Here is a 56117-nt window from a genome sequence, read left to right on the forward strand (position 1 = left end):
CTTCGCCGAAATCACGTCCCAGCGATTTTCCTGCCTTGAGGGCAGCCTGAACCATGACATTGAGAAGAGCTGAACGGGCCATCGGCGCATTTTCCTTGGGACTGATACGAGGTGCGCGCTGCCAGGGGCGGGAAGTGTCCCTGAACATGCATGACAGACAGCGCTGCAAAGATTGGCGGCCTCAAGACCACAAAATCGGGGAAATTTCAAGGGGAGGCATGCATGGCTGCCCTGCGGCGCCGGAAACCGCCGATTATGCTGAATGGATCAAATCCGGCGCAATCGCCCGAGACCACCCGCCCGGCTTGGATTCCCTCGACATCGATCTCAGAACTTCTGCTGCGTCATCAGCACTTCGCGGGCGATCTGATCGAGCGGCAGGATACGGTCGACGCCGCCCTTGGCGATCGCCTCCTTCGGCATGCCGAACACGATCGAGCTCGCCTCGTCCTGCGCCACCGTATAGGCGCCGGCCTGATGCATTTCCAGCATGCCCAGCGCACCGTCGTCGCCCATGCCGGTCATGATGATTCCCATGGCATTCGAGCCGGCCGAGCGCGCTGCCGAGCGGAACAGCACGTCGACCGAAGGCCGATGGCGGGACACCAGCGGTCCGGTCTTCACGCTCACATGGTAGCGCGCCCCCTGGCGCTCGAGCAGCATGTGCTTGTCGCCTGGCGCGATCAGCACATGGCCGCGCAGCACCGGATCGCCATCGACGGCTTCCTTGACCTCGACCTCGCAGAGACCGTTCAGCCGCTTGGCGAAGGCGGCGGTGAATTTCTCCGGCATATGCTGGACGATCACCATACCAGGCGCATTGGCCGGCAATGCCTCCAGGAATTCGCGCAACGCTTCGGTGCCGCCAGTGGAGGCGCCGACGCAGACGACCATCTCCGTCGTCTTCGCCATGGCCCGCCCCGTCGGCGGCGGCAGCATGACATCCGCCGACAGCTTCTTGGCCGGCCCTTCCGGCGAAGCCGTGCGGATGGTTCCGGCAGCGCGGCGCACAGTGGAAAGCCGCGCATGCGAGGCACTCTTGACGACTTCGCGAATACGCATGGCATCATCGGCGAGGCTGTCGGCGGCGCCGATCTTCGATTTCAGGATGACGTCCACGGCACCGGCCTCCAGCGCCTGGAGCAGCGTCTCGGAACCCGCTTCCGTCAGCGACGAACACATCACGACGGGGATCGGCCGCTGCGACATCAGCTTGCGAAGAAAGGTGATGCCGTCCATGCGCGGCATTTCCACATCGAGCGTAATGACGTCGGGGGTCTCCTCCAGCAGCTTCCGCGCCGCCACGAAGGGGTCGGATGCGACCGCCATGATCTCGATATCGGGATCCTGCTCCAGCACATGGGTCAGCGTCTGGCGGACACTGGCGGAATCGTCGATGATGAGAACACGGATTTTCTTACGCATGAATGCTCCTGGAGCATGGTGCCGAAAGATAGAGCATGCCGGCAATTCGAAGAAAAGCGGACATGCTCTAGCTAGAGCAATTCCAGCAAAAGTGTGCAGCGGTTTTGCGTCCGGAATTGCGTTAAAACAAAGAGATAGAGCATTTTCGTGATTCGAAGAAAAACGAAAATGCTCTAGATACGCTGAAACACCGTGTTCGAGACCTGCTTCAAAGGCAGATCGAAGCCGGTGATGGATTCGGAATGGCCGATGAATATGTACCCCCCCTTCGCCAGGCAATCGCAGAGGCGGTTGAGCACACCGGCCTGGGTCTGCTTGTCGAAGTAGATGAGCACGTTGCGGCAGAAGATGACGTGCATCGGCTCGCCGATCGGATATTTCTCATCCATCAGGTTCATGCGGGCAAAACCCACCTTGCTGCGCAGTTTCGGCGTGATGCGCACCTCCCGCCGCTCCGGCTGCTTGGCCGTCAGCACATATTTGCGCTGCAGGTCGCGCGGCACCGGCGCAATGAGATCTTCCGGATAGATGCCCCGGCGCGCCGTCTGCAGCACGTCGGTGGAAAGATCGGTCGCCAGCACGCTGTAGGAGACGTCCTTGCGGCCCTCGGCGAATTCTGCCAGCACCATCGCCATCGTGTAGGGTTCCGCCCCCGTCGAACAGGCCGAACTCCAGGTGCGGATGGTCCGCGCGCCGCTGCTGACGATCACAGGCAACGCCACGGTCTGCAAGTAGTCGAAATGCTTGGCTTCCCGGAAGAAGTCGGTCTTGTTCGTCGTCACCACGTCGATCAGGTAGACGGTTTCCTGGGCGAGGCCATCGTGGTTGAACAGGAAGTCGCAGTAATCGTCGAAGGTCGAATGGCTGGTTGCGCGCAGGCGCCGCCTCAGCCGCCCTTCGAGCATCGTCAGCTTGGTTGGCGGCATCTTGATGCCGCTGTAGTCGTAGATGAACCGGGCAAGCTTTTCAAAATTGCGCTTGCTGATCCGGTCGCCCGGCGATTGGCTTTCCACCGCTGCTGCCATACTCATAGAACGCAGTACTCCAAATTGACGCGCGGTCAGGCCGCCGATTGCAGTGCCGAGGCGTCCTCGCGCGACAAGAGTCGCGCGAGATCGATGATGACGACGAAACCATTTTCACGGCGAACGACCCCGGCAATATAGTCCGAGCGCCAGCGCACGCCGATATCGGGCGCCGTCTCGATCTGGTCACGCCGGAACGGCGTGACCTCGAAGACGCGATCGGCGACGAGACCGAGGGTGAGCAGCCGGCTTTCCAGCGGCACGTCGAGGACGAGCACCCGCGTATGCGGCGTCGGCAAGGTCTTCGTCATGCCGAGCTTCAATCGAAGGTCGATCGTCGGCACGCCCTGCCCGCGCACGTCGCGCAGGCCGAGCAGATAGTCGGGACCGTTCGGAATCTTGAAAGCTTCCGCATAGTCGAGAATTTCCCGGACGACCTCAACCGGGACGGCGAAGATTTCCTCGCCGAGGCTGAAGGTCACGAATTGCGCTTCCAGAGATGTCGGAGCCATGATCAGGCGCTTTCCTTGAATTCGGCGTCCCCATCATCGGGACCGCCCATGGAGAGATCGAGAGCAAAACCCTTTGCCCGTGCCTGCTGGCCGGCGACGCTGTTGGCCGCCGGTTTCCGGACACCGAGCTTGCGGCCGGCGATGGGAGCCGAGCTGCGGACAGTCACTCTTGCAGCCGGCGTGCGGGATTGGCGGTCGCCTGTCGTATCGACCTTGAAGAAGGCGATCGAAGCCTGCAGTTCTTCGGCCTGGGAGGCAAGCTCCTCGGAGGTCGCCGACATCTCTTCGGAAGCGCCGGCATTCTGCTGCGTCACCCGGTCGAGCTGCTGGATCGCTTCATTGATCTGTGAAGCGCCGATATCCTGTTCGCGGCAGGCCGCGCTGATTTCGGAGACCAGCTCGGCGGTCTTGCGGATGTCGGGCACCAGACGGCCGAGCATGTCGCCGGCGTCCTGAGCGGCCTTGACCGTATCGCTCGACATCGAGCTGATCTCGGAGGCGGCCGACTGGCTGCGCTCGGCAAGCTTGCGGACCTCAGAGGCGACGACCGCAAAACCCTTACCATGTTCGCCGGCACGCGCCGCTTCGACAGCGGCGTTGAGCGCCAGGAGATCGGTCTGGCGGGCGATTTCCTGGACGACGCTGATTTTCTCGGCAATGGTCCGCATCGCCTGTACGGCACGCGACACCGCTTCACCGCTCATCTCCGCATCCTTGGCCGACTGGCGGGCGATCTTTTCGGTCTGTGCCGCATTGTCGGCATTCTGCTTGATGTTGGCGGCCATCTCCTCCATCGAAGCGGAAGCCTCCTCGGCGGAAGCCGCCTGTTCGCTGGCGCCCTGCGACACTTGTTCGGAACTCGAGGACAGTTCCTGGCTGCCGGCCGAAACATTTTCCGCAGCCGCGACCGCATCGGCGACCACACCGCGCAGGCGCTCGACCATTTGCTCGAGCGCGATGCCGAGCGTGTCCTTCTGCGAAAGCGGCTTCGGGGACACCGTCAGGTCGCCGTCGGCAATCTGCGTGGCGATCTCCGCGGTAGTGCGAAGGTTGCCCGTCATGGTGTTGATCATGTTGACCAGATCCTTGATCTCGTCATTGCTCCTGATCTCGACCTTCTGGTTCAAGTCACCGATGGCGACCGCGCTGGCAACGTTCATGATCTTGCGCAGGCCGCTATTGACGCCGAGCGCGATCCACAGCGCAGCGGCGAAAGCGATGAGGGAAGCCCCGATTGCGAGACCGACCAGCATGTTCCTGGTTGAGCTATAAAGAGCATCGGTATCGCTATCGGCTTGCGCCATCGACTTCTGCTGAAGAGCAACGAGTCTTCCGAAAACCTCTTCCATTTCCGTGACGAGGGCGCGAACCTCCCCTGAGGAAAGCGCCACGGCCCCTGCTCTGTCGCCGCTTTGCTGAATGGAAGCTACTTTGTTAGAGCCTTCATCAAAACGCTTGGCCAAATCGATCAGCCTGTCCCAGAGGGGCTTGCCTTCTGCCGTTGCGAGCTGCAGGCCGCTTGTCGCGAAGCCGAGCATTTCATCCACGCTTTTCGCCGAATTCTGATAGTCCTTTTTGACGATTTCGGAATCCGCTTCCAGAAGCGCGTTCTTCTGCCAGCGGACCGCATCAAGCTCGGCAGTTTGCGCCTCCAGAGCCATTTCCAGCCTTTTTGCAGGCCCGGAAACAAGGTCGCCGACAGCGTCGTTCAGTGAACTGAGGCTGATGATTCCATAGACCGCGCTGCCCACCAGTAACAGGATAACAAAGCCGAAAGCGGCTGCGAGTTTAAGTTTGATCGTAATACGCATCTCAATATTCCTCTCTGAGAGCGAGGCGATAAATATGGTCCAGGCGGCGCGGCATCATGCAGCAAAGAAATTCCGGTGGGCGAAAACATGCCACGGAAGGAAGTAAATATACTTTCAGCGCCGGCTCCCCGGGCCGGAACTATGTGTCGCGAGCCAGGCTGGCCGGCCCGCGACGGTTGCAAACGGGGATAGCGCTCATGAGCTTCCCCAGGGGAGCGCTATGCACTCTCCCGAAAATCGTCGTCGCCGGCATCAGGACCGCCCATCGACATGTCGAGAGCAAAGCCCTTGAGACGCTGCTGCTGCGCCGAAACCGTCTGGCCGCGGCCCTGCGGCGCCGGTTTACGGGCTGCGGCCGGGGTTTTGAGCACCTTGGCCGCAGTTTTCGGCTGCGCCTTGTGGGCGCCGGGCCGCGTGCTGCCGGCTGCATCGACCTTGAAGAAGGCGATCGACGTCTGCAGTTCTTCGGCCTGGGAAGCGAGCTCCTCGGAAGTCGCCGACATCTGTTCGGAGGCGCCGGCATTCTGCTGCGTCACCTTGTCGAGCTGCTGGATCGCCTCGTTGATCTGCGAAGCGCCGATATCCTGTTCGCGGCAGGCCGCGCTGATCTCGGAGACCAGCTCGGCGGTCTTGCGAATGTCGGGCACCAGGCGGCCGAGCATGTCGCCGGCATCGGCGGCAGCCTTGACCGTATCGCTCGACATCGAGCTGATTTCGGCAGCGGCCGACTGGCTGCGCTCGGCAAGCTTGCGGACCTCCGAGGCGACCACCGCAAACCCCTTGCCGTGCTCGCCGGCACGCGCCGCTTCGACCGCGGCGTTGAGCGCCAAGAGATCGGTCTGACGGGCGATTTCCTGGACGATGCCGATCTTCTGGGCGATCGTGCGCATGGCGTCGACGGCACGCGTCACCGCTTCACCGCTCATCTCCGCGTCCTTGGCCGACTGACGGGCGATCTTTTCGGTCTGTGCCGCATTGTCGGCGTTCTGCTTGATATTGGCGGCCATCTCCTCCATCGAAGCGGAAGCCTCTTCAGCCGAAGCTGCCTGCTCCGTGGCGCCCTGCGACACCTGCTCGGAGCTTGCCGAAAGCTGCTGGCTGCCCGACGAAACGTTTTCGGCAGCCGACAGTGCGTCGGCGACGACGCCGCGCAGACGCTCGATCATGATGTTGACGTTGCCCAGAAGCTCGCCGATTTCGTCGTGGCCGGTGATCTCGGCCATCTTCGTCAGATCGCCTTCCGACACTTCGCGAACCACGGTGTTGGCGCGGCCAAGGCCCTTGCTGATCGTGTTGGCGATCCATAAAGCGGTGAGGGCAGCGATCAGCAGAGCGACGGCGGCGACCACAACCATCGTCATGCGCGTCGTCTCATACTGGTTCTGGGCGCCATCGTCGGCAGCCTTCATGCGCTGCTTTTCAAGCGTCAGGATTTCGCTGAGCGTCGAGTCGATACCGTTGGCAGCCGCCCGCGCCGTCGTGACGGAGATGGTGTTTGCACCTTCCGCATTACCGGCCTTCACCAGATCACGGATCTGATCATCGGCCGCATCGAAGGTCTTGGAAAGTTCGGCAATGCGCGCCCAGCGCGCCTTGCCTTCTTCCGTTGCCAACGCCAGAACCTGGCTGAACGCACTGGCGAAGTCCTTGCGAGCCTGATCGCCCTTCGCGATTGCACCGGTCGTCTCGTCAGCGCTGCGCGCCGTGAGCAGGTTCTTCTGTTGGCGGATCGCCTCGAGCTGGGCAATATTGATCTGCTGTGCGAGATCGAGGCGGGCTGCCGGGCCGGCGAGAAGCCTGTCGATCGTGTCGTTTAGCGATCCAAGGCTGAAGACACCGTAAGCGGCGGTGCCCATGAGCATCAGAATGATGAAGGTGAACGCAGTCACCAGTTTGGTCTTGATTGTCAGTCGCATCGTCAAACCCCCATGTTGAATTCATCCAGCGTCAAGTGACGGCGCGCGCCGTATTGTGCCTCGATGAAAAAATCGCCTGCAGGTTGGGGAGAATGATGAACTCTCCGCCCCTCTTCACCAGGCAGTTGATGTAGTCGGCGCGCCAGCGCATGCCGACGCTCGGCGGCGCCTCGCTCGCGGATTTTGCAAGCGTCGTCACCTCGTTCACCTTGTCGGTTCTGAGGCCGACCAGGGTCTGCTCGCCCTGCAGATCGATCTCGATGACGATGAAGCGGCTGTCGATCGTCGCCTCTGCCGCCTCCATGCCGAAGGCCAGACGCAGGTCTGCGAGCGGAATGACCTTGCCGCGGAAATTGATGACGCTGGCAACGAAGGGCTGGCTACCCGGCACCGCGGTTTCCGGAAGCAGGTCCAGGATTTCCTGGACGATGACCGCTTCCAGCGCGAAGGTCTCGCCGTTGAGATCGAAGGTCAGGACCTCGACTTCCTCGGCATAGCTCCAATGATTGTCGAAGCGTTCGACTGCTGCTGTTGCACTCATCCTGCTACCCGCAATTGCGCCTCCTGTTGCTGACCCGCGGCAACCAGATGCCCGACGTCGAGAATGAGGGCGACGCTGCCGTCGCCGAGAATGGTGGCGCCCGAAAAGGTCGCCACGTCGTTGTGCAATTTCGACATCGACTTGATGACCGTCTGGTGGTCGCCGATGATCTGGTCGACGACGAGGCCGACGCGCTCCGTCCCTGTGGAGATGACGACGACCTTCTGGTGCACATCCGGCTTGGTGCCGGTGCGGAAGAGGTCGCGCAGGCGCAGAAACGGCACCAGGCTGTCGCGCAGCGAGATGAAGCTGCGGCCGCGCGAGCGGAGATCTTCCTCAAGCGACAATTCGAGACATTCTTCGACCGCCGAGAGCGGGATGACGTAGCGGCCGGAGCCGACGCGCACCAGCAGGCCGTCGATAATCGCAAGCGTCAGCGGGATGCGCAGCGACACTTCCGAACCCTGTCCCGGTACGCTGACGATGTCGATCGCGCCGCGAAGCGCTTCGACCGTCTTCTTGACCACGTCCATACCGACGCCGCGGCCGGAAAGATTGGTGATCGCTGCTGCCGTCGAAAAGCCGGGAGCGAAGATCAGCTGCAGCAGCTCGGAGTCGGAAAGCGCCTGGCCGGGATGGATGAGGCCGGAGGATTCCGCCTTGGCACGGACCCTTTCACGATTGATGCCGCGGCCGTCGTCCTTGATCGAGATGATCACTTCGCCGCCGGCCTGGCGGGCCGAAAGCGTCACCGTGCCGGCTTCGGTCTTGCCGGCGGCAAGGCGGTCGGCGGGCGTCTCGAGGCCGTGGTCGATCGAGTTGCGCACCAGATGCACCAGCGGATCGGCTAGGCGCTCGATGACTGTTTTGTCGACTTCGGTCGTCTCGCCCTCCGTTACCAGCTCGATCACCTTGCCGGTCTCGCGGGCGAGATCGTGGACGAGGCGGCGGAAGCGGGAGAAGAGAGTGGCGACCGGTACCATGCGCAGCACCATCATCGTGTCGCGCAACTCGCCGGAGAGGCGTTCGATTTCTTCCGAGACGGAGCGCAGCGCGATATCGGCGCTGGCGCTGGCGAGCTGGCTGAGGCGCGACTGCGCGATGACGAGCTCGCCGACGCGGTCCATCAGCTCGTCGAGACGTTCGGCCGGAACGCGGACATTCTCGGCTGCCTTCGCCTGGCTGACGGCGACGGGCGCCTCGCGCCTGGCCGGAACCGCCTCGACGGGACGGAATTCCGGGACGGCAGCCGGCGGAACCGGCGCCGCCGATACCGCGGCAATAGGGGCAGGTGTCGGCTTTGCTTCGATCGGAGCGGCGGTTGCGGCTGCCGCGCCGTCCATCTCCTCGACGCTGAGTTCCATATCATCGAGCACGAAGATGAAGACGTCGTCGATCGCCGAGCGATCCTGCTCACTGGTCAGCGTCACGTCCCAAGAAATATGGAGTTCGGTCGGAGTGAGTTCGTCGAGAGGCGGAATGGCCGATCTGTTGGCGCGCACGGTGCATTCGCCGAGATCGCGCAGCTCGTCCAGCAGGCCGAGCGGATTGGTGCCGTTGGCCATCGAATTGGCCGGCAGGCTGAAACGGATGCGCCAGCTGTTCCTCTTCTTTGCCGGCGCTTCGCGCACGGCCGCGGGTGCGGAAACAGCGGCCGCCGCTTGAGCCGGCGCCTTGCCGCCGACGGCAGCCTGCAGCTGCGCCAGAAGTTTCTGGCCGGTATCGCCATGATCGGCGTCCGGCTGGTCGACGAGGGCGCGCATATGGTCCTGGGCGGCAAGAACGGCGGCGACCAGTTCGCTGGTCGCCGCAACCTCGCCCTTGCGAACCCGGTCGAAGGCCGTTTCGCAATGATGGGTGAAGGCAGCGAGCGCCTCGAAACCGAACATCGCGCCGGAGCCCTTGAGCGTGTGCAGCCCGCGGAACACGGCGTCGACGAGATCCTTATTGTCGAGCTCGTGGGTCAGATCGAGAAGGCCGGCCTCGATCGCTTCGAGGCATTCGGCGGCTTCCATACGGAATACGGCGACCGGATCGAGCGTACTCATCTTCCGAGGACCTTTTTGACGATCTTCACGAGATTTTCCGGGTCGAACGGCTTAGTCAGCCAGCCGGTTGCGCCCGCCGCCTTGGCGCGAGCCTTGAGATCGGCGTCCGATTCCGTCGTCAGAAAGATAATCGGAACGCCGGCCTGGGCCGGCAGCTTGCGCAACTCCTCGATCATCGTCAGCCCGTCCATGACGGGCATGTTGAGATCGGTCACGATCAGATCGAAGCTGCTGCTCTTGGCCTTCGCAAGGCCTTCTGCCCCGTCGGCGGCCTCGGTGACGGTGTAACCGGCATTGGTCAGCGTGACATTGGTGGTCAGGCGAATGCTGGCGGAATCGTCAACGGTCAGGATATTTGCAGTCATAATGTCACCTTTTTATGCAACCAGAAATTTTCGTCTTCTTTGTCGAAGGATTCGATGAAACCTGCGCGCTCAAGTACCTTCAGAACCGCGCCGCTGGCCGGCGAAGAAAGTTTGAACGTCTTTCCCTTGGCTTTTGCTTGGCGACGAGCGGATTCGATGAGCTGAATGAAACTCAGATCCGCTTCGGAACTTTCGGGAATCTCGATGATGATTACATCACGGCCGTGAAATTCATCTGTAATCTTTGAATATAATTCGGACACGCAGCGGATACTCAGCAAATCCGATAACTTTATAGATTCGTAATATTGTTTTGGAGTATCCAACGCAGCCCCCTCGGCCAGAGAAATACTTGATGCCCTTAAGAGGACTCTCACGACAGCGTTAATGCGGGGTAAACAGCGGTTGTATGAAACTACCGTATAACGAGTCCTGAGACTCCCCAATTCTCATCCGGAATAAGTTGTATTTTCCTCTCAAAATTTAGAAACAAATAAAATAAAAGCAGCAGGTTAAGCAACATTAACCAACCATGCGATTCGAGCAGCGCCTCCATCCATCTTTCGTTAATCACAACGCAGACGAGTCTGGCGCGTTTACCGGACGTTTCCATCCTGCCCGTAGAAATAGAGTCAGATTAGCCTGTGTTTTAAGAAAAGGTATAAATGTTGGCACACGCTCTGGTATCGCCGACCGCTGCAGCCTACATATCCGGGCGGGACATCGGCCGGACCCTGGAATCCGCCCGCAGCCGGGTCGAAGAACGTTTCCTCGAAGGCGGTACCGTGCTGCTCTCGGTGATGGATGTTCTCAACCGCCTGTTGAATTCTCTTGAGAGCGTCACCGCGGCGCTCGACAATGGCGAGTCGAGCGATACCGGCGCCGATCTCCGTGCCACGGTGGAGAGCCTGACGGCGCTGCCGGTCACCGAAGAAAATCGTCAACAGGCACTCGTCTCGCTGGCGCAGACCGGCAGGGAGCTGCGCAAATACGTCTCCGACATGCAGGAGACGATGCGCTATCTCAGAACTTTCGCCGTGACCGTGAAGATCACCGGCGCCGGCCTTGCCGAATTCGCCGGCTTCGCACAGGAGATCCTGGAGCGAATCTATTCCGGCACCGATGAGGTCAACCGTTTCGCCACGCATCTCGACAGCCTCGACAAGGAGGTCAAACTCGCCGCCTCCTTTGGCGCCAGTGTCTCCAAGGGTTACGCCGATACCGTTCCGGCCGTCGCGGCAGCCCTGCGCGACGACGCCGCCAAGATCGCCCAACACCGCAAGCATCTCGGCGTCGTCGCCCGTGAGGTCGGCGCGATTGCCCGCGGCGTCCAGAGCAAGGTCGCGTCGACGCTCTCTGCCCTGCAGATCGGCGACATCACCCGTCAGCGCATCGAGCATGTGCAGGCCACCCTTTCACTGCTTGAGGAATTCTTTGCCGGCGTGGAGGGCGCAAAGCTCGACGCCGACGCGCGCAAGCGCTTGCAGAACGTCATCCACCATTTGACCGCAGCGCAGATGAGCGACATGTGCGCCAATTTCCAGCGGGATTCGGAGTACGTCGTCACGACGATCGCCAGTTTCGACCACGACATGCGGGAAATCCTAAAGCTGCGCGACCAGATGAGCGGTGAGAGCGGCGAGGACGGCGGCAATTTCATGCGCGCGCTGGAATCCAGTGTTTCGGCGGCCCACGAGATTGTCCGGCAGGTCGACACGGCAAGCCGGCAGGCCGACCAGGTGAGCCAGTCGACGATCGGCACAGCCGCCAAGCTGTCTGAATCGATCGCCAACATCCGCGCCGTCAAGACCGACATCCATTACATGGCTTTGAACACCAACCTGCGCTGCAGCCGCCTGGGCGAGGAAGGCAGGTCGATCAACGTCGTCACCGCCGAGCTGCGCATCTTCGCCGGCAAGCTCGACGAATCCGCCGATGCCATCGTCACCGGCCTGCCGGCGCTCGAAGCCGCGGCTGGGCGTGTTGCCCCCGCCACCGATGTCGGGGCCGGCGGTCTGGGAGAAAGCCTGACGTCGGCAGTCGGCAACATCCGCTCCGCAGCCAATGTGATGGAAAGCGAGCTGAAGGTGCTCGCCGAGGCCGGCCGCGAGGTGGCCACCAAGATCAGCCTGCTGATCGGCAAGCTCGATTTCCAGCGGGATCTCGGCGAAGTCTTTGCCCGCTGCGCCGATCTGCTCGAAAGCGCCGCCGGCACTGAGGTCGCCGATATCTCCGATCTCGCCGAGGCGATCGCCCCGCTCGACCACAAGATCTTCAAGGCCTACACGATGGTCCAGGAGCGCAACATCCATCGCGACATCTTCCCGACCTGCGAAGACAGCGCCCCCGCTCCCGCCGAGACCCCCAAAGCCGAAACCGACGAGGATCTTTTCGCCGACGCGCTTTTTTAAAGCCTCTCCCGGTCGGGAGGCCCGGCAGCCAATTATCGCCGCCGGAACTTGTTGGCGGCCTCGATCGCCGCCTTCTGCTGATCGTCCTCGATGCCGAGATAGAAATCCTCGAGTGACGGATCGGCAAGCCCGGCCCGGCGCGACAGCACATACCATTTCGCCGCCTCGACCGGGTCGGGCGGCGTGCCGATGGCGTTGATGTAGAGATGGGCGAGCTTGTTCTGGGCCGCGACGTTGCCGCCATTGGCGGCAAGTTTCAGCCATTCGAAGCCCTTGACGTAATCCTTCGGCCCGCCGACGCCGTTGACGAGCCAGATGCCGAGATCGAGCTGGGCCGTATCGAAGCCGGCGCGCGCAGCACGCGCCATCCACTCGCGGGCGAGCTGCTTCTTTTCCTCAGGCAAGTCCTTCAGCGTCGCGTAGATCTGCGCCACGGCATATTGCGAATCGGCAATGCCCTGCTCGGCCGATTTCTCGTAGAACGGCAGCGCCAACTTCAGTCCCTTCTCGCCGGGATTATCGGCGACGACGATCTGCGCCCAGTTGAATTCCGCCGAAGGATTGCCGGCCTCGGCCGCCTTGTGCATATAGTCGTCGGCCTTGACCTTGTCACGCGGCACGCCCTCGCCTTCCATCAGCATCAGCGCATATTTGAACATGGCCGCCGCATCGCCGCCTTCGGCCGCCTTGCCGTACCAGAAGGCCGCATTCTTGACGTCCTTCTTGACGCCGAGACCCTGCGACAGGATTTCGCCGATCAGCGTCTGCGCCGCCGCATCACCGAGTTGGGCGCGCGGCAGCGCCTTGTCCATTGCCGTCAGGTAGTAACCGCGCTGGAAGGCGCCGTAAGCCTCGTCGACAGGTCCCTTATAATCCTTTTCCGGCGGCAGGTCCGGCAGCTTCGCACCCATGCGATCGAACACGCCGACACCATCGGAGGGCCGCACGACCGGGCCGGTGGGCCGGTCGGTGCGGAAAGTCGAAGTCGGCCCGGAGCCTGGCTGGTTTACGACGCTATCCGTTGCTTGCGCCAAGGCGACATCCGGCCCGGCCGCAACGACGGCGGCCATGCTGGCAAGGATAAATTTCAACAGGCGGGCGGTCTGGATCGGCATGAGCGCGATTTCAATCCTCAAACCGTGGCGCTTTTTCGTCAAGCAACGCGTTGACTTCGGCGACGATGGATGGCGCCCGGGTGGGCTCGCCGAAGACTGCCAGCCGCAGGGCCACGAACTCCGCTCCGGTCTCGGCGACGGCAAGCGCCGAAGCCGGATCGGTGCCGCCCATGACGATGCAGGGGATTTCGATCATCGAGGCCCACCATTCGCCGAGCGCAAGGTTCTTCGGATGCGCCTCCGGCTTGATGTCGCCGTCGAGCTTGCCGAAGAAGATATAGTCCGGCCTGACTTCGCCGATCTCAAGCGCTTTGTGCCGGTCGGCCGCGTTACCGCCGCCGACGATCAGCTTCGGCGCATGTTTGTCGATCGCTTCCGAAAGCGCCTCCGCATTGCCGGAAAGATGCAGGCCATCGGCCTTCGCCCGGCCTGCAACACGGCTGTCGCCTGATATCAGCGCAGCCGCTCCGGCATCCTGGATCAGCGGCACCAGCTTCTCCGCATGTTTCTGGAAGGTGCCGTCGTCGAGCCCATATTGCGGCACGATCACCGAAGCGACATCGCCGCCCTTCAGCGCGTCGGCGACGATCCTCGCCTGTTCATCGGCATCGGCAATATCGGGTGCGATGAGCACCAGGCGGCAGCGGTTTTCCGGTTCGGTCATGAGGTCTTTCCGTTTCCTGCGAATTCCCCCTCGAAATCGGGGATCCGCACTCGTTTTGTGTGAGTAGTTCCGTTAGACGAGGCTTGCAAGAGGAGGACGCCGAAAGCATGCCGCAGGATTTGTCATTCTACTACGCCGCCGTGCCCGCCGTTCTGCTCGTGGGCCTCGCAAAGGGCGGCATGGGCGACGCTTTGTCGCTGATCGGCCTGCCGTTCCTCGCCCTCGTCGTCTCGCCGGTCGAGGCGGCGGCGATCCTGTTGCCGATCCTGGTCTTCATGGACATGATCTCGCTCGTCATCTGGCGCAAACACGGCGACTGGGCGACGCTGAAGATCATGCTGCCCGGCGCGGTCTTCGGCATTGCGCTAGGCTGGGCGACCTCGGCGCTCGTTCCGGGCAATATGCTGCGCATCGTCATCGGCGCGGTGACTATCCTCTTCTGCCTGCGCTATTTCTGGAACAATTACGGCCCGGGTGCCGGCAAGATCATTCCGCCGCGCGGCCAGCGGCCGGTGGCCGCCGGCCTCTGGGGCACATTTTCCGGTTACGGCAGCTTCGTCGCCCATGCGGGCGGCGCGCCCTTTCAGATCTATGCCCTGCCGCTGAAGCTACAGCCGCGCGAATATACCGGCACCAGTGTGCGCTTCTTTGCCATCCTCAACGCCATCAAGCTGATCCCCTATTTCGCGCTCGGCCAGCTCGACACCCAGAACCTTGCGACCTCCGCGACGCTTCTGCCCTTCGCCCCGCTCGCCACCCTTGCCGGCGCCTGGTGCGTGCGCCGCATGAAGCCGGCGATCTTCTATCCGTTCATGTATGCGATGGCCCTGATCGCCGCCTTGCTGATCGTGCGCGAGGGCCTTGGCTGGTAGGGGCTCCAGCACGCTGCATTGCACAATTTCCTTGCTGCGGCGGCCGGTTTGACGTAGCGTTCCCGGTATGTCGAACACGGACCCCTTCTCTGCGATTGCCGATCCGAACCGGCGGTTTCTGCTGGAGGAGTTGCGCCGCGCTCCGCGGACGGTCAACGAACTTGCCGAAGGCCTGCCGATCAGCCGTCCTGCTGTGTCGCAACACCTGAAGGCGCTGCTCGACAGCAACCTCGTCTCGGTGACATCTGAAGGCACGAAACGCATCTACACGGTCAACAACCGCGGTTTCGACAAGCTCAATTTATGGCTGGATCAGTTCTGGGCTTAAGGCGTGTTCGCCAAAGCCTAGTGGGACACGATGCATATGATGCAGCGCCGCCCGACGCCTGCGACCCAAAAGCGCCAGCCGCGATGCTGGCAGGCATCGGGCTGGCGCAAATCTGGTGTGAAATCACCGGGTCTTGCTGATTCTAGGCGGAATGGATGGATTTACCTTTTCTTTCGCAAGATGATCGACCGGCGACCCTTGGGAAGATCAGTGGACGGATGACTTGAGACGCTGAATCTCGTCCTTGATGCGCAACTTGCGGCGCTTGCATTCGGCAATTTCCGTATCGGAGATAGAGGGAGCTGTTCTGAGCGTATGCAACTCTTCCTCGAGAGCGACATGCTTTTTCTGGAGTGATTCAAGATGAGCTTGAACTGTCATTTGACCCTTCCTTCCTCTTACCCTCCCCGGCCATCATCGTCGGGGATCAAGGTGTCAACGGCCGGACTGTGACATATTTTTGAAGGCTTGTCGAAGGCCAAAAGATGAAGACTAGATGGCAATTTCATGATCAAGACTAACTAGCCGTTACCTGTATTTGGTGATAGGAGCTTGCGGAAATCATCGGCAGATCGGACAAGATCCGAAGACGATAACGGGGAATGCATATGGCCGATCAGGAACAGGCGGAAATCAGGCTCACGGTGGCGCGGCTGCGCCAGGAGCACGAGGATTTCGACGCCGCGATCAATGCCATGATCCAGATCGGATGCGATGCTCTGCGGATCCAGCGCATGAAGAAGAAGAAGCTCATCATCAAGGACAGGCTCTCCAAGCTGGAAGATCAGATCATCCCTGACATCATCGCCTGAGAGGAATAGCAGCAACGATGACAGACAGACCGCTCGTCGCCATCATCATGGGCAGCCAGTCCGACTGGGAGACCATGAAGAACGCCGCCGACACGCTGGAGGCGCTGGAGATCCCTTATGATGCGCGCATCATTTCGGCGCACCGCACAGTCGACCGGCTGGTCAATTTTGCCAAGGGCGCGCGGGCAGAAGGCTTCAAGGTCATCATCGCCGGCGCCGGCGGCGCCGCCCACCTGCCGGGCATGACCGCATCGATGACGCCGCTGCCGGTTTTCGGCGTGCCGGTTCAGTCCAAAGCCCTCTCCGGCCAGGACAGCCTTCTTTCCATCGTACAGATGCCGGCCGGCATTCCTGTGGGAACGCTTGCCATCGGCAAGGCCGGCGCGGTCAACGCCGCCCTGCTCGCCGCCGCCGTCCTCGCCCTTTCCGACGAAGAAATCGCCGATCGGCTCGACGAGTGGCGCGAGCGCCAGAGTGCTGCCGTCGCCGAATACCCGATGGACGACCTATGACGGCAACAACGATCGGCATCATCGGCGGCGGCCAACTCGGCCGCATGCTGGCCATTGCCGCCGCCAGATTGAATTTTCGCACGGTCATTCTCGAGCCGCAGACGGACTGCCCGGCCGCCCAACTCGCCAACCGGCAGATTACCGCTGCCTATGACGATCCGGCGGCACTGGCCGAACTGGCTGATATCTGCGATGTCGTCACCTACGAATTCGAAAACGTGCCCGTCATAGCCGCCGAGACGCTCTCGGCAAGCGTGCCAGTCTATCCGCCGCCAAAGGCGCTGGAAGCAGCACAGGATCGCCTCGTCGAAAAGCGCTTTCTCAACGACTGCGGCATCTCGACCGCCCGCTTCCACACGGTCGACAGCCAGGCCGATCTCGATACGGCATTAAAGGATTTCGGCGGCCAGGGCGTGCTGAAAACCCGCCGTCTCGGTTATGACGGCAAGGGCCAGAAGGTTTTCCGCTCGACGGCCGACAGCGCTGATGGCGCCTATGCCGCGTTGGGCAGCGTGCCGCTCATCCTCGAAAGTTTCGTCGCCTTCGAGCGCGAGGCCTCGATCATCGCCGCCCGCGCCACCGACGGTACGGTCGTCTGCTTCGATCCCGCCGAGAACGTCCATCGCAACGGCATCCTCCACACCTCGACGGTTCCCGCTACGATCTCGCCAACGACGTCGGACGCCGCGCGCCGATCGGCCGAGAAAATTCTTGCCGCGTTGAACTATGTCGGCGTCATCGGCATCGAATTCTTCGTGCTTCCCGATGGCGGTCTGATTGCCAACGAGATGGCGCCGCGTGTCCACAACTCCGGTCACTGGACCGAGGCCGCCTGCGTCGTCAGCCAGTTCGAGCAGCACATTCGCGCCGTTGCCAATCTGCCGCTCGGCAATGCCGAGCGCCATTCCGACTGTGTCATGCAGAACCTGATCGGTGACGATATCCTTGCCGTTCCCGACTGGCTGCGGCGTCCTGATACGCTGGTTCATCTCTACGGCAAGACCGAATGGCGCCCCGGCCGCAAGATGGGCCATATCACCACCTTGACGCGGAAATCGCCGGTTTTAACCTGAGAAAACACCGCAGCGCCTTGGGAAAAACACCTTCATGCGGTTGACATGGAAAAGGTGAAGAGGTATCTGCTCCCCCACCTAAGAGCGCGCCCGATGGCGCGCTTTTGATTGTTAAAGATACGGGCGAATGTGAATTCCCCCATAGAGATCGCGGATCAGAAAAATGAAGATCAAGAATTCGCTCAAGTCGCTCAAGGCTCGTCACCGTGACAACCGTCTGGTTCGCCGCAAGGGCCGCATCTACATCATCAACAAGCTGAACCCGCGCTACAAGGCTCGCCAGGGCTGATTTCGCGCGTCCGGATCGCCTTGCCGCGCAGTTTGCGCCGGCAGATATATCCGGTGGGTCGCTACGGTGATCACGTCAAATTTGTTTGATCTTCGGCGTTGGCGGGCTAATATGTCCGCCATGCGCTTTTTTGCTTTGACATCAGCGGCGCTGCCGCTCGCCCTCATCCTCCTCTCCGCCACTTTTCCGGCCACCGCCGCGGAAAAAGACGTCATCGTCGAGCAGACGGATGTCAACTCTTCACCAAAGCAGCACCTCGACCAGCTGTTCAGCCAGCTGAAGCGTGAGCGCGACCCCGACAAGGCCAGCAGCATCGCCAATGAGATCCGCATGGAATGGAACGATTCCGGCAGCGCCACCATTAATCTCTTGATGCAATGGGCCGACAAGGCGATCGAGGAAAAGCGCAATCCCGCCGCCCTAGACTTCCTCGATGAAGCGATCGCGCTGAAGCCCGATTATGCCGAAAGCTGGAACCGTCGCGCCACGCTGAATTTCGTCATGGGCAATTATCGCAAGTCGATGTCCGACATCGAGCGTGTGCTCGATCTCGAGCCGCGCCATTTCGGCGCGCTGTCCGGCATGGCGGCGATCCTCAGCAATTCCGGCAACGACCAGCTGACCTTGAAGGCTTGGGAGCGTTTCCTCGATGTCTATCCCGCCGAACGCACCGCGCAGGAACAGGTCAACACGCTTGCCGAAAAACTCGCCGGCAACCGCACCTGATTCCCGGGCTGACATCTTGACGTCGGATCACGCCGCGCAATTTTGGAATACAGAGGGAAACGATGTAGCGGTTTGTCCGCCCGCAGGTCATCCCGCAATTATCGCTCGTTAAGACCATGCTTGCAGAAGTTTCCGCCCTTCTCATCCCGCTCGCCGCCGCCATCGGTTACTCTTCCTACAAGGCGCGGCAATTCGAACACACCTATCCGAATATCGGCGAACTGACGGATGTCGGCGGCTACCGCATGAATGCCGTCCATATCGCGCGTCCCGAAAATGCCGACCTGCCCGCCCTCGTCTTCATTCACGGCGCCAGCGGCAATCTCCTCGATCAGGTCGTCGCCTTTCGCGCCGCACTCGAAGGCCGAGCGGAAATGCTCTTCGTCGATCGACCCGGTCACGGTTATTCCGAGCGCGGCGGCCCTGAGAACGCTTTTCCCTCCGGCCAGGCCGATGCCATCGCCAGGCTGATGGAAAAGCGCGGTATCGAAAAGGCTGTTATCGTCGGCCATTCCTTCGGCGGCGCGATCACTGCCGCCTTCGGCCTGCGCCATCCCGATAAGACATCAGGCCTGCTTTTTCTCGCACCCGCCACCCATCCCTGGCCGGGCGGCATCGACTGGTACTATCATGTCGCCACCGCGCCTGTTATCGGCTGGCTCTTCAACCATGCGGTCGTCGTGCCGCTCGGGCTGCGTCGGCTGGAGCGCGGCACGCTGAACGTCTTTCGTCCCAATCCACGCCCGGCCGACTACATCGAAAAGACCGGTCCGTCGCTGGTGCTGCGGCCGAGCGCTTTCCACAACAACGCCGCCGATTTCAAAAGGCTGCTCGCCTATGTGAAGGCACACTCACCGCTCTATTCGCAGATCACCGCCCCGACCGTCATCATCACAGGCGACAGCGACGAGGTCGTCTGGGAGCATCTGCATTCGCGCGGCCTTGCCCGCGATATTTCAGGTTCCGAACTTATCACCATACGAGGCGTCGGCCATAAGCCGGACTATCTGGCAACCGATGTCGCCATCGCAGCCATGGAAAAGATATCAGGCAAGCCGCGCGACCTGCAGGCGGCTGCCCGGAGGGCCGAGGAGAGGCTCGCCGCTTCGCGCCAGCAGACGCGCGCAACCCTGTCGTCGCTGACGCCGGACGCTTTGCGCGGCGCCTGACGTCTCCGGCTGCAAAACCGAGCTCCTTGCCTAAAGCCAGTCGCCTGCATTGTCTCGGGCCGCAGCGGCCCCATATGTTTCCATCATTGTCCATAGGAGGGGAAATCATGGGCCGCCTGCATATCGGGACGATCTCCGTCATATCGGCACTGTCGCTGAGCCTGACCTCGGCTTTCGCCGCATCGCCCGCACCAGTCGAAGCCGAGCACGGCATGGTCGTTACCGCCCAGCATCTGGCGACCGATGTCGGCGTCGAGGTGTTGAAAAGCGGCGGCAATGCCGTCGATGCGGCGGTCGCCGTCGGTTATGCGCTGGCGGTCGTCTATCCCTCGGCCGGCAATCTCGGCGGCGGCGGTTTCATGACCATCCGCCTGAAAGACGGCACCAAGACCTTTCTCGATTTCCGCGAACGCGCGCCGCTTGCCGCCACGAAGACCATGTATCTCGATGCCAAGGGCGATATCGTGCCGCGCGCCAGCCTCGACGGCTATCTCGCCGTCGGCGTTCCCGGCTCCGTCATGGGCTTCGAAACCGCACGCGAGAAATACGGCACGAAATCGCGCCAGGATCTGATCGCACCGGCGCTCCGCTTCGCCAAAGACGGCTTCACGCTGGAACAGGGCGACGCCGCAGGCCTCGCCGGCAACGCCAAGCGTCTCGCCAAGGACGAGGCGGCGGCGAAAATTTTTCTGAAGCCGGACGGAAAGCCCTATACATCGGGCGAAAAACTCCAGCAGCCTGACCTCGCCGCGGTTTTGGCCGGCATCTCTGAAAAAGGTCCCGACGCCTTCTACAAAGGCGCGCCGGCCGAAGAGATCGTCAAGGCGAGCCAGGCCAAGGGCGGCATCCTCGCCAGGCAAGATTTCGAGCAATATGCCGTGCGCGAGTTGAAGCCGATCGAGTGCAATTACCGCGGCTACGACATCATCTCCTCGCCGCCGCCCTCCTCCGGCGGCATCATCATCTGCGAGATCCTCAATGTTCTCGAAGGTTATCCGCTCTCCTATCTCGGCTACAACTCGGCTGAAACCGTGCACATCATGGTCGAGGCGATGCGCTATGCCTATGTCGACCGCAATGCCGCACTCGGCGATCCCGATTTCGTCGAGAACCCGGTCGAGAAACTGCTCGACAAGAAATATGCCTCGGAGGTCGCCGCCAAGATCGACCCTTACAAGGCCGGCACCTCGGCGAACCTGAAACCGCTCGGCGGCAAAGAAAGCACCGAGACGACGCATTATTCGATCATCGACGACGCGGGCAATGCGGTCGCCGTCACCTATACGCTGAACGGCTCCTTCGGCGCCGCGGTCGTGGCACCCGGCACGGGCGTCCTGCTCAACAACGAGATGGACGATTTCACCTCCAAAACAGGCGTGCCGAACCTCTACGGATTGGTGCAGGGCGAAGCCAATGCCATCGCGCCGAAGAAGACGCCGCTCTCCTCGATGAGCCCGACGATCGTCACCCGGGACGGCAAACCCTTCATGGTGATCGGCAGCCCCGGCGGCTCGCGCATCATCACCATCACGCTGGAGACGATCCTCAACGTCGTCGATTTCGGCATGGATATCAGCCAGGCGGTCAACGCGCCGCGTCTCCACCACCAATGGCAGCCCGACAAGGTCTTTCTCGAACCCTATGCCATTTCGCCGGATACGGAAAAGACCCTCGCCGCCATGGGCTACAGCTTCGATGGCGGCAATGACGCGCCGCAATGGGGCCAGGCCGCCGGCATCCTCGTCGGCGGCAAAAGCCTCGCCGCCATCGCCAAGGGCAGCGGCGCCCGCTACAATGGCGCCATGGACAGCCGTGCGGCGGAAGGTTCGGCCAACGGCTATTAACCTCGGCAACGAGCGCAACACCATTCATGTCACGGTGACAAACTCGCCGTTCACAAAGAGCTTGCCCGACCCTATGCATGATTAAATTCCAAGCAGGACGATTCCCGAATGGCCAGCATTGAAATGATCGTCGCCGCCCGCGCCCGCCTGCGCGGTCATATCAGGCGCACACCGCTTCTCTCCTCTCCCTTCCTGAACGAGATCGCCGGCCGGCGCCTGTTCGTGAAGGCGGAATGTCTGCAGCATTCCGGTTCGTTCAAGTTCCGCGGCGGTTGGTCCGCGGTCTCCGGCCTCGATCCGGCCGTGCGTGCGAGAGGCGTCATCGCCTTCTCCTCCGGCAACCATGCCCAGGGCGTTGCCCTTGCCGCCAAGCTGCATGGCGTGCCCGCCGTCATCATCATGCCGAGCGACGCGCCAAAGCTGAAGATCGCCAACACCCGCGCCTTCGGCGCCGAAGTTGTGCTATACGACCGCGCCAACGAGGATCGCGACGAGATCGGCGCGAGGCTTTCTGCAGAACGCGGCCTGACGCTGATCAAGCCTTTCGACGAGCCGCTCGTCATTGCCGGCCAAGGCACGACCGGCCTCGAAATCTCCGAGCAGGCGGAAGAGGAAGGTGTTACGTCTGCGGAGGTCCTGGTTCCCTGCGGCGGCGGCGGACTGACCTCCGGCATCGCCCTTGCCCTCGAAGCCAGCGCCCCCGGTTTTCGCGTCCGTCCCTGCGAACCCAGTGACTTCGACGATACCACCCGCTCGCTCGTCTCGGGCAGGATCGAGCGCAATGCCTCGATGTCGGGCTCGATCTGCGATGCGATCCTCACGCCGCAGCCTGGTAATATCACCTTTCCGATCCTGAAGCGCCTCGCCGGCCCTGGCATCGTTGTCACCGACGAGGAGGCGCTGCGCGCCATGGCGCTCGCTTTCGTCAGGCTGAAGATCGTCGTCGAGCCCGGTGCTGCAGTGGCGCTTGCCGCCGCCCTCTTCCATGATAAGGATCTGGAAAGCGACACAATCGTTGTCGTCACATCGGGCGGCAACGTCGATTCCGATATTTTCTCCACCGCCCTGGAACGCTTCGGTTGAGGTAAGTGCCCCAACCATCCGCAGCATATGCCGCGGATGGTTTTCGTCGGTAAACCATCATGCCAGCTCGTAACGCTTGGCCGGCGTGCTGCGAGACAGGTTCGGCATCAATGCCTGGCGCGCCTGCTCGTAGGCCGAAAGCAAGCCGGCATCCTCCAGCGCCGGAATCGTTGCGAACTCACCCTGCTCAAGTCCGGCCAGCGATGCATCGACCATGTCATCGGCCGACATTACGATCTCGTTCGGCAGATGCTCGATCGGCGTGCCGGCAATGCCCCAGAATTCCGTCGCCGTGGCGCCCGGTAGCACGGCCTGGATACGGATATTCTTCTCCGTCAGTTCATGTTTCAGCGACTGGCTGAAGGCGAGCACGAAGGCTTTCGTGGCGCCATAGACGCCATTCAGGCGCTCGGGCGCGATCGCGACGATCGAAGCAATGTTGATGATCGTGCCGCCGCCGCGGGCAACGAAACCGGGAACGGCGGCATAGGTCAGCCGCATCAGCGCCGTGACGTTGAGGTCGATCATCTTCTGCATCTTGTCGACATCGGCGGCAAGCAGCGGCGCCGTTCCGCCGACGCCGGCATTGTTGACCAGAAGCGTGATGCTCCGGTCCTGCTTCAGCACGCCTTCAACACGGGCGAGGTCGGCCGTGTTGCCGAGGTCGGCCACGACGGTCTCGACTGTTCTGCCCGTCTCCTCGGTCAGCCCGGTTGCCAAGGCCTTCAGCCGCTCGCCGTTGCGGGCGACGATGATAAGGTCGTAACCCTGCTTGGCCAGCCTGTGCGCATAGACTGCGCCGATGCCCGAGGATGCGCCGGTGACAAGCGCAGTACCCTTGTATTCCTGTGTCATGATCCATCTCCTTCAATTGCGCCGGCCTCTGCCCTGCGCGTGAGGAGAACCATACCCCGGATTGTCAGCGTCCTGAATGTCATATATACCACCTTTTAGGACATCGGAGCTTAGTCATGCAGACCATCGCTTTCCTGCTCTACCCCGGCTTCCAGATTATGGGCCTGGCGGCTGTGTCGGCCTTCGAATTCACCAATCTGCATTTCCACGAGAAGGTCTACGACATCCGCTACCTCTCGGAAGCCGGCGGTTCGCTGCGCACCTCGCTCGGGATGGCGATCGAGACCGAGCCCTTCGGCGATCCCGGATTCGATACGCTGATCGTCACCGGCGCGCCCGGCATTGCATTGCCAAGCCCCGGTGAAAGCGACTTCGTTCGCGCGGCTCTTGGCGCCTCTCGCCGCGTCGCTTCGATTTGCACCGGCACATTCTTTCTCGCCGAAGCCGGTATTCTCGACGGCCGACGCGCGACGACGCACTGGTGTCTCGCCCGCGAAATGAGGACGCGGTATCCAGCGATCAAGGTGGAAGAGGACCGCATCTTCATTATCGACGGCTCGGTCTGGACATCGGCCGGCATGACGGCCGGGATCGATCTGGCACTCGCCATGGTCGAGAAGGACCACGGCATAGAGGTCGCCCGCGCAGTGGCCCGAATGCTTGTCGTCTATCACCGCCGGTCCGGCGGCCAGTCGCAATTTTCCGCGCTGCTGGAGCTGGAACCGAAATCCGACCGCATTCAGAAGGCGCTCGACTTTGCCCGCGGCAATCTGAAATCGCAGCTTTCGGTCGAAGAACTGGCGGAAGCCGCCCATCTCAGCCCCCGCCAGTTCAGCCGAGCCTTCCGCGCCGAAACCGGACAATCGCCTGCCAAAGCGGTGGAAAATCTGAGACTCGAAGCCGCCCGGCTGATGATGGAGCAGAGCCGCCATCCGATCGACGTCGTCGCCGACGAGACCGGCTTTGCCGACCGCGAGCGCATGCGCCGCGCTTTCCTACGCGCTTTCGGCCAGCCGCCGCAGGCAATCCGCCGCAACGCCCAGCAGATGTAGCACCCGGCCTGCAACGGCCGGGTACTTTCTGTCCTCGCTACCGGTCCTGAAGCGCCCGGCGGATTGCGATCTCGACCGGTGAATAGGCGCCGTCCTGCCGTTCGAGCCGAAGCGGTTCGGAAGGGGCAAGGCCGGGCTGCGCCATAAAGCGCGGCTCCCTGCCGCGATGCATCTGCGCTGCGTGGATGAGGAACGGATGGCACAGATAGACCGTGCCCGCCAGGCCCGTCGCTAACGCCAGCAGCCGGTCTTCCCCGACATGCTCCAGCCAGAGATGCGCCATCCCCGCTTCGCCCGCGGGCGCCAGAAGGCGGGCGATATCCTTATGCGACCCGACGCGGATGCGGGTCGGCGCGTCCTGCTCCCCGACATCCGAGAACAGGAACAGCATCAGCAGCGCCCGCCCGCGCGAGGTGATGTTCACCCGCCAGGCCGAAAAGTCCCGTTGTTCGTTCGGATCGCAATCCTCGCCGGGAAAGCTGAGGTCGACATGCCAACCGGCATCGCCGGGATCGTCGGGATGAGGAAAGCGCACCGGAAAGCTGCCGAGCCCATTACGCGGCTCCCAGCGCCCTTTGCCGACGAGCTGGTCGAAGGCTGAATGCAAGACAGGCGTGTTGACAGCCTTTTCGAACGGCCCACCGCCATAGCCGGCAAGCCGCACGACCGGCTGCGTCCACGTGTTTGGATCATCCGCAGCGAAGGGCATGTCGCGCCACATGATGACGCGCGCCTCCTCGGCCAGCTCCTGAAGAAAAGCATCGTCGATCCTGATGAAGCCATGCTCGATAAATTGTTCGATCTGCGCGGCGTTCAGCGCCGGCGGGTAAACAGTTGGTGTCATTAAATATCTCTCTATCGCCAAACCTGCCGGCTCTTTCCTTGGCCAGATGCAGGTGGTTGCAGTTCGCGGCAACGCGCCAACCGCGAAGGCTGGTCAGCGGCCGCGTCTTCTGATGCCCGAAGGCAGAGCCTCTAGAGGCTCAAGAAGAAGACTGTCGCGATATTGAGGGTGATCATCTTCATAGCGGTCCGAAGCTACAGGCACGCGCTCGAGGGGTCAACGCGGAGATGTCAGGCCGGCACCTCGCGCAACGCACCATGCACCGACTGCAGCACCAGTTCGCCAAGGCGCGCCGCAGCCGGCTGCGGTTCGGCTTCCGCCCGATGCAGGACCAGACCGAGCTTCGGCAAATCGGGCAGGCCGACAGTCCCGGGCACCAGCGGCCGCACCTTCGCCGGCAGCCCGATCGGCGTGCGGATGGTGAGGCCGAGGCCTGCCGCCGTCGCCGCCCAGAGACCGCCGAGACTGGGGCTGACGAAGGCGAGCCGCCAGGAAATACCGGCCTCGTCAAGCGCCCGGGTCGCCGCACTGCGCAACAGGCACGGCGCCTCCAGCGAGGCGAGCGGCATCGGCTCGCCGCTAGCCGCTTGCCATGCGGGCGGCCCCTCGGCAGGCCCGATCCAGCGCATCGGCACTTCGCCGATCCGCTCGCAATGGGTGGTCAGCGTGCCATCGCTCCAGGCAAGCGCCAGATCGAGCTTGCCCGATGTGACGCGCTCGAGCAGTTCGGCATTGCGGACCACCCGCGCCTCGATCCGGACCTTCGGATGGGCACGCGCGAAGCGGCCGAGCACTTCGGGCAGCAGGGTCTCACCGAAATCCTCCTGCAGGCCGAGTCTTACCCAGCCCTCCAGCTCGACGCTGTTGACAGCCGCAGCCGCCTCGTCGTTGAGTTCCAGCAGCCGCCTGGCATAGCCGAGCATCGTCTCGCCGGCGTCGGTCAGCGCCAACCCGCGCCCCGCCTTGCGGAAGATCGGCGTACCCGCCTGCTCCTCCAGCTTCTTCAGCTGTGCGCTGACCGCCGAGGTCGAACGCCCGAGCCGCTCGGCCGCCTTGGCAAAATTGCCGAGCTCCATGCCGGTCGAAAAGGTGCGAAGCACATCGAGATCGAAGATCGTCCGCCGCATCATATAATCCCATTTTTCAGGATAATTAATCCATAAAATTCTGATTTTCAGCATCATCGTGCCGTGCGATGGTTCTGCTGTCAAGGCCGACAGACGGCCTGAACCATGGAGACCCCGATGCCCTTCGTTCGAATTTCCCTTCGCAAAGGCAAGTCGCCGGACTATCTCGGCGCAATCGCCGACAACATCCAGCGCGCCCTGATGGACACCTTCGACGTGCCCGAAAACGACCGTTTCCAGGCCATCCATCAACATGACGAGAATGAGTTGATCTTCGACCGCAACTATCTCGCCGGCCCGCGCTCCGACAATTTCGTCTATATCTCGATCACAACAGGCAGGCCTCGCACCGGCGAGATGAAGGCGGCGCTCTATCGGCGGATCGCCGATCTCCTGGCGCAATCGCCGGGCCTCCGGCCTGAGGATGTGATGATCGTCATCAGCACCAGCGCACCGGAAGACTGGTCCTTCGGCGACGGCATGGCCCAGATGATCGACCTAGACTGGCGGCTACGTGTGGCTGGAGGCCGGCAATGAGCGCTTCGAACCCGAAGACCATGACCATCAGGCGCCCCGGCAAGGCAATCCGTTCGCCGGAGAGCGTCGCGACTGCGCCCTTCTGGGTCGAGATGCTGCTCGAAGGCAGCGCCGATGGCGAGAACACCGCAATGCGCGCCGCGCTCGATCCCGGCACCCTTACGCGCTGGCACACGCATCCCAGAGGCCAGTTGCTCTATGTGCTTTCGGGCCATGGGTTGGCGCAGAACGAGGGCGGCCCGATCGAAGCATTGCGGGCCGGCGACGCCGTCTGGTTTGCGCCGGGTGAGTGCCACTGGCATGGCGCAGCCGATGACAGCCCCTTCAGCTATATCAGCATCCAGCCGGTGGAAAACGGCAGCATCGTCGAATGGCTGGAACCGGTGGCACAGTCATGATCACCATGCAGTACAGCTTCACCCTGCCCGCCGATTATGACATGTCGATCGTCGACCGCCGCATCCGCGACAAGGGTCCGTTGCTCGACGGCTTTCCCAATCTCGGTTTCAAAGCCTATCTCAGCGCCCGCAAGGGAGAGTTCGGCAGCCACGACAATCTCTATGCGCCCTTCTATCTCTGGCAGAGGCCGGAAGGAGCAAGCAACTTCCTCTGCGGCCCAGGTTTCGAGGCTCTCACCAGCGCCTTCGGCTTGCCACAGGTAAGGACCTGGATTGTCTGGCAGGCAGAAATCTCGCCTGATATCGCCTCAGCCAGGTTCGCCACACGCGATGTCCTGCAGACAGAGCCTTATGCGCCGCTCGCCGACATCCGTCGTGCCGAAAGCGCAGAGGCTGGCGCCGACGTCGCGACAGGCGACGCTCTCGCCTCCGTCTCCGGCTTCGAACCGACGACCTGGACGCGGGTGCGCTTCAGACTGTGGGGAGAAATTCCCGAGATCGGCGGACACACGCAGGCCTATCGCGTCGGTCACCTATCCCTGCCTCAACCCTGAACTCAGACGGTTGCCCGGCGATAGAAGGCGAGCGAGCCGGCAAGCGCCAGCAGCGCGCCGCCGCAGGCCCGCTCCAGCCACATGGCGCCTGAAGTTTTCAGGAAACGCACTGCCTGCGTACCGAAGAAGGCGTAGCCGAACATGATGAGGAAATCGAGCACGGCAAAAACCAGCGCCAGCAGCGCATACTGCGTTGCCTGCGGCAGGGTCGGGTCGATGAACTGCGGCAGGAAGGCCGAGAAGAACAAATAGCCCTTCGGGTTGGTCGCCGCGACCATGAAGCTCTTCAGTCCGATCGAGAACGGCGATGTCGCACTGGCAGGCGCCCCGGACTTCAGCGCCGCATCGATCGTGCCCTTCGAGCGCAGCAGCATGATGCCGAGAAAAGCGAGATAGGCGGCACCTGCCCATTTCAACACCGAGAACCAGAATTCCGACGCGGCCAGCAGCGCGCCGAGCCCGATCGCGACCGCGCCGATCAGCAGGAAATCGGAAAGCACCGCGCCGATCATGCCGGCAATCGCCCGGCGCAGACCGTGTCGCGAACCGTTGGTCAGCGCCAGCAGCACCGTCGGCCCCGGCGTCGCGATGCCGACGAAGGAAACGGCTGCAAAAGCCAGAAGCGTGACGAGATCCATGATGCCCCTCCCAGAACCAGTGCATGATGCCGAAAAGTGTCAGCGGTTTGCGGGCGACATCATGCTCAATTTTTTGATGGAAATCGAAACTTGCATGCGTCGCTAGCCTTTGCAATGCCGGCCCGCCAACGAAAAACCCGCCACCTCTTTTTGAGGCAGCGGGCTTTTGAAAGGATGCGATCGGATCAGATGCCGCTCTGGCCGTCGGAGCCGATATAGGCGATGCGGATCATGTTGGTGGCGCCAGGCGTACCGAGCGGCACGCCGGCCGAGATGATGATACGGTCGCCCGGCTTGCCGAAGCCTTCGTCGGCAACGATGCGGCAGGCGCGGTTGACCATGTCGTCGAGATCGGTCGCGTCATGGGTGACGACGCAATGCAGACCCCAGACGATGGCAAGGCGGCGCGCCGTCTTGATGATCGGCGACAGTGCCAGGATCGGCACCTGCGGACGCTCGCGCGAGGCGCGAAGGCCTGTGGTGCCCGACGAGGTGTAACAGACGATCGCCGACAGCTTCAGCGTCTCGGCGATCTGGCGGGCAGCAAGCGAGATCGCATCGGCGCCGGTCGCTTCCGGCTGGGCGCGCTGGGCATAGATGATGCCGGGATAATGAGGCTCGCGCTCGATGGCAGTGGCAATCGACGCCATGGTCGAGACGGCTTCGACCGGATAGTCGCCCGAGGCCGATTCGGCGGAGAGCATGACGGCATCGGCACCTTCGAAGACGGCGGTCGCGACGTCGGAAACTTCGGCGCGTGTCGGCACGGGTGCTGAGATCATCGATTCCAGCATCTGCGTGGCGACGACCACCGGTTTGCCCGAACGGCGGCAGGCGCGGATCAACTGCTTCTGGATGCCGGGAACCGATTCAAGCGGCATTTCGACGCCGAGATCGCCGCGGGCGACCATCAAGGCGTCGGAAAGCTCGATGATTTCCTCAATGCGCTCAAGCGCCTGAGGCTTTTCGATCTTCGACATCAGGCCGACGCGGCCCCGGGCGATCTTGCGCACTTCGGCAAGGTCGTCGGGACGCTGGACGAAGGACAGCGCCACCCAGTCGACATCGTCGGTAGCGAGCACGGCGTCGAGATCGGCGCGGTCCTTATCCGTCAGTGCGCCGACGCCGAGCAACGTGTCGGGAAGGCTGACGCCCTTGCGGTCGGAGATGCGCGTACCCGAAATAACGGTGGTGACGATGCTCTTGCCATCACATTTTTCTGCGCGGAGCGCGAGCTTGCCGTCGTCGATCAGCAGGCGGTGGCCGGGCTGCACCGATTCCAGAATCTCGGGATGCGGCAGATAGACGCGGTTCTGGTCGCCGAGCGCTTCGTTGTTGTCGAGCGTGAAGGTTTGGCCGGGTTTCAGGTCGACTTTGCTGTCTGCGAATTTGCCGACACGCAGTTTTGGTCCCTGCAGGTCGGCCAGAATGCCGATCGGCCGGCCGGAGCGCGCTTCGACCGAGCGGATGCGCTCGATGAGCGTACGCATCAGGTCGTGGCTCGCATGGCTCATATTGATGCGGAAGACATCCGCACCGGCCTGATGCAGCTTCTCGATCATCGATTCCTCGGAGGAGGCGGGCCCGAGGGTGGCGAGGATTTTAATTTTGCGATTACGCTTCATCAATTCTGGCTTTCTTGCGTCCCTGGGGTGTCGGAGAGCTGAACCATCCAGCTACCCTGGCGGCCCGTATCATATTCCTTGAATCCCATCTTCTGATAACCGCGGGCATAACAATCCTGCACACCCGTGATCTTGAACTCGTTTTCCGCCACGCACATCTGCACGTCACCCGTCCATCGTCCTCCGCGGGCAGCGTCCTCTGCGTAGAGGTAATAATAACGCGACTGCAATTCTCCCTCGATCAACGTCGCGCAGGTCGTTGCCGGCACCTGCCACCAGCCCTCCGTCATCCAGCCATCCTTGGCCCGATAGCCGATCGCGACGCCGACGAGGTTTTGCGTTCCGTTGCAGACGCGAAAATCGGCGCGTGCGGCATCTGCGATGAAAAACGGCATGATGGCTGCAAGAGCGAACAGAGCGAGACGGACCAGCGGTCCGGACCGCGTGAGGAAACTTGGCGCGGCTTGGATCAACACGGCTCCCAAATAGCTCCACGGTTATTCGTATCCGTGTCTTCTTGCGCCGCCGTCAAGCGAAAGTCAACGCAATGCTAATCGATTATATTTCCTTTCGCAAACCACCCGTCGAGGGTCCGGTTGAACCTCTGTCCGCCTGCGGCGCTTGAACCTGCCGCAGGCGCATGCGATCACTGCGCCCGACTGCACAATGACGAACGGCAATTCCTGATGGACGACTTCCAATCCTTCGAGATTCTATCCGGCAAACATGACAAAGGCATGGTGATCCTCGCAGATCACGCGATGAACCGCCTTCCCGCTCGATATGGACGGCTCGGACTGCCCGACGCGGCCTTTGCCCGCCACATTGCCTATGACATCGGCATCGAGGGGCTGACGCGCCAGCTTTCGGCGAGGCTCGGCGTGCCCGCGGTGCTCGGCGGCTTTTCCCGCCTGCTGATCGACCCGAACCGCGGCGAAGACGATCCGACGCTGATCATGAAAATATCAGATGGCGCCGTCATATCGGGCAATCATCCGATCACGCCGCAGGAATGGGACGACCGCATCGAAACCTTCCACCGCCCCTATCACAATGCCGTCGCCGCAACGATCGACAGCGTGGCGAACGCCACCGGCCGGGCGCCGCTGGTGCTGTCGCTGCATTCCTTCACCCCGGCCTGGAAAGGTATTCCTCGCCCCTGGCACGCCGCCGTGCTTTGGGATAGCGACCGTCGCGCCGTCGGCCCGTTGCTTGACCTGCTGCGCGCCGATCCCGATCTCATCGTCGGCGACAACGAACCCTATGACGGCGCACTGAAGGGCGATACCATGTACCGCCACTGCATGATCACGGGCATTCCGCATGCGCTGCTCGAGGTGCGGCAGGACCTGATCGCCGACGAGGCCGGCATATCGGCATGGGCCGAGCGCCTGGCGCCGATCTTTGCGGCGATGAATGCCGACCCCGCCTTGCACACATATGACGTGCACCTGTCGCGCACCGGCCCCTATTGAACGAAAGCCCCATTGAACGGAAGGAAAGCGAGATGACCGCGCTCAGCAAGGAACAGCAGACCGAAGCCGAGGCCGCCGCCTTCCGCCGCCTCCTCGCCCATCTCAGGGAACGCAGCGACGTTCAGAACATCGATCTGATGAATCTCGCCGGCTTCTGCCGCAACTGCCTGTCGAACTGGTATCGTGAAGCCGCCGAGGCCGAAGGTGTCACGGTCAGCAGGGACGAATCGCGCGAGATGGTCTATGGCATGCCGTATGAAGACTGGAAGAATCTTCACCAGAACGAGGCCTCGCCTGTGCAAAAGGCTGCTTTTGACCTGAACAACCCACACAAATAGCTCGGGCGGCCGACAACAGGCTTGACCGTGACGTCGCTTCGCGGCAGTCACGTGCATCCCAAATTGATCACCGAAAAATCAGGAGAACACGATGTCTGATGCTCATGGCGTCGCCCGCGACCAGCTTCGCGCTTTCATCGAGCGCATTGAACGGCTGGAAGAAGAAAAGAAGACCATCGCCGACGACATTAAGGACGTCTATGGCGAAGCCAAGGGAATGGGCTTCGACACCAAGATCCTGAAGAAGGTCGTGGCGCTGCGCAAGAAGGACGAGCAGGAGCGCATGGAAGAGGAAGCCATCCTCGACACCTACCTGCACGCGCTCGGCATGATCGAGTCGCCGCCGGAAGGCTGATCGGCCGACATTGCCGATGTCGACAAGCCGTCGGGCCTTCCGGCGGCTTTTCTTTTGCGCGCCATGGATTGCACAATATCTAAAAAGAAAAACCGCCGGATCGCTCCGGCGGTTTTTGATATTCCATGATTGGCTGGCTCAGTTCGTGTTGAACTTGCGCACTTCCATGAAGTTCACTGCCGTGCCGCTGAAGCGGGCGGGATCGACCGAAGCGGTCTTGATGTTGAAGCCCTCGGCATAGACCGCGGTCGGCTGGGCGCGCATCGTCTGGCTGACGAAACGCGGCGCCTTGACCTGCTTGGAGGCCATTTCGAGGCGGGCATTGGTCAGCGCCCACTGCGAAATCATCTTCTGCGTCAGCTTCGGCTCGGTACGGACCGTCGTGCGGCTGGCATCGGCCGCGGCGGCTTCCTTCTGCGTCGGGCGGCCGCCCTTGGCAGGAAGGCCCTGGGCCACGGCGCTTTCGGCAGCCGGTTCGTCGAAGCCGTCGCCAAAGCTTGCCGATTTGGTCATCGGCGCTAGAGCTGCGAGCTCGAGCGGCGGCTTTGCGGCGGGCGCCTTTTGCGGCATCGCGGCGTTGATCGCCTGCTCTACCGTCATCTCAGGCGCGTGCGAGGCGACCTGGTTTTCTACACCCTTGTTCTGCTGGCCCTTATTCTCCTGATCGAGCGCATCGGCAACCGCGGGAGACAGCGCGTCCTGATCGGCTTCGTCGGCCTCTGCTTCCGGATCCGCATCGGCCGCGGCAAGAAGGTTCTCGGCAACGGCGGGGCGTTCGATCGGCGTCGGAACCGGCAGTCCGTTCGCGCCCGTCAGCATGTTGGGATCGGCCGAAGCAAGTTCGGCGTCGCCGGGTGCGCGGCGCTGGCCAAGGAGCGAGGGAACCGGGATGCTGTAGGCGCTGAGATCGGCAAACTGCTGCGGCTGGGCCTGATCGGCCGGAAGCGCTGCGGCAAGAGCCTGCTGCGCGGCATTACCCGAAGACGGCGCCACCAGCGCACTTGCCACTTCGCTGCCGGCCGGCTGGTTGCTGAAGGCCGGGCGAACCTGCGGCACCGGCGCATTGAGATCGGCAACTTCGGTCTGCTGCGGCTCGGCAGGCGCGGGTTCGGCCTTCGGCGGCGTCGCCTTGGCGACGGCGACAGGCGCCGAATCGTCGTTCTCGTCTTCCTGCTCGTCCGCTCCGCCGCCGAAGAGTGCTTCGAACAGCGTCTTATGCTTCGGCGCCGATTCGGAAGCGCTGGCGATCTCGATCTGCGTGCCGCTGACGCGGCGCTTGTAGTCGGCCATCGCCTGCTGATAACCCGGCAGCGGTTTGCCGTCGGCCGGAATATGGATGGTGTTGCCGTTCGGGAAAAGCCGGACCAGCTCGTCGCGGCTCATGCGCGGCCAGGCGCGAACGCCGCCGACATCCATGTGCACGAAGGGCGAACCCGACTTCGGATAGAAGCCGACGCCGCCGACCTGCATCTTCATGCCGATACCGCGCAGGGTCGCCAGCTTGACGTCCGGAATGAAGAAGTCCATCGCCTTGCCGAGCATATGCTGGCTCTTTTCGGCGACGCCCGAGTTGCGCGAGCGGCCGCGCAGCATCTCGTTGGTACCCGGCGAACGGAAACCGCAGACGACGTTGATATAGTCCCTCGAACCGCTCTGGCGATAGACTTCCCAGATCAGGTCGAACAGGCGCGGGTCCATCTTCGTCGGCTGGTTCTTGCGCCAGTCACGCAGGAAGCGGTTCAGCTGCTCCAGACCCTTGGGGTCGAACTTGCCGTTGCGCTTGTAGGTGATGACGGCTTTTTCGCCGGTATGGATGAAATAGAGCTTGAGGCTGCGGGTGTCGCCCGCTGCCTGCGAAGGTGTACTGACGAATACCGGTGAGGAAACCGCGAGCGCCAGAAGGGCGGCCGCTGCCGTCCTTACTGCCTTTCCGCAGATGTCGGCGCACAAAGCACGCCAGCTCAAGCGCGAAGGCTTGGAATTCCCATTCAGATTCGGCAACTCGATCCCCGTCAGACAGACAATGTCCCGTACTGTCTCAGATGACTGTCAAATGCGGTCACACGATGGCAAAAATGCCACACATGATCAACCTTTTCTTTACATAGTGAACGAGCCACTAACAAGTGGTTTATGATCAGTAACAAATCGTGGTTGCCTTAGTCTTAACAAAAAGCGCTTAAGCCGCATCTTTCTGGGGATTGTCGGGGTCTATACCGTAGTCCTTGAGCTTGCGATAAAGTGTGGACCGACCAATGCCAAGTTTGCGCGCCACTTGACTCATCTGTCCGCGATAGAATTTGAGTGCGAATCGGATGAGCTCCTCCTCGACATCGGCAAGCCTACGCACGTCGCCGGCAGGATTGACGCTGGCGATCGCGTTTTCCGAGGTTTCCGACAGGCGGTGGTGTACTTCTCCTGCGATCGATGCCCTGAAGTCGTCACCATAATTGTCATCGGGATCGAGGCCGGTATTGTCGGCAACGAGCGCCAAGTGATCCACGACTTCGTATTCCGGAAGCTGGGCGGCGATCTGCGGGAAGTCGCCCTCGGTCAGTTCCGCCCCTTCGGCCAGAACAACCGCACGGAAGATTGCGTTTTCGAGCTGGCGGATATTGCCCGGCCAGTCATAGGCGGTCAGCAGCGCCAACGCGCCTGCGTTCACCGTCATGCGCCGACCACTCTTCTGCTCGCTGGAGAAGCGGTCTGCAAAGACGCGCACCAGATGCGGAATGTCCTCCTTACGCTTGCGAAGTGCAGGAATGGTGATCGGGAAGACGTTGAGGCGATAGTAGAGATCCTCGCGGAAATGGCCGTTCTTGACCTCCTCGATCAGATCCTTGTTGGTCGCCGAGATCAGCCGGACATTGACCTTGTGCGCGGTGCGCGCGCCGACGGTCTCGATCTCGCCTTGCTGCACGGCGCGCAACAGCTTCACCTGCACCTCGAGCGGCAGGTCGCCGATCTCGTCGAGGAAGATTGTGCCGCCGTCGGCTTCCATGAATTTGCCGATATGGCGCTCGGTCGCGCCGGTAAACGCGCCCTTCTCGTGACCGAAGAGGATGCTCTCGACAAGATTATGCGGGATCGCCCCGCAATTGACGGTGACGAACGGCTTGTTCGAGCGGTCGCCGCCGGACTGGATGGCACGCGCCACCAGCTCCTTGCCGACGCCGGATTCGCCTTCGAGCACGACGGGAATGTTGGACTGGGCCGCCCGCTGCGCCAGATCGATGACGCGGATCATCGCCGGGCTTGCCGAGACGATGTCGTCGAAACCGACCGCGCCTGAGCGAGATCGGCGTCCGGCCCGCGCCTTGACCTCGCGCTGGTCGAGCTTCATCGCGTTCGAGATCGAGGTGGCGATGCGTTCGGGCGAGACCGGCTTGACGACGAAATCGAAGGCGCCGGCGCGCATCGCCTGCACCACCGTTTCAATGCCGCCCTGCCCCGTCTGGACGATGACCGGGATCTGCGTGCCGAATTCGTGCAGCGCGTCGAGAAATTCGAGGCCGGTCATCTCCGGCATCATCAGGTCGAGCACGATGACGTTGAAAAGGCCGCTGTCGCGTTTGACCATTTCCAGGCCGATGCGGCCGTTTTCCGCCTGGTGCACGACATGGCCGTGGCGCTCGATTGCGTTCTTGAGCAGACGGCGCTGCACCGGGTCGTCCTCGACCACGAGGATTTGCCCTGCTCCCTTGAGCTCATTGTAACCGGTCATTGTCGCTCCACTTCATGCGAAACCATGAAGCGCACTCTGGCAGAAAGGCTTGAACATCCAGTTTTGAGAAATAATTGCATTTTAACGATTGCAACGGGTCGTTTTCGTGCCGAAGCGACGCCTTTCATGCGCTGAATGGCCCTTGATACGGGACCTTCTCACGCTTATTCAAGCAGACTGTTATGAAAGTGGAGAGGAATTGCGCCCATGAAAATCAAGCTCCCGCACGCCGGCTTTCTTTTGTCGCCAGCAGCGCCGGCTGGAGCCGCCGATCCGGCGCTCGGTGATCTGCCGGTCTGGAGGCTGCAGGATCTTTATCCCTCCGCCACCTCAACCGCTTTCGTCGCCGACATGGAAAAGGCCGGCAAGGCCGCGATTGCCTTTGAAGGGAAGTGGAAGGGCAAACTCGCCGACGCCGCGACGAAGACCGGCGCTGAGGGCATCGGCGCGGCGCTGAAGGAATACGAGGCGCTTGATGATATCATCGGCCGCCTCGGCTCCTTTGCCGGCCTCACCTATTTCTCCGACACCACCAACCCGGCGAACGGCAAGCTCTACGGCGACGTGCAGGCCAAGATCACCGAATTTTCCGGCCACCTGCTGTTCTTCGCGCTCGAACTCAACCGCATCGACGACGCAGTGATCGACGCCTGTATGGCCAATGATCCGGCCGCAGGACATTACCGCCCCTGGCTCATCGACCTCAGGAAAGACAAGCCCTATCAGCTCGACGATCGGCTGGAACAGCTCTTCCTCGAAAAGTCGATGACATCTGCGGCTGCCTTCAACCGCCTCTTCGATGAAACCATGGCGGAACTTCGCTACGACATCGATGGCGAGAAAGTGCCGCTCGAAGTGGCGTTGAACCGGCTGCAGGAAAAGGATCCGGAAGTCCGCCGCAAGGCAGCCGTGGCGCTCGCCGAAACCTTCAAGGCAAATATCCGCACCTTCACGCTGATCACCAACACGCTTGCCAAGGACAAGGAGATCGCCGACCGCTGGCGCGGCTTCGAGGACATCGCCGACTCCAGGCACCTGGCAAACCGCGTCGAGCGCGAGGTCGTCGATGCGCTGGCAGCCGCTGTCCGCGAAGCCTATCCCCGCCTTTCGCATCGCTATTACAAGATGAAGGCGAAATGGCTCGGCATGGAGCAGATGAATTTCTGGGACCGCAACGCGCCGCTTCCGGAGACTTCCAACGCCATCATTTCCTGGCCCGAAGCGAAGGATACGGTGCTTTCGGCCTACGGCAATTTCGCCCCCGAGATGGCGGATATTGCCAGGCGCTTCTTCGACGAGCAGTGGATCGACGCCCCGGTCCGCCCCGGCAAGGCGCCTGGCGCCTTCGCCCATCCGACGGTTCCCTCGGCCCACCCTTACGTGCTCGTCAATTACATGGGCAAGCCGCGCGACGTGATGACGCTTGCTCACGAGCTTGGCCATGGCGTGCATCAGGTTCTCGCCGGCGCGCAAGGCGCGCTGATGTGCCAGACGCCGCTGACGCTCGCCGAAACCGCGTCCGTCTTCGGCGAGATGCTGACCTTCCGCGCGCTTCTGGAAAAGACCAGCGACAAACGCGAGCGCAAGGCGATGCTCGCCCAGAAGGTCGAGGACATGATCAATACCGTCGTGCGCCAGATCGCCTTCTACGAATTCGAGCGCCAGCTCCACACCGCCCGCAAATCAGGTGAACTCACCGCCGACGACATCGGCGAACTCTGGCTCTCGGTCCAGTCGGAAAGCCTCGGGCCGGCGATCAACATTTCTGAAGGTTACGAGACTTATTGGGCCTATATCCCCCACTTCATCCACTCGCCCTTCTATGTCTACGCCTACGCTTTCGGCGACTGCCTGGTGAATTCGCTCTATGCCGTCTACCAGAAGGCCGAGCAGGGCTTCCAGGAGAAGTATTTCGAACTGCTGAGGGCCGGCGGCACCAAGCATCACTCGGAACTCTTGAAACCTTTCGGCCTCGACGCCACCGATCCGTCGTTCTGGAGCCAGGGCCTGTCGATGATCGAGGGGCTGATCGACGAGTTGGAGGCTTTGGACAGGGGCTGAGAGCGCGCGTCCCTTCTCCTCTCGGGGAGAAGGTGCCGGCAGGCGGATGAGGGGGCCACACGGCAGGAATATCCTTCGCATATGCCCAGGTCGCTTCGCTCCACTCCCTCATCTGCCCTTCGGGCCTCTTCTCCCCCGAGGGGAGAGGCGGAAGATATCTCACTTTCCCCATCGCACCTTGAGCAATGAGGAGCAGAACAAACTGAAAGCGTTGCGTGGCTGACCAACCCTATATTCTCTTCCGCGACGACACATCAGGACAGGTGATGCTTTTCGCCGAACCGGCCGAGATCATCGTCGCGCGAACGCGCGCCGAATTCTTTGCGGGCCTTTCCCGCATGGAGCAGGCCAAGGCCGAGAGCAAATGGCTTGCCGGCTACATGGCCTACGAGGCCGGATACTTCTTCGAAGACAAACTCGCCCCCTTCGCCGGGGAACACCGCGAGACCCCGCTGCTCTGTTTCGGCGTCTTCGACGCTCCGCAGCCGGATGCGCATCCGGTCGCCCAGCCAAAACAGCGCTTCGAGAACGAGGAATTCCTCACCGCCCCGAAAGCCGCCTGGGATTTCCCTATATATAAAGAGCGCTTCGACCGCCTCCACAATCACCTGCGGCTCGGCGACGCCTATCAGGCGAACCTCACCATGCCGGTCGAGGCCCGTTGGAGCGGCGATCCCCGCGCCGCCTTCTGGTCGCTGATCGAACGCCAGCCGGTCAAATACGGCGCGCTGGTCGATCTCGCCGGTCCGGTCATTCTGTCGCGTTCGCCCGAACTCTTCTTCCGTACCGACGAACAGGGCTGGATCGAGACGCATCCGATGAAGGGCACGGCAAAACGCGGCGCCACCGCCGCCGAGGATGTCGAAATCATCGAGGCCATGCGCCGCGATATCAAGACGCAAGCGGAAAACCGCATGATCGTCGATCTCCTACGCAACGACATCTCCCGCATCACCGAGGTCGGCACACTCGACGTCCCGAAACTCTTCGACATCGAGACCTATCCGACGGTCCACCAGATGGTGAGCCATGTGCAGGCAAGGTTGCGCCCCGGCCTTTCGATCCGAGACATCTTTTCCGCACTCTTTCCCTGCGGCTCGATCACCGGTGCGCCGAAGATCAGGGCAATGGAGATTCTCCATGCGCTCGAGGATGTCCCGCGCGACGCCTATTGCGGCGCGATCGGCATGATCTCGCCGACCGGCGCCATGCGGTTTTCCGTCGCCATCCGCACCATCACGCTTTTTGACGGCGGCAGGGCCGTCTTCAATGTCGGCGGCGGCATCGTCTTCGATTCCACCGCCGAGGCCGAATATGAGGAATGCCTGCTCAAGGCCCGCTTCGCCGTCGGCGACCAATGGATCGCACGATGATCGATTTTTCACTGATCGAGACGCTGCGCTGGCAGCCCGGGGAAGGCTTCATCCGCTTGAAGCTGCATCTCGCCCGACTTTCCCGCTCCGCCCGCCGTCTTGGCTTCCCGCTACCGATCGACGCGGCGGCCAAGCTCGACGACGCCGTTGCAGGCGCTGTCCGTCCGCTACGCATCCGCCTGACCTTCGACCCGCAAGGCCGCATCGCGGTGACGAGCGCCGCTTTCGCGCCGCTCGCGCCCGATACCACCTGGACCGTGCGCCTCGCCGGGACCCGTCTCGATTCCGCCGATAAGCTGCTGCGCGTCAAGACTACCCGCCGCGCCGTCTACGAGGCCGCGCGCGCCGAATATACGTCTGCCGAGGCCGACGAAGTCATCCTGTTGAACGAGCGCGGCGACGTCTGCGAGGGCACCATCACCTCGATCTTCCTGGATGACGGGACCGGTATGCTGCGCACCCCGCCGATTTCCTGCGGCCTGCTCGCTGGCGTGTTGCGCACCGAACTCATCTGCGCGCGCAAGGCGCGCGTCGGCCGCCTCACGCTTGCCGATCTCGATGCCGGCGCACTTTATGTCGGCAACTCGCTTCGCGGCCTGATCCGCGCAAACCTTCTGAGGAACTGACCATGTTCATTCTCTCCCTCACCTATCTCAAATCCAACGATGAAGCCGACAGGCACATGGAGCCCCACATGGCCTGGGTCAGAGAGGGTTATGCCAAGGGCTGGTTCCTGGCGTCCGGCCGCAAGGTGCCGCGCACCGGCGGTGCGATCCTGGCGATCGGCGACCGCGCCGCAATCGAGGCCTATGTCGCCGCCGATCCCTTCACCATCCACGGCGTCGCCGAATACGACATCACCGAACTTGCGGTGACGACGACGGCCGAAGGACTGGAAATCCTGAAACGCTGATTTTTGCGGGAGCCGGTCGGACATCCGTCCGCCCGATATTTGCCCTTTCCCCGTCAACGCTCTTTATTGTGACGCGGTTTTATGGTTAGAGCCGGTCACTTCGCATCTCTGCGGCAATTTCAAAAGAAATCTTCAGGCCGAGCACCTTCGTCCCCTTCCACAGGAGAAAAGAATGACGGAACAAAACTATCCGGTATATGCCGAAATCACCGGCCCGATCGTGATGATCGGCTTTGGCTCCATCGGCCGCGGCACCCTGCCCCTGATCGAGCGCCATTTCAAATTCGACAAGAGCCGGATGGTCGTCATCGACCCGCGCGAAGAGCCCTCCGACATGGAGATCCTGAAGAAGCACGGCGTTCGCCACATCAAGGAATATGTCACCAAGGACAATTACAAGGAGCTGCTGAAGCCGCTGCTGACCGAAGGCGAAGGCCAGGGTTTCTGCGTCAACCTCTCGGTCGACACCTCCTCGCTCGATATTATCAAGCTCTGCCGCAAGCATGACGTGCTCTACATCGACACCGTCGTCGAACCCTGGCTCGGCTTCTATTTCGACAAGGGCATGAGCAATGCCGATCGCACCAACTATGCGCTGCGCGAAACCATGCGCAAGGAAAAGGCGAAGAACCCGGGCGGCGCCACCGCCGTCTCCACCTGCGGCGCCAATCCGGGCATGGTCTCCTGGTTCGTCAAGCAGGCGCTTGTCAACCTCGCAAACGACACCGGCCTGAAGTTCGACGAGCCGGACCAGCACGATCGCGAAGGCTGGGCAAAGCTGATGAAGAAGCTCGGCGTCAAGGGCGTCCACATTGCCGAGCGCGACACCCAGCGCACCAAGCATCCGAAACCGCTGAACGTCTTCTGGAACACCTGGTCCGTCGAAGGCTTCATCTCCGAAGGCCTGCAGCCGGCCGAACTCGGCTGGGGCACGCATGAAGAGTGGATGCCGAAAAACGCCAAGAAGCACAAGAAGGGCAACAAGGCGGCGATCTACCTGGAGCAGCCGGGCGCCAACACCCGCGTGCGGACCTGGTGCCCGACGCCCGGCCCGCAATATGGTTTCCTCGTCACCCACAACGAGTCGATCTCGATTGCCGATTACTTCACGGTTCGCGACAAGGACGGCGAAGTGACCTTCCGCCCGACCTGCCACTATGCCTACCATCCGGCCAATGACGCCGTGCTCTCGCTGCACGAGATGTTCGGCAATGGCGGTACGTCGCAGCCGGTCCATCACGTTCTCGACGAGGACGAGTTGGAGGACGGCATCGACGAACTCGGCGTCCTGCTCTACGGCCATGAGAAGAACGCTTACTGGTATGGCTCGCGCCTGTCGCTGGAAGAAACCCGCCGCATCGCCCCCTACCAGAACGCCACCGGCCTGCAGGTCACATCAGCCGTTCTTGCCGGCATGGTCTGGGCGCTTGAGAACCCGACTGCCGGCATCGTCGAAGCCGACGAAATCGACTACAAGCGCTGCCTCGAAGTGCAGATGCCCTATCTCGGCCCGGTCGAAGGCCACTACACCGACTGGACCCCGCTTGACGGCCGTCCAGGCCTCTTCCCGGAGGATATCGACACCAAGGATCCCTGGCAGTTCAGGAACATCCTGGTTCGCTAAGATCGCCCGCACAACCTCGAAGATGCCCGCCGCAAGGCGGGCATTTTTGTAACGCCTGCTGTCTAAATGCCGCCCGCCGCCCCTCCAAGGCTTGCCTTCACAGCGGGCGCGCGCCATGTTTTGCCCGAACTTGGCGGCTGTCCGCCGCGCCGATTCGCCGGGAGAAGCCTTATGAAAATCAGAACTGGTCTCGTTCTTGTCGGCGCAGCCGCCGCTCTTGCCGCCTGCGTTTCATCCGAGCCGCGTCGTCTGCCGGTTGCAACCGCACCGGCCACTACAAATTCAGTTGAAGGTGCGTGGTCAGACGCCAACGGCTTAACGTCTACCTTCACAAGCGGACAGTTCGTAACCCGCACGAACGATGGAACAAATACACAGATGGCATCGGGGACATATACGACCAGCCCAGATGGGATTATTCAGATAAATCTGTACTCGAATATCAAAAGAACAAGCTCGCTTGTTAATTGCGCTTTGATCGGATCAAGCCAGCTGAATTGTACGACAGCAACCGGTTCGCAGTTCACGCTTTCACGCCGCGGCTAAGACGAGCGAATGGGGTTGGGTTTGCGCGGATAAATACCATGCGGGCCTTCGCCTTTTACCTCCTCCTGCTGCTTGCAATGCCGCCCGCGGCACTTGCCCTCATCTCGCCGGCCAACGTCTATCGTGCCCAGGGTATTGCCGCTCCCGATTGCGACGGGCCGCTGCAGGTGCTGATCTTCGCCGTACCCGCCATCCTGATTTATGGCGCAGGCGCATTCCTTGCCCATCGGGCCGGCCGGCGCTTTCACCGCGTCGTTTCCCTTCTCTGCCTGATCGTCGCGCTCGCCACGGTCCGAATATTGCAGAGGCCGTGCACGAACTCTACCGAAACGCCGCCGATGGCGAATGCCAGGGTTAACCCTCTGGCTTTTTTGCCCTGCCCCCTTGGAAAGCGCCCGGTCTGGCCCAGCTTTCTCTTGCGGTCGCCCATCGTCTGATGGAACATCCGCACGCCGGGAAACTGCCCCGGCGGATTGTGGAAGGGATCGGCGAGGATCGGGGGATCTCTCGCCTCAATCAGGAGAACAGGGATGACGAAGTCTTTCAGCTTCGGTCTTTTGACCGCGTCCATGCTGGCGCTGAGCGCGGGCGCCGCCTTTGCCGATTACGAACTCAATATTCTTCATATCAACGATTTCCATTCGCGCATCGAATCGATCAACAAGTTCGACTCCACCTGCTCGGCCGAGGAGGAAGGCAAGAAGGAATGCTTCGGCGGCGCTGCCCGCCTGAAGACCGCGATCGACCAGCGCCGTCAGGCGCTATCCGGCAAGAACGTTCTCCTGCTGAATGCCGGCGACAATTTCCAGGGCTCGCTGTTCTACACGACCTATAAGGGCGCCGCCGAAGCCGAATTCCTGAACCTGATGAAGTTCGACGCCATGACCGTTGGCAACCACGAATTCGACGACAGTGAAGACGGGCTTGCGACTTTCCTCGACAAGGTGCAATTCCCCGTCGTGACGGCGAACGTCAAGGCGACGGCCGCCTCCAAGCTCGGCGACCGCATCAAACCCTCGCTGGTGCTCGATGTCGGCGGCCAGAAGATCGGCATCGTCGGCGCCGTCACCAATGATACCCCCGAGCTGTCCTCCCCCGGTCCGAACGTCACCATCGCCGATGACGTCCAGAGCATCACGTCAGCCATCCAGGATCTGAAGGGCCAGGGCGTCAACAAGATCATCGCGCTCACCCACGTCGGTTATCCCCGCGATCTCGCTTTGATCGCCAAGATACCGGATGTCGATGTCGTCGTCGGCGGCCACTCCCATAGCCTGCTCTCCAATACCGACCCGAAGGCTGAAGGCCCCTACCCGACGATGGTCGATAATCCCGGCGGCTACAAGGTGCCGGTCGTTCAGGCCGCCTCCTACAGCAAGTATCTCGGCGATTTCGTCGTCAATTTCGACGACAACGGCGTCGTCAAGGATGCCAAGGGCGATCCGATCCTGATCGATTCCACCTTTACGCCCGATCCGGCCGTCGTTGCCCGCATCGCCGAACTGGCCAAACCGATCGAGGAATTGCGCAAGAAGGTGATTGGCTCCTCCGACAGCCCGATCGAAGGCGACCGCAAGGTCTGCCGCGTCAAGGAATGCTCGATGGGCAATCTGGTGGCCGACGCCATGCTCGACCGCACTAAGAACCAGGGCGTTACCATCGCCGTCCAGAATGGCGGCGGCCTGCGCGCTTCGATCGACGGCGGCGAGGTCACCCAGGGCGAGGTCATTACCGTCCTGCCGTTCCAGAACACGCTCGCGACGTTCGAGTTGACCGGCGCCGATGTCGTCAAGGCGCTCGAAAACGGCGTCAGCCAGATAGACCAGGGCGCCGGCCGCTTCCCGCAGGTCGCCGGCCTGAAATTCTCCTTCGACCAGTCGAAGCCCGTCGGCAGCCGCGTCAGCGAGGTACAGGTCAAGGACGGCGCCAATTTCGCGCCGATCGATCCGGCCAAGACCTACAAGGTCGCCACCAACAACTTCATGCGGGCCGGCGGCGACGGCTATTCGATCTTTAAAGAGGGCCTGAACGCCTATGACTTCGGCCCGGATCTTGCCGATGTGACCGCGGAATATCTGGCCGCCCATTCACCCTATAAGCCCTATACCGATGGCCGCGTCACAGAAATGGGCGCGACTGTAGCACAGGCGCCCGCTGCCGAACCCGCAGCACCTGCGCCGACAACCGAGCCCGCTCCTGCCCCCGCGGCACCCGCTGCACCAGCACCGGCTCCCGCACCCGCTGCACCGGCACCAGCAGCTCCCGCACCCGCTGCGGAACCGGCACCGGCAGCCTCCGCCCCTGCCGCGACAACACCGTCCACCCATGTCATCGCCGCCGGCGACACCTTCTGGGATCTCGCCGTGACCTTCTACGGCGACGGCACGCTGTGGCGAAAGCTTTCGGATGCCAACGGCAAGCCGAACCCGCATCACCTGACGGTCGGCAAGGAGATCGAGGTCCCCGCCAAGTAAGACGATTTGTCCCGATGCCGCTGGCCGGTCCGGGGTTTCCCGGGCCGGCTTTTCTTTCTATAGGGTGAACCACGATCTCGAGGCTGCGTATGAGCCGGCGGGACAAAAAGAGCGTTGGACCAGAATGACAGCAGATATTTCACTCCGCCCGGCGGACCATCCGGCCGTCAAGTCAGGCAAGATCGGTGTCCTGCTGGTCAATCTCGGCACGCCCGACGGCACCGATTACACGTCGATGCGCCGCTATCTCCGGGAATTCCTGACCGATCGACGCGTCATCGAATGGTCGCCGTGGAAATGGTATCCGATCCTGTTCGGCATTGTGCTCAACACCCGCCCGCAGAAGGTCGGCAAGGCCTATGAGCTGATCTGGAACAAGGAGAAGAACGAAAGTTATCTCCGCACCTACACCCGCAACCAGTCGGAACTGATGGCCGAGCGCCTGAAGGATATTGACAACGTCAAGGTCGACTGGGCGATGCGCTATGGCACGCCGTCGATCGCCGCGCGCATTGAGACACTGAAGCAAGAGGGCTGCGACCGTATCGTGCTCTTCCCGCTCTATCCGCAATATGCGGCGGCGACCACCGCCACCGTCAACGACAAGGCGTTCCAGAAGCTGCTCTCGATGCGCTGGCAGCCGGCGCTGCGCACCGTGCCTGACTATCATGACGATGAGGCCTATATCGAAGCGCTGGCCAAGTCGGTGGAACGGCATCTGTCGACGCTCGACTGGAAGCCGGAGATGCTGCTTGCTTCCTTCCACGGCATTCCGATGTCCTATTTCAAGCAGGGCGACCCCTACTACTGTCAATGCCAGAAGACCGGCCGGCTGCTGCGCGAACGGCTCGGGCTCAGCAAGGATAACTTCATGGTCACCTTCCAGTCGCGCTTCGGGCCGGAGGAATGGCTGCAGCCCTATACCGACAAGACGGTGGAGAAGCTCGCCAAGGACGGCGTCAAGCGCATCGCCGTCATCAATCCCGGTTTCGTCTCCGACTGTCTGGAGACGCTGGAGGAGATCGCCGAACAGGCTGCCCATTCCTTCCATGAGAACGGCGGCGAGAAGTTCGCGCATATTCCCTGCCTCAACGACGGCGAGGACGGCATGAAAGTGCTGGAAACGGTCGTTCGCCGCGAATTGCAGGGCTGGGTCTGAGAAATTTTTTTCAGAAAGCAGCGCCGCACGGATAGCTGGCGAAGCCCCGAATAACCCAACCGAGACGAAACCTCCGCCTCACACGGATGTGTGGCATCCGTGTGGCATTTCTTCCTCGCAAAGAACATGCTACCCCACCACATCAGTGTATGGGCGCATGCGCCGATAGGAGGAATTCTTCATGCTGTTCGGCGGCTTCGACATCGTCGTGATCGTGCTTGTCATCTTCGTCATCCTGGTGCTCTTTGCCGGGATCAAGACAGTGCCGCAGGGCTACCGCTATACGATCGAGCGCTTCGGGCGTTACACCCGCACGCTGGAGCCAGGCCTCAACCTGATCACCCCCTTCATCGAACGCGTCGGCGCCAAGTTGAACGTCATGGAGCAGGTGCTGAACGTGCCGACCCAGGAGGTGATCACCAAGGACAATGCCTCGGTTTCGGCTGATGCCGTCTCCTTCTATCAGGTGCTGAACGCCGCCCAGGCTGCCTATCAGGTCTCCAACCTCGAAAACGCCATCCTCAATCTCACCATGACCAACATCCGCTCAGTCATGGGCTCGATGGATCTCGACGAACTGCTCTCCAACCGTGATGCAATCAACGACCGGCTACTGCGCGTCGTCGACGAGGCCGTGCATCCCTGGGGCATCAAGGTCACCCGCGTCGAGATCAAGGACATCCAGCCGCCGCGCGACCTCGTCGATGCGATGGCCCGCCAGATGAAGGCCGAGCGCGAGAAGCGCGCCCAGGTGCTGGAGGCTGAAGGCTCGCGCAACGCGCAGATCTTGAGAGCCGAAGGCGCCAAGCAATCCGCCATCCTGCAGGCCGAAGGCCAGCGCGAAGCCGCCTTCCGCAACGCCGAAGCCCGCGAACGCTTGGCCGAGGCCGAAGCCAAGGCAACGAAGATGGTCTCCGAGGCGATCGCCGCCGGCGACATCCAGGCGATCAACTATTTCGTCGCCCAGAAATACACCGAGGCGCTGACCTCGATCGGTTCGGCGCCGAATTCGAAGATCGTGATGATGCCGATGGAAGCCTCTTCCATCCTGAGTTCGCTCGGCGGCATCGGCGCCATTGCCCGCGAAGTCTTCGGCGATGCTGGCAACAACCAGGCAGCGCCGCCGCCCCTGCCGCCGCGTCCGCGCCCCGCACCCGTCCGTTCGACGCCGCCGATCAATCCGCCGAACCCCAACCCTTTCAACCCCGATCCGGAGCGATAGGCCATGCTGGCGAAGATCATCGCCGAACTCGGACCGTGGAGCTGGTGGGTCGCCGGCCTCGTGCTGCTCGCCGCGGAAATGATCGTTCCCGGCTTCTTCCTGGTCTGGATCGGTCTTGCCGCCCTGATCGTCGGCGCACTGTCGCTGCTCTTCTGGGACAGTGCCTTCTGGGTCTGGGAGTTGCAGGCCATCCTCTTTGCGCTGCTTGCCGTCGCCACGACCTTCGCCGGCCGCCGCCTGACGCTGCGCAATGCCGAAACCGACGAGCCTTTCCTCAATCAGCGCGGCGAGAGCCTCGTCGGCCGCACGGCAACGCTGCACGAGCCGATCCGCGAGGGCCGCGGCCGCATTCGCCTCGACGATACGTTATGGCAGGTGATGGGACCCGATCTTCCTGTGGGAACGCAGGTGAAGGTGGTTTCGTGTCACGGCCGCGACTTGAGGGTCGAGCCGATCTGATCGGACAAGCCCGATCAGGCGACGCCGATCCGCAGCAGGTCGTGGAAATGCACCAGCCCGACCGGCCGGCGCTCTTCGTCGACGACGATCAGCGCGCCGATATGATGCTGGTTGAGCAGCGCCAGCGCCGCCGTCGCCAGCACCGTCGGCTTCACCGTCTTCGGCGTCTTCGTCATGATATCGTCGACGGCAAGCTCGGCCAGATTGCGTGTCAGGTTGCGCGCCATGTCGCCCTCGGTGACGATGCCGCAGAGCCGCCCATCTTCATCCAGCACGGCGACGCAGCCGAAATGCTTGCGCGACAGCACCGTGATCGCCTCCGGCATCGGCGTGCCCTTGGCGACGAGCGGCAGCCGCTCGCCGGTATGCATGACATCGGCGACATGCATCAGGCTGGCGCCGAGTTTGCCGCCGGGATGGAAGACGTGGAAATCCGTGGCGGTAAAGCCGCGTGCTTCGAGCAGCGCCACCGCCAGCGCGTCGCCGATCGCAAGCTGCATCAGCGTCGATGTCGTCGGCGCCAAGCCGTTGGGACAGGCCTCCTGCTCGTTCGGCACGAGCAGGATGATATCGGCGGCGGTCGCAAGCGAAGAACGTTCGCTGCAGGTGATCGCGATCAGCGGAATGGAGAAGCGCCTGGTATAGGAGATGATGCTCTTGAGCTCGGCGCTCTCGCCGCCCTTGGAAATCGCCAGGACGACGTCGTCCTGCGCGATCATGCCGAGATCACCGTGATTGGCTTCAGCCGCATGCACGAAAAAGGCGGGAGTTCCTGTTGAAGCGAATGTCGCTGCGAGCTTGGCGCCGATATGCCCGCTCTTGCCGACGCCGGTGACGATAACCCGTCCGGAGATGTCGCCGACGACTTCGACGGCCCGCGTGAAAGGACCGGCCAATCCATTGTCAAAAGCCTGTTCGAGCGCTTCAAGACCGCGTCTTTCGGTCTCTATCGTGCGTTTTGCCGATTCAAGCACGCTGTTTTCGACGAGGTTGATCGCTCTTCTGTTCATGAAGTTGCGTTAGACCTTTTCACTTTCCAAGTCCACCCCGCACTCTTTCCGAATTGTGAACAGTGCCCGCCGCCGGCAACGAATGATTAACCACGAGGCTTTACCTTTGGGTAAGAACCGAAAGCATGTCAGGCGCGAATTGCATGGGCCAGCCAAAACAGACGAGCAGTGTGACGCCGCTCCGCGCCATGAGCCGTGCCGTCTCTTTTGCTGCGTTCGGCTGCTTGCTTCTCAGCCAGACGGCAGCCCTAGCGCAGTCCGCCTCGGCAGGCACGGCAAACAGCCGCGCCGCCGCCTCCGAGAACGATCGCGCCACGAACAACGCCGCATCCGCCGCCGGTTTCGATGACGAGACCGGCGATACCGCCATTCCCACGGCAAACGGCACGACCGCGAATGCGGACGATGCCCAGAGGCCCGCCATACCCGACGCGCAATCCGGCGACGACATTACCGGCTCCATCCTCGACGAGGACATCCGCCGGCTGAACACCCGCGAAGCGCCGATCGACGAGACGCTGCCGCGCCGCAGGGCTGCCGAAAGCGCCTCGGCAGCCGAGACGCCGGGCATTCCGATCGGCACGTTCGTGCTCCGCCCGAGCGTCACCGAGAGCATCAACACCGAGACCACCAAGGACGGAAATACCAGGCAGCGGCGCGCCTTCCTCGAAACCGATGCGGCCGCGACCCTGACCTCCGACTGGGGCCGGCACCAGCTGACCGTAACCTCGGAAGGCGCCTGGCAGCGGAATATCAGCGGCGAAGGCGAAGAGCAGCCGTCCTTCAAGGTCAATGGCGACCTCAGGTTGGACCTTCCCGACGATACGGTTGCCCATCTTACCGCCGGTTATAATTTCTACCGGGAAGATACAGACGACCCCGACGCCATTGCCGATGCCTCGCAGCAATCCGACGTGCAGGAGTTCACCGCCGGCGCCTCCGTCCAACGCGATTTCGGCATCCTGCGCGGCACGACGGCCCTGGCGCTGAGCCGCTCGATCTATTCCGATGCCACGCTTTCGAACGGCACGACCGTTGCCCTCAGCGACCGAGACCAGACGACGGGCACGCTGCGCGGCCGCGTCGGCTATGAGCTGTCACCCGCGCTCATCCCCTTCATCGAAGCCTCGATCGGCCGTACCGTCTATGACGAAACGCGCGACTCCGCCGGTTATGAACGTTCCGGCCATAGCTATGGCGCCAAGGCGGGCGTCGAGGTCGATCTCGGCGAAAAACTGAAGGGTGAAGTCGGTGTCGGCTACGAGATGGCAAATTTCGAAGACAGCCGCCTGTCGTCGATCGACACGGCCACGCTCGATGCGAGCCTGCTCTGGTCGCCGATCCGGGGCACCGACGTCAATCTCGACCTGCAGACGAGCATCCAGCCCTCGACCACAGCAGGCGAAAGCGGCTACGTCTCGCACGCGCTGACGACGACGGTCACCCATCAGCTGCGCGACAATCTGGTCGGGACGATGATCGGCGGGGTGACGTGGCGCGATTATCCCACCGACAGCACCATCAACGACGAACTCGTCTATACCGCGTCGACCGGACTGACCTGGAATATCAACCGTTATCTCGATCTGACCAGCACGCTCGGCTACGAGCTGACGACGCGGAAGGAAGGGACCGATTCGCAGCAATGGCGGGCCGGCGTCGGCCTCAAGCTGAAACGCTGATGCATGTCGCCCAAAAGTGCGAAGCGGTTTGGGGCAACGATAGGCATAAAACAAAGAACCAAAACGCCGCGCATCTGGCGGGATACGCGGCGCTTTATCATTTACATGCTGTGCGGGAAGCTTACTTCAGACCGGCCAGCAATTCCTTGAAGCCGTCTTCGACGGTTGGACGGATATCGGCACGTTCGAGGGCGAAGGCGACGTTTGCCAGGATGAAGCCGTCCTTGGCGCCACAGTCGTAGGTCGTGCCCCGGAAGTGGTAACCGGCGAAATCCTGTTCCTTCAGCAGCTTCAGCATGCCGTCGGTGAGTTGGATCTCGTTGCCGGCACCGCGCTCCTGGGTTTCGAGGATCTTGAAGATCTCCGGCTGCAGGATGTAGCGACCGTTGATGAAGAAGTTGGACGGCGCCGTCCCCTTGGCAGGCTTTTCCACCATGCCGGTGATGCGGAAGCCTTCACCGATCGCCTCGCCGACGCCGACGATGCCGTATTTATGCGCCTGGTCGGGCGCGCATTCCTCCACGGCGATGATGTTGCCGCCGCTGTGGGCATAAAGGTCGATCATGCCCTTCATGCAGCCCTTGTCGCCCTTCATGATCATATCGGGCAGCAGCAGCGCGAAGGGCTCGTCACCGACGATCTCGCGGGCGCACCAGACGGCGTGGCCGAGGCCGAGCGGCTCCTGCTGGCGGGTGAAGCTCACCGTGCCTGCCTTCGGCAGTTGCTGGGCGAGAAGGGTTATCTCCGCCTTCTTGGCGCGCTCGCGCAGTGTCTGTTCCAGCTCAAAATGGATGTCGAAATAATCTTCGATGACGTGCTTGTTGCGCCCGGTAACGAAAACCAGATGTTCGATCCCGGCTTCGATCGCCTCATCGACGACATACTGAATGATTGGCTTGTCGACGACGGTCAACATTTCCTTCGGAACAGCCTTTGTCGCCGGCAGGAATCGCGTCCCCAATCCGGCCACCGGAAATACTGCTTTGCGAACTTTGTTGTGTTGAGCCACACCGGCCTCCTGCTTCGATCATATCGCTTTGGAAATAGGGCTTTTTAGCCTTAACTAGTATAGAATTGCTACTGTTTTGCAATGGTGACCGCAGCGGTTCGCTATGGTAAAGAATTTGTTGACTCCGTTCCTGTAGTCTTGGTTCTGGCGCGGACATGATGCCTCGCTGTCCCCGGAAACTGAAGATGACGGATACGACTGTCGATGACCCAGAATCACAAAAACTCCCTTCGTGGTCTTGCTCTCGCCCTCATTGTCGCCGCCCAGGTGGGGCTGGTCCCCGACAACGCGAAAGCTGATTCCCGGTTCCAGAAATGGATCGCGGATTTTTACCAAACAGCCGCTCAGAGTGGCATCAGTAAGGCAACCTATCAAAAGGCCTTTTCCGGGGTGAGCGAGCCTGATCCGACCGTACTCGAAAAGGCCGCCTACCAGCCGGAATTCACCTCGAAGATCTGGGACTATGTCGATTCCCGCGTCAATCCCTATACGGTCAAGATCGGCCGCCAGATGGCCATCAAACACGCAAGAACGCTCGATGCGATCGAGCGGCGATTCGGCGTCGACAAGACCATTCTGCTCGCCATCTGGTCGATGGAATCGAATTATGGCGCAATCCTCGACAAGGACGACCGGCTGCACTACGTGCCGCGCGCGCTGGCAACGCTGGCCTATGCCGATCCGAGCCGCGCCAAATTCGCCAAGAAGCAGCTGGTCGCCGCGTTGAAGATCCTGCAGAACGGCGACGTGCCGGCCCGCGAAATGACCGGCTCCTGGGCCGGCGCCATGGGCCACACCCAGTTCATCCCGACAAGCTATCTGCTTTATGCTGTCGATGCCGACGGCAACGGCCATCGCGACATCTGGAACTCGGTGCCCGATGCGCTGGCGACCTCGGCCAATCTGCTGATGAAGAACGGCTGGGACACCGGCAAGACCTGGGGCTACGAGGTCGTCGTTCCCGCCACAGCCGCCAAGCTGGTCGGCAAGACGCACACCCTGGCCCAATGGGCGGCACTCGGCCTGACACGCCCGAATGGCAAGGCCTTCCGCGAAAGCGCCAGCAAAGCCGTGCTGAAGATGCCGGCTGGACCCAGCGGCCCGGGCTTCCTGATGACCGCCAACTTCTTCACCATCAAGAACTACAATGCCTCGGACAGCTATGCGCTTGCCGTCGGCCTGCTCGCCGACCAGATCGCCGGCTACGGCGGCATGCAGCAGCGCTGGCCGCGCCCGGACGGCGCGCTTGATATCACCGAGAAATTCGAGCTGCAGACCCGTTTGAAGACGCTCGGCTATTACGATGGCGAGGTCGACGGCAATTTCGGCTCGGGTTCGAAGGCGGCGATATCGGCCGTGCAGTCGCGCATCGGCATGCAGCCGGACGGCGAGCCGTCGCTGCCGCTGCTGAACGCACTTCGTCGCTAGAATACACGCCAAAAAGCAGGTGCGGATTGGAAGCGGCAGAACCGTGACCTAGATAGTAGCGGGAGTGGACGCTGGCCTACCCCGCGTGCAAGATGCCGGCAGATGCGGAACTGCCCATGACGACGAAAACAGATCGGACCCCAATCCGTTGGCTTGCGCTCGCCCTGGCGGCGGCCTTGCTATGCCTTAGCGTGTCTGCGCCGGTGCATGTCGCCGAAGCCCAGGAACAGCGTTACCAGCGCCGTTCGATCCTCGATTTTTTCCTCGGCCGGCGCTATCTCGAGGACGGGCCGCAGACCCCGGACGTCCAACAGCCGAGGCGCCAGCAGCGCAAGCGCCCGCCGGCGCAGAAAGCCATCGTCAATACCCGCACCGCGCCGCCGGTCCCGCCGGTCCGCGCTCCCGTACAGGAAGAGCCGACCGTCCAGAAGCTCGGCGACGCCCGCAAAATCCTGATCGTCGGCGATTTCCTGGCCAGCGGCCTCGGCGACGGCCTCACCGCCGCCTTCGAGACCTCGCCGGGTGTCGTCGTCGAAGCCCGCGGCAATGTCTCATCGGGCCTCGTCCGCGACGATTATTACGATTGGCCGGAACAGTTGCCGAAGATGATCGACGAGCTGAAGCCGGCCATGGTTGTCGTCATGATCGGCGCCAACGACCGCCAGCAAATGGTGACCGATACCGCCAAGGAGAAATTCCGCACCGACGGCTGGTTTACCGAATACCGCCGCCGTGTCCTCTCCTTCGGCAAGGAAGTCACCGACCGCAAGATCCCGCTGCTCTGGGTCGGCCTTCCCGCCTTTGAATCCGATCAGATGACGGCCGACGCTGTCCAGATGAACCAGCTCTACCGCAACCAGGTGGAAAGCATCGGCGGCGAATTCGTCGACATCTGGGATGGTTTCGTCGATGAAAACAGCAATTTCATCGTCACCGGTTCGGATGTGAATGGCCAGCAGGTGCGTCTGCGCACCTCCGACGGCATCAACCTGACCCAGGCCGGACGGCGTAAGCTCGCCTTCTATGTGGAAAAACCGGCGCGACGTCTTCTCGGCACGCAGGCAAGCCCGGATCTGGTGCGCCTGGACGAAAGCAACCTGCCCGGTCTCGGCCTTCCCGCCAATCCGGTCGAACATACCGTGCCGATCAGCCTCTCCGATCCCAATCTCGATGGCGGCGCCGAGCTTCTCGGCGCCAGGCCGCCGCCCATCACTTTGACGCGATCGCCGCGCGACCTGTTGGTCGAGCAGGGCGAAATGACGGCAGCACCTCCCGGCCGCGTCGATGATTACCGCCTGCCTGCGGCAAAGACACCGGCCGAAGTCTCGGTGAAATGAAAGGGCCTCTTCGTTCCGTTTACTTCGCCGCCGCCTGCGGCCAGCTCAGATAATAATAGTCCGAGCCGATCAGGCCGAAGTAGGCGCTGCTGTCGTTCGTCTGGTCGACATAGCTGCCGTTCTCCTTGACAAAGGCGCCGTCGGCGCCGCGCGCGAGATGCGTGTCGAGAAAATCGCTCCAGCCGCTGACGTCGATTGCCTTGCCTGCCTTGCTCTCGGTGTCCGCCTCATCGGGATCGTCGACGTCCCAGCCGGCAATCGACACGCCCTGCGTCGGATCGGAGATGGTGAGCGTTCCAGCTTCGAGGGCGGCCAGCATGTCGTGGGCCTTGCCGTTCTTGCCTTCGGCCGCAGCCGCATCCTGCAGCTGCCGCTTCAGCTTCGCCATGAAGGAGGCGCTGGTGACGTCGGCGCCGTCCCCGGTCGCTTCGGTCTCATCAGACGCATCACCCTGGGATGAAAGTGTGTCGAGCAGTCCTGACAGGGCGTTGTTGGAAAGCAGCGAGGCGGAGCTCGAATCGAGCCCGTAGCTGCTGAGGATACTGGCCGCCGACGAACTCTGCGCATCCTGCGAACTGTCGTCGGAGGTCCGAAGGTTTTTCAGGGCATATTGGGCCGAAACCAGCCGGGTGCTGTCAAGTGCGGAAACCATTTGGATAATCCTTGTCGATCATCCGCGACGGTCAATATCCCCTTGCGCCGCGGCCGATGGTGAAATGCCTTGCGGCCGAAACGGCGGGGGCACGTCCGTTGCGGTCGCCGCCGGCTCCTCCTGAGCCCGCGTCCGGCGGAAAATCTGGCTTCCCGGCATTGCTTGAGGCTTGCGGCGCAGGCAGGCGCGTCAAGCGGTCGCACCATGAAAAAACTCCGCCGGAAGGGCGGAGTTCGTTTCTTGCAGAACGTGTGCTGCCCGCTGATCAGTTCGGCAGAACGGTTGAGCCCATCAACGCCTCGTCGATCGCGCGCGCCGCCTGGCGGCCTTCGCGGATCGCCCAGACCACCAGCGACTGGCCGCGGCGCACGTCGCCCGCCGTCCAGAACTTGTCGATCGAGGTCTTGTAGTCACGGTCGTTGGCGACGACGTTGGTCGAGCCGCGCTTGTCCGTGTTGAGCACCAGCTTGCCGTCGAGTTCCTTCAACACGCTTGATGTGAAAGGCCCGCGGAAACCGATGGCGATGAAGGCAAGATCGGCGCGGATGACGAATTCCGTGCCCGGAACCGGCCGGCGGCGCTCGTCGACCTCGCAGCACTTGACGCCGGTCAGCACCCCGTCTTCGCCGACGAATTCGAGTGTGGCCACCTGGAATTCGCGCACCGCACCCTCGGCCTGCGAGGAGGAGGTGCGCATCTTCGTCGCCCAGAAGGGCCAGACGGCAAGCTTGTCTTCCTTCTCCGGCGGCTGCGGCCGGATGTCGAGCTGGGTGACCTTGACGGCGCCCTGCCGGAACGCCGTGCCGACACAGTCCGAAGCCGTATCGCCGCCGCCGACGACGACGATATGTTTGGCGCCGGCCAGGATCGGGTCCGACGGCCAGCCGACGCTGTCGATGTTCTCGCGCCCGACGCGGCGGTTCTGCTGCACCAGGTAGGGCATCGCATCATGCACGCCGGCAAGATCCGTGCCCGGAATTCCCGCTTCGCGCGGCGTCTCGGAGCCGCCGCAATAGAGGACGGCGTCGTGATCGGCGAGCAGTTGCTCGACCTTGACGTCGACGCCGACATTGACGCCGCAATGGAAGGTGACACCCTCGCCCTT

Annotated in this window: 56 protein-coding genes and 1 pseudogene (2 of these 57 running past the window's edge); 32 read left to right on the forward strand and 25 right to left on the reverse strand. The window is 62.1% G+C overall.

What is annotated here, in order from left to right; all coding sequences use genetic code 11:
- The 10 genes from PO860_RS16895 to PO860_RS16940 form a co-directional block, all read right to left on the reverse strand.
- Positions 1–82, reverse strand: the 5' portion of a protein-coding gene (locus PO860_RS16895; RefSeq protein WP_183609568.1) for an inositol monophosphatase family protein. The gene continues 719 nt to the left of window position 1, outside the view; 82 of the gene's 801 nt are visible here — the first part of the coding sequence; the start codon lies at positions 80–82; the stop codon falls past the left edge of the window.
- A gap of 245 nt (positions 83–327) precedes the next feature.
- Positions 328–1425: a protein-glutamate methylesterase/protein-glutamine glutaminase gene (locus PO860_RS16900; protein WP_183609567.1), complete on the reverse strand. Its 1098-nt coding sequence runs from the start codon at positions 1423–1425 to the stop codon at positions 328–330.
- Positions 1426–1598: 173 nt separating this feature from the next.
- On the reverse strand, positions 1599–2456 hold the full coding sequence (locus PO860_RS16905) for a CheR family methyltransferase (RefSeq protein WP_275037901.1): 858 nt from the start codon (positions 2454–2456) through the stop codon (positions 1599–1601).
- Positions 2457–2485: 29 nt separating this feature from the next.
- Entirely contained in the window at positions 2486–2962 is a 477-nt protein-coding gene (locus PO860_RS16910; RefSeq protein ID WP_183609565.1) for a chemotaxis protein CheW, read from the reverse strand.
- A 2-nt stretch (positions 2963–2964) separates the two neighbouring features.
- Entirely contained in the window at positions 2965–4773 is a 1809-nt protein-coding gene (locus tag PO860_RS16915) for a methyl-accepting chemotaxis protein (protein ID WP_183609564.1), read from the reverse strand.
- A gap of 218 nt (positions 4774–4991) precedes the next feature.
- On the reverse strand, positions 4992–6689 hold the full coding sequence (locus PO860_RS16920; protein WP_183609563.1) for a methyl-accepting chemotaxis protein: 1698 nt from the start codon (positions 6687–6689) through the stop codon (positions 4992–4994).
- A gap of 31 nt (positions 6690–6720) precedes the next feature.
- Positions 6721–7230, reverse strand: coding sequence for a chemotaxis protein CheW (locus PO860_RS16925; RefSeq protein WP_183609562.1), 510 nt, complete (start codon positions 7228–7230; stop codon positions 6721–6723).
- On the reverse strand, positions 7227–9278 hold the full coding sequence (locus tag PO860_RS16930) for a chemotaxis protein CheA (protein ID WP_273884940.1): 2052 nt from the start codon (positions 9276–9278) through the stop codon (positions 7227–7229). Before PO860_RS16930 ends, PO860_RS16925 begins: the two co-directional genes overlap by 4 nt.
- Positions 9275–9643, reverse strand: a complete 369-nt coding sequence (locus PO860_RS16935) for a response regulator (RefSeq protein WP_183609560.1) — start codon at positions 9641–9643, stop codon at positions 9275–9277. The genes PO860_RS16930 and PO860_RS16935 overlap by 4 nt, the downstream gene beginning before the upstream one ends.
- Positions 9640–9969, reverse strand: a complete 330-nt coding sequence (locus PO860_RS16940) for an STAS domain-containing protein (protein ID WP_273884939.1) — start codon at positions 9967–9969, stop codon at positions 9640–9642. Before PO860_RS16940 ends, PO860_RS16935 begins: the two co-directional genes overlap by 4 nt.
- 342 nt (positions 9970–10311) lie before the next feature.
- Here PO860_RS16940 and PO860_RS16945 point away from each other — a divergent pair, with 342 nt between their 5' ends.
- The gene (locus tag PO860_RS16945; protein WP_275038335.1) at positions 10312–12054 is read left to right on the forward strand and encodes a methyl-accepting chemotaxis protein; all 1743 of its coding nucleotides are present in this window, start codon (positions 10312–10314) and stop codon (positions 12052–12054) included.
- 32 nt (positions 12055–12086) lie between these two features.
- On the opposite strand, the gene PO860_RS16950 is transcribed toward PO860_RS16945, so the two are convergent.
- Positions 12087–13169, reverse strand: a complete 1083-nt coding sequence (locus tag PO860_RS16950; protein ID WP_183609558.1) for a tetratricopeptide repeat protein — start codon at positions 13167–13169, stop codon at positions 12087–12089.
- Positions 13170–13179: 10 nt separating this feature from the next.
- Positions 13180–13833 carry a thiamine phosphate synthase gene (locus PO860_RS16955; RefSeq protein ID WP_183609557.1) on the reverse strand — a complete coding sequence of 218 codons (654 nt, stop codon included), beginning with the start codon at positions 13831–13833 and terminating at the stop codon, positions 13180–13182.
- Between the two features lie 107 nt (positions 13834–13940).
- Between PO860_RS16955 and PO860_RS16960 the strand changes: the two genes are divergently transcribed.
- On the forward strand, positions 13941–14705 hold the full coding sequence (locus PO860_RS16960) for a sulfite exporter TauE/SafE family protein (RefSeq protein ID WP_183609556.1): 765 nt from the start codon (positions 13941–13943) through the stop codon (positions 14703–14705).
- Positions 14706–14772: 67 nt separating this feature from the next.
- On the forward strand, positions 14773–15033 hold the full coding sequence (locus tag PO860_RS16965; protein WP_003542830.1) for an ArsR/SmtB family transcription factor: 261 nt from the start codon (positions 14773–14775) through the stop codon (positions 15031–15033).
- A gap of 207 nt (positions 15034–15240) precedes the next feature.
- Here the strand turns inward: PO860_RS16965 and PO860_RS16970 are convergent, their stop codons facing one another.
- A complete protein-coding gene (locus tag PO860_RS16970; protein WP_097618313.1) occupies positions 15241–15414 on the reverse strand; it encodes a YdcH family protein in 174 nt (57 codons plus the stop codon).
- A 227-nt stretch (positions 15415–15641) separates the two neighbouring features.
- Between PO860_RS16970 and PO860_RS16975 the strand changes: the two genes are divergently transcribed.
- The 8 genes from PO860_RS16975 to PO860_RS17010 all read left to right on the forward strand — a co-directional run bounded on the left by PO860_RS16975 (position 15642) and on the right by PO860_RS17010 (position 22541).
- A complete protein-coding gene (locus PO860_RS16975; protein WP_272783904.1) occupies positions 15642–15845 on the forward strand; it encodes a YdcH family protein in 204 nt (67 codons plus the stop codon).
- A gap of 17 nt (positions 15846–15862) precedes the next feature.
- Positions 15863–16357 carry a 5-(carboxyamino)imidazole ribonucleotide mutase gene (purE, locus tag PO860_RS16980; protein ID WP_097618312.1) on the forward strand — a complete coding sequence of 165 codons (495 nt, stop codon included), beginning with the start codon at positions 15863–15865 and terminating at the stop codon, positions 16355–16357.
- Positions 16354–17430 (forward strand): 5-(carboxyamino)imidazole ribonucleotide synthase, encoded by a 1077-nt coding sequence (locus tag PO860_RS16985; protein ID WP_273884938.1) that lies wholly within the window; start codon positions 16354–16356, stop codon positions 17428–17430. The genes purE and PO860_RS16985 overlap by 4 nt, the downstream gene beginning before the upstream one ends.
- Positions 17431–17593: 163 nt before the next feature.
- Positions 17594–17719: a type B 50S ribosomal protein L36 gene (gene ykgO / locus PO860_RS16990; RefSeq protein ID WP_003582204.1), complete on the forward strand. Its 126-nt coding sequence runs from the start codon at positions 17594–17596 to the stop codon at positions 17717–17719.
- A gap of 111 nt (positions 17720–17830) precedes the next feature.
- Entirely contained in the window at positions 17831–18445 is a 615-nt protein-coding gene (locus tag PO860_RS16995) for a tetratricopeptide repeat protein (RefSeq protein WP_183609554.1), read from the forward strand.
- 116 nt (positions 18446–18561) lie between these two features.
- Positions 18562–19614, forward strand: a complete 1053-nt coding sequence (locus tag PO860_RS17000; protein ID WP_183609553.1) for an alpha/beta fold hydrolase — start codon at positions 18562–18564, stop codon at positions 19612–19614.
- A 107-nt stretch (positions 19615–19721) separates the two neighbouring features.
- Entirely contained in the window at positions 19722–21458 is a 1737-nt protein-coding gene (ggt, locus tag PO860_RS17005) for a gamma-glutamyltransferase (protein ID WP_273881747.1), read from the forward strand.
- Positions 21459–21566: 108 nt separating this feature from the next.
- Positions 21567–22541, forward strand: a complete 975-nt coding sequence (locus PO860_RS17010) for a threonine ammonia-lyase (RefSeq protein ID WP_183609551.1) — start codon at positions 21567–21569, stop codon at positions 22539–22541.
- A gap of 57 nt (positions 22542–22598) precedes the next feature.
- Here PO860_RS17010 and PO860_RS17015 read toward each other — a convergent pair whose 3' ends face one another.
- On the reverse strand, positions 22599–23396 hold the full coding sequence (locus tag PO860_RS17015; RefSeq protein ID WP_183609550.1) for an SDR family NAD(P)-dependent oxidoreductase: 798 nt from the start codon (positions 23394–23396) through the stop codon (positions 22599–22601).
- Between the two features lie 116 nt (positions 23397–23512).
- Here PO860_RS17015 and PO860_RS17020 point away from each other — a divergent pair, with 116 nt between their 5' ends.
- Positions 23513–24448, forward strand: coding sequence for a GlxA family transcriptional regulator (locus PO860_RS17020; RefSeq protein WP_183609549.1), 936 nt, complete (start codon positions 23513–23515; stop codon positions 24446–24448).
- A 37-nt stretch (positions 24449–24485) separates the two neighbouring features.
- On the opposite strand, the gene PO860_RS17025 is transcribed toward PO860_RS17020, so the two are convergent.
- The gene (locus PO860_RS17025) at positions 24486–25292 is read right to left on the reverse strand and encodes a phytanoyl-CoA dioxygenase family protein (protein WP_272783900.1); all 807 of its coding nucleotides are present in this window, start codon (positions 25290–25292) and stop codon (positions 24486–24488) included.
- Positions 25293–25522: 230 nt separating this feature from the next.
- A complete protein-coding gene (locus tag PO860_RS17030) occupies positions 25523–26419 on the reverse strand; it encodes a LysR substrate-binding domain-containing protein (RefSeq protein WP_183609547.1) in 897 nt (298 codons plus the stop codon).
- 117 nt (positions 26420–26536) lie between these two features.
- Between PO860_RS17030 and PO860_RS17035 the strand changes: the two genes are divergently transcribed.
- Genes PO860_RS17035 through PO860_RS17045 form a run of 3 tightly spaced genes read left to right on the forward strand, consistent with a single transcriptional unit; the run spans position 26537 to position 27908 of the window.
- Positions 26537–26956 carry a tautomerase family protein gene (locus tag PO860_RS17035; protein ID WP_272783899.1) on the forward strand — a complete coding sequence of 140 codons (420 nt, stop codon included), beginning with the start codon at positions 26537–26539 and terminating at the stop codon, positions 26954–26956.
- Positions 26953–27354, forward strand: coding sequence for a cupin domain-containing protein (locus tag PO860_RS17040; RefSeq protein ID WP_272783898.1), 402 nt, complete (start codon positions 26953–26955; stop codon positions 27352–27354). The genes PO860_RS17035 and PO860_RS17040 overlap by 4 nt, the downstream gene beginning before the upstream one ends.
- Positions 27351–27908, forward strand: a complete 558-nt coding sequence (locus PO860_RS17045; protein ID WP_272783897.1) for a DUF4865 family protein — start codon at positions 27351–27353, stop codon at positions 27906–27908. The genes PO860_RS17040 and PO860_RS17045 overlap by 4 nt, the downstream gene beginning before the upstream one ends.
- 2 nt (positions 27909–27910) lie before the next feature.
- Here PO860_RS17045 and PO860_RS17050 read toward each other — a convergent pair whose 3' ends face one another.
- From PO860_RS17050 to PO860_RS17060, 3 genes are all read right to left on the reverse strand, one after another.
- Complete coding sequence (locus PO860_RS17050) at positions 27911–28546, reverse strand: LysE family translocator (protein WP_272783896.1); 636 nt, start codon at positions 28544–28546, stop codon at positions 27911–27913.
- Positions 28547–28731: 185 nt separating this feature from the next.
- On the reverse strand, positions 28732–30171 hold the full coding sequence (gene pyk, locus PO860_RS17055) for a pyruvate kinase (protein WP_183609542.1): 1440 nt from the start codon (positions 30169–30171) through the stop codon (positions 28732–28734).
- A complete protein-coding gene (locus PO860_RS17060) occupies positions 30171–30656 on the reverse strand; it encodes a DUF1036 domain-containing protein (RefSeq protein WP_089152718.1) in 486 nt (161 codons plus the stop codon). The genes pyk and PO860_RS17060 overlap by 1 nt, the downstream gene beginning before the upstream one ends.
- A 201-nt stretch (positions 30657–30857) precedes the next feature.
- Here PO860_RS17060 and PO860_RS17065 point away from each other — a divergent pair, with 201 nt between their 5' ends.
- The 3 genes from PO860_RS17065 (at position 30858) to PO860_RS17075 (ending at position 32339) form a co-directional block, all read left to right on the forward strand.
- The gene (locus PO860_RS17065) at positions 30858–31646 is read left to right on the forward strand and encodes an N-formylglutamate amidohydrolase (RefSeq protein WP_272783895.1); all 789 of its coding nucleotides are present in this window, start codon (positions 30858–30860) and stop codon (positions 31644–31646) included.
- A gap of 32 nt (positions 31647–31678) precedes the next feature.
- On the forward strand, positions 31679–31984 hold the full coding sequence (locus tag PO860_RS17070) for a DUF1244 domain-containing protein (protein WP_183609540.1): 306 nt from the start codon (positions 31679–31681) through the stop codon (positions 31982–31984).
- A 91-nt stretch (positions 31985–32075) separates the two neighbouring features.
- Positions 32076–32339, forward strand: coding sequence for a DUF2312 domain-containing protein (locus tag PO860_RS17075; RefSeq protein ID WP_003585771.1), 264 nt, complete (start codon positions 32076–32078; stop codon positions 32337–32339).
- Between the two features lie 138 nt (positions 32340–32477).
- On the opposite strand, the gene PO860_RS17080 is transcribed toward PO860_RS17075, so the two are convergent.
- Together PO860_RS17080 and PO860_RS17085 are read right to left on the reverse strand one after the other, a co-directional pair.
- Positions 32478–34340, reverse strand: coding sequence for a peptidoglycan L,D-endopeptidase MepK (locus PO860_RS17080; protein WP_275037902.1), 1863 nt, complete (start codon positions 34338–34340; stop codon positions 32478–32480).
- A gap of 178 nt (positions 34341–34518) precedes the next feature.
- Positions 34519–36063, reverse strand: a complete 1545-nt coding sequence (locus tag PO860_RS17085; protein ID WP_272783893.1) for a sigma-54-dependent transcriptional regulator — start codon at positions 36061–36063, stop codon at positions 34519–34521.
- Between the two features lie 207 nt (positions 36064–36270).
- Between PO860_RS17085 and PO860_RS17090 the strand changes: the two genes are divergently transcribed.
- The 11 genes and pseudogenes from PO860_RS17090 to PO860_RS17140 all read left to right on the forward strand — a co-directional run bounded on the left by PO860_RS17090 (position 36271) and on the right by PO860_RS17140 (position 47894).
- Positions 36271–38124, forward strand: a complete 1854-nt coding sequence (locus PO860_RS17090) for a M3 family oligoendopeptidase (protein ID WP_273884936.1) — start codon at positions 36271–36273, stop codon at positions 38122–38124.
- A gap of 266 nt (positions 38125–38390) precedes the next feature.
- On the forward strand, positions 38391–39497 hold the full coding sequence (locus tag PO860_RS17095; protein WP_275038336.1) for an aminodeoxychorismate synthase component I: 1107 nt from the start codon (positions 38391–38393) through the stop codon (positions 39495–39497).
- Positions 39494–40123 (forward strand): aminotransferase class IV family protein, encoded by a 630-nt coding sequence (locus PO860_RS17100; protein WP_183609535.1) that lies wholly within the window; start codon positions 39494–39496, stop codon positions 40121–40123. Before PO860_RS17095 ends, PO860_RS17100 begins: the two co-directional genes overlap by 4 nt.
- A 2-nt stretch (positions 40124–40125) precedes the next feature.
- The gene (locus tag PO860_RS17105; RefSeq protein ID WP_183609534.1) at positions 40126–40410 is read left to right on the forward strand and encodes a YciI family protein; all 285 of its coding nucleotides are present in this window, start codon (positions 40126–40128) and stop codon (positions 40408–40410) included.
- Positions 40411–40582: 172 nt separating this feature from the next.
- Positions 40583–42034: a homospermidine synthase gene (locus PO860_RS17110; protein ID WP_183609533.1), complete on the forward strand. Its 1452-nt coding sequence runs from the start codon at positions 40583–40585 to the stop codon at positions 42032–42034.
- A gap of 171 nt (positions 42035–42205) precedes the next feature.
- Complete coding sequence (gene omp10 / locus PO860_RS17115; protein ID WP_183609532.1) at positions 42206–42580, forward strand: outer membrane lipoprotein Omp10; 375 nt, start codon at positions 42206–42208, stop codon at positions 42578–42580.
- Positions 42581–42618: 38 nt separating this feature from the next.
- Positions 42619–42938 (forward strand): annotated as a pseudogene (locus tag PO860_RS17120) (hypothetical protein).
- A gap of 172 nt (positions 42939–43110) precedes the next feature.
- Entirely contained in the window at positions 43111–45054 is a 1944-nt protein-coding gene (locus PO860_RS17125) for a bifunctional metallophosphatase/5'-nucleotidase (protein ID WP_183609531.1), read from the forward strand.
- 124 nt (positions 45055–45178) lie between these two features.
- Entirely contained in the window at positions 45179–46213 is a 1035-nt protein-coding gene (gene hemH, locus PO860_RS17130) for a ferrochelatase (protein ID WP_183609530.1), read from the forward strand.
- Between the two features lie 181 nt (positions 46214–46394).
- Complete coding sequence (locus PO860_RS17135) at positions 46395–47435, forward strand: SPFH domain-containing protein (RefSeq protein WP_183609529.1); 1041 nt, start codon at positions 46395–46397, stop codon at positions 47433–47435.
- 3 nt (positions 47436–47438) lie between these two features.
- On the forward strand, positions 47439–47894 hold the full coding sequence (locus PO860_RS17140; protein ID WP_126827131.1) for an NfeD family protein: 456 nt from the start codon (positions 47439–47441) through the stop codon (positions 47892–47894).
- Positions 47895–47908: 14 nt separating this feature from the next.
- Here the strand turns inward: PO860_RS17140 and PO860_RS17145 are convergent, their stop codons facing one another.
- Complete coding sequence (locus PO860_RS17145; protein WP_272783886.1) at positions 47909–48904, reverse strand: KpsF/GutQ family sugar-phosphate isomerase; 996 nt, start codon at positions 48902–48904, stop codon at positions 47909–47911.
- 143 nt (positions 48905–49047) lie between these two features.
- Between PO860_RS17145 and PO860_RS17150 the strand changes: the two genes are divergently transcribed.
- Positions 49048–50586, forward strand: a complete 1539-nt coding sequence (locus PO860_RS17150) for an outer membrane beta-barrel protein (protein ID WP_183609527.1) — start codon at positions 49048–49050, stop codon at positions 50584–50586.
- 121 nt (positions 50587–50707) lie between these two features.
- Here the strand turns inward: PO860_RS17150 and galU are convergent, their stop codons facing one another.
- Complete coding sequence (gene galU / locus PO860_RS17155; protein ID WP_272783884.1) at positions 50708–51595, reverse strand: UTP--glucose-1-phosphate uridylyltransferase GalU; 888 nt, start codon at positions 51593–51595, stop codon at positions 50708–50710.
- Positions 51596–51799: 204 nt separating this feature from the next.
- Between galU and PO860_RS17160 the strand changes: the two genes are divergently transcribed.
- Both PO860_RS17160 and PO860_RS17165 read left to right on the forward strand, forming a co-directional pair.
- Complete coding sequence (locus PO860_RS17160; protein ID WP_272783883.1) at positions 51800–53023, forward strand: lytic murein transglycosylase; 1224 nt, start codon at positions 51800–51802, stop codon at positions 53021–53023.
- Positions 53024–53115: 92 nt separating this feature from the next.
- Positions 53116–54360, forward strand: a complete 1245-nt coding sequence (locus tag PO860_RS17165; RefSeq protein ID WP_273884935.1) for an SGNH/GDSL hydrolase family protein — start codon at positions 53116–53118, stop codon at positions 54358–54360.
- Positions 54361–54379: 19 nt separating this feature from the next.
- On the opposite strand, the gene PO860_RS17170 is transcribed toward PO860_RS17165, so the two are convergent.
- Together PO860_RS17170 and PO860_RS17175 are read right to left on the reverse strand one after the other, a co-directional pair.
- Positions 54380–55012, reverse strand: coding sequence for a hypothetical protein (locus PO860_RS17170; protein ID WP_275037903.1), 633 nt, complete (start codon positions 55010–55012; stop codon positions 54380–54382).
- A gap of 265 nt (positions 55013–55277) precedes the next feature.
- Positions 55278–56117, reverse strand: partial view of a glutamate synthase subunit beta gene (locus PO860_RS17175; protein ID WP_183609659.1) — the 3' portion only. The gene runs 615 nt beyond the window's last position; the window shows 840 of its 1455 coding nt (coding positions 616–1455); the start codon falls outside the window, past its right edge; its stop codon occupies positions 55278–55280.

This window comes from Rhizobium binxianense (genome assembly GCF_028994275.1).
Taxonomy (GTDB): domain Bacteria; phylum Pseudomonadota; class Alphaproteobacteria; order Rhizobiales; family Rhizobiaceae; genus Rhizobium; species Rhizobium binxianense.

Coding starts and splice junctions, on each gene's coding strand:
- PO860_RS16900 (WP_183609567.1), bottom strand. CDS start 1,425: ATGCGTAAGAAAATCCGTGTTCTCATCATCGACGATTCCGCCAGTGTC.
- PO860_RS16905 (WP_275037901.1), bottom strand. CDS start 2,456: ATGAGTATGGCAGCAGCGGTGGAAAGCCAATCGCCGGGCGACCGGATC.
- PO860_RS16910 (WP_183609565.1), bottom strand. CDS start 2,962: ATGGCTCCGACATCTCTGGAAGCGCAATTCGTGACCTTCAGCCTCGGC.
- PO860_RS16915 (WP_183609564.1), bottom strand. CDS start 4,773: ATGCGTATTACGATCAAACTTAAACTCGCAGCCGCTTTCGGCTTTGTT.
- PO860_RS16920 (WP_183609563.1), bottom strand. CDS start 6,689: ATGCGACTGACAATCAAGACCAAACTGGTGACTGCGTTCACCTTCATC.
- PO860_RS16925 (WP_183609562.1), bottom strand. CDS start 7,230: ATGAGTGCAACAGCAGCAGTCGAACGCTTCGACAATCATTGGAGCTAT.
- PO860_RS16930 (WP_273884940.1), bottom strand. CDS start 9,278: ATGAGTACGCTCGATCCGGTCGCCGTATTCCGTATGGAAGCCGCCGAA.
- PO860_RS16935 (WP_183609560.1), bottom strand. CDS start 9,643: ATGACTGCAAATATCCTGACCGTTGACGATTCCGCCAGCATTCGCCTG.
- PO860_RS16950 (WP_183609558.1), bottom strand. CDS start 13,169: ATGCCGATCCAGACCGCCCGCCTGTTGAAATTTATCCTTGCCAGCATG.
- PO860_RS16955 (WP_183609557.1), bottom strand. CDS start 13,833: ATGACCGAACCGGAAAACCGCTGCCGCCTGGTGCTCATCGCACCCGAT.
- PO860_RS16960 (WP_183609556.1), top strand. CDS start 13,941: ATGCCGCAGGATTTGTCATTCTACTACGCCGCCGTGCCCGCCGTTCTG.
- PO860_RS16965 (WP_003542830.1), top strand. CDS start 14,773: ATGTCGAACACGGACCCCTTCTCTGCGATTGCCGATCCGAACCGGCGG.
- PO860_RS16970 (WP_097618313.1), bottom strand. CDS start 15,414: ATGACAGTTCAAGCTCATCTTGAATCACTCCAGAAAAAGCATGTCGCT.
- PO860_RS16975 (WP_272783904.1), top strand. CDS start 15,642: ATGGCCGATCAGGAACAGGCGGAAATCAGGCTCACGGTGGCGCGGCTG.
- purE (WP_097618312.1), top strand. CDS start 15,863: ATGACAGACAGACCGCTCGTCGCCATCATCATGGGCAGCCAGTCCGAC.
- PO860_RS16985 (WP_273884938.1), top strand. CDS start 16,354: ATGACGGCAACAACGATCGGCATCATCGGCGGCGGCCAACTCGGCCGC.
- ykgO (WP_003582204.1), top strand. CDS start 17,594: ATGAAGATCAAGAATTCGCTCAAGTCGCTCAAGGCTCGTCACCGTGAC.
- PO860_RS16995 (WP_183609554.1), top strand. CDS start 17,831: ATGTCCGCCATGCGCTTTTTTGCTTTGACATCAGCGGCGCTGCCGCTC.
- PO860_RS17000 (WP_183609553.1), top strand. CDS start 18,562: ATGCTTGCAGAAGTTTCCGCCCTTCTCATCCCGCTCGCCGCCGCCATC.
- ggt (WP_273881747.1), top strand. CDS start 19,722: ATGGGCCGCCTGCATATCGGGACGATCTCCGTCATATCGGCACTGTCG.
- PO860_RS17010 (WP_183609551.1), top strand. CDS start 21,567: ATGGCCAGCATTGAAATGATCGTCGCCGCCCGCGCCCGCCTGCGCGGT.
- PO860_RS17015 (WP_183609550.1), bottom strand. CDS start 23,396: ATGACACAGGAATACAAGGGTACTGCGCTTGTCACCGGCGCATCCTCG.
- PO860_RS17020 (WP_183609549.1), top strand. CDS start 23,513: ATGCAGACCATCGCTTTCCTGCTCTACCCCGGCTTCCAGATTATGGGC.
- PO860_RS17025 (WP_272783900.1), bottom strand. CDS start 25,292: ATGACACCAACTGTTTACCCGCCGGCGCTGAACGCCGCGCAGATCGAA.
- PO860_RS17030 (WP_183609547.1), bottom strand. CDS start 26,419: ATGCGGCGGACGATCTTCGATCTCGATGTGCTTCGCACCTTTTCGACC.
- PO860_RS17035 (WP_272783899.1), top strand. CDS start 26,537: ATGCCCTTCGTTCGAATTTCCCTTCGCAAAGGCAAGTCGCCGGACTAT.
- PO860_RS17040 (WP_272783898.1), top strand. CDS start 26,953: ATGAGCGCTTCGAACCCGAAGACCATGACCATCAGGCGCCCCGGCAAG.
- PO860_RS17045 (WP_272783897.1), top strand. CDS start 27,351: ATGATCACCATGCAGTACAGCTTCACCCTGCCCGCCGATTATGACATG.
- PO860_RS17050 (WP_272783896.1), bottom strand. CDS start 28,546: ATGGATCTCGTCACGCTTCTGGCTTTTGCAGCCGTTTCCTTCGTCGGC.
- pyk (WP_183609542.1), bottom strand. CDS start 30,171: ATGAAGCGTAATCGCAAAATTAAAATCCTCGCCACCCTCGGGCCCGCC.
- PO860_RS17065 (WP_272783895.1), top strand. CDS start 30,858: ATGGACGACTTCCAATCCTTCGAGATTCTATCCGGCAAACATGACAAA.
- PO860_RS17070 (WP_183609540.1), top strand. CDS start 31,679: ATGACCGCGCTCAGCAAGGAACAGCAGACCGAAGCCGAGGCCGCCGCC.
- PO860_RS17075 (WP_003585771.1), top strand. CDS start 32,076: ATGTCTGATGCTCATGGCGTCGCCCGCGACCAGCTTCGCGCTTTCATC.
- PO860_RS17085 (WP_272783893.1), bottom strand. CDS start 36,063: ATGACCGGTTACAATGAGCTCAAGGGAGCAGGGCAAATCCTCGTGGTC.
- PO860_RS17090 (WP_273884936.1), top strand. CDS start 36,271: ATGAAAATCAAGCTCCCGCACGCCGGCTTTCTTTTGTCGCCAGCAGCG.
- PO860_RS17095 (WP_275038336.1), top strand. CDS start 38,391: ATGCTTTTCGCCGAACCGGCCGAGATCATCGTCGCGCGAACGCGCGCC.
- PO860_RS17100 (WP_183609535.1), top strand. CDS start 39,494: ATGATCGATTTTTCACTGATCGAGACGCTGCGCTGGCAGCCCGGGGAA.
- PO860_RS17105 (WP_183609534.1), top strand. CDS start 40,126: ATGTTCATTCTCTCCCTCACCTATCTCAAATCCAACGATGAAGCCGAC.
- PO860_RS17110 (WP_183609533.1), top strand. CDS start 40,583: ATGACGGAACAAAACTATCCGGTATATGCCGAAATCACCGGCCCGATC.
- omp10 (WP_183609532.1), top strand. CDS start 42,206: ATGAAAATCAGAACTGGTCTCGTTCTTGTCGGCGCAGCCGCCGCTCTT.
- PO860_RS17125 (WP_183609531.1), top strand. CDS start 43,111: ATGACGAAGTCTTTCAGCTTCGGTCTTTTGACCGCGTCCATGCTGGCG.
- hemH (WP_183609530.1), top strand. CDS start 45,179: ATGACAGCAGATATTTCACTCCGCCCGGCGGACCATCCGGCCGTCAAG.
- PO860_RS17135 (WP_183609529.1), top strand. CDS start 46,395: ATGCTGTTCGGCGGCTTCGACATCGTCGTGATCGTGCTTGTCATCTTC.
- PO860_RS17140 (WP_126827131.1), top strand. CDS start 47,439: ATGCTGGCGAAGATCATCGCCGAACTCGGACCGTGGAGCTGGTGGGTC.
- PO860_RS17145 (WP_272783886.1), bottom strand. CDS start 48,904: ATGAACAGAAGAGCGATCAACCTCGTCGAAAACAGCGTGCTTGAATCG.
- PO860_RS17150 (WP_183609527.1), top strand. CDS start 49,048: ATGGGCCAGCCAAAACAGACGAGCAGTGTGACGCCGCTCCGCGCCATG.
- PO860_RS17160 (WP_272783883.1), top strand. CDS start 51,800: ATGACCCAGAATCACAAAAACTCCCTTCGTGGTCTTGCTCTCGCCCTC.
- PO860_RS17165 (WP_273884935.1), top strand. CDS start 53,116: ATGCCGGCAGATGCGGAACTGCCCATGACGACGAAAACAGATCGGACC.
- PO860_RS17170 (WP_275037903.1), bottom strand. CDS start 55,012: ATGGTTTCCGCACTTGACAGCACCCGGCTGGTTTCGGCCCAATATGCC.